This is a genomic window from Streptococcus sp. A22, from assembly GCF_043674215.1.
Taxonomy (GTDB): domain Bacteria; phylum Bacillota; class Bacilli; order Lactobacillales; family Streptococcaceae; genus Streptococcus; species Streptococcus suis_V.
Genome location: NZ_JBIMJQ010000007.1, coordinates 55,630 through 110,663, shown reverse-complemented (window position 1 = coordinate 110,663; position 55,034 = coordinate 55,630). Strand labels below are relative to the sequence as shown.

43 protein-coding genes, 1 other RNA gene and 2 pseudogenes (1 of these 46 running past the window's edge) are annotated in these 55,034 nt (G+C 43.7%); 38 read left to right on the top strand and 8 right to left on the bottom strand.

Translation table 11 applies throughout. The features are described 5' to 3' along the window. Nucleotides 1–132: 132 nt before the first annotated feature. Nucleotides 133–230, top strand: an RNA gene (gene ffs / locus ACHBHN_RS04610) — signal recognition particle sRNA small type. A gap of 148 nt (nt 231–378) precedes the next feature. Here the strand turns inward: ffs and ACHBHN_RS04605 are convergent. Next, nucleotides 379–1,185 (bottom strand): formate/nitrite transporter family protein, encoded by an 807-nt coding sequence (locus ACHBHN_RS04605; RefSeq protein ID WP_105111132.1) that lies wholly within the window; start codon nt 1,183–1,185, stop codon nt 379–381. 156 nt (nt 1,186–1,341) lie between these two features. Here ACHBHN_RS04605 and gla point away from each other — a divergent pair, with 156 nt between their 5' ends. From gla to ACHBHN_RS04565, 8 genes are all read left to right on the top strand, one after another. Next, nucleotides 1,342–2,187 carry an aquaglyceroporin Gla gene (gla, locus tag ACHBHN_RS04600; protein ID WP_105111131.1) on the top strand — a complete coding sequence of 282 codons (846 nt, stop codon included), beginning with the start codon at nt 1,342–1,344 and terminating at the stop codon, nt 2,185–2,187. Nucleotides 2,188–2,318: 131 nt separating this feature from the next. Beyond that, nucleotides 2,319–3,851, top strand: coding sequence for a helicase HerA-like domain-containing protein (locus ACHBHN_RS04595; RefSeq protein ID WP_394733699.1), 1,533 nt, complete (start codon nt 2,319–2,321; stop codon nt 3,849–3,851). A gap of 112 nt (nt 3,852–3,963) precedes the next feature. Next, nucleotides 3,964–4,596, top strand: a complete 633-nt coding sequence (locus ACHBHN_RS04590) for an NUDIX hydrolase (RefSeq protein ID WP_394731959.1) — start codon at nt 3,964–3,966, stop codon at nt 4,594–4,596. 244 nt (nt 4,597–4,840) lie between these two features. Continuing rightward, complete coding sequence (locus ACHBHN_RS04585) at nt 4,841–6,040, top strand: phosphoglycerate kinase (protein WP_105111128.1); 1,200 nt, start codon at nt 4,841–4,843, stop codon at nt 6,038–6,040. Nucleotides 6,041–6,188: 148 nt separating this feature from the next. After that, nucleotides 6,189–6,704, top strand: coding sequence for an aromatic acid exporter family protein (locus ACHBHN_RS04580; protein WP_105160182.1), 516 nt, complete (start codon nt 6,189–6,191; stop codon nt 6,702–6,704). 79 nt (nt 6,705–6,783) lie between these two features. Next, nucleotides 6,784–7,155: a MerR family transcriptional regulator gene (locus ACHBHN_RS04575; protein WP_105160183.1), complete on the top strand. Its 372-nt coding sequence runs from the start codon at nt 6,784–6,786 to the stop codon at nt 7,153–7,155. 26 nt (nt 7,156–7,181) lie between these two features. Beyond that, on the top strand, nt 7,182–8,528 hold the full coding sequence (gene glnA, locus ACHBHN_RS04570; RefSeq protein WP_105111125.1) for a type I glutamate--ammonia ligase: 1,347 nt from the start codon (nt 7,182–7,184) through the stop codon (nt 8,526–8,528). Nucleotides 8,529–8,575: 47 nt separating this feature from the next. After that, the gene (locus tag ACHBHN_RS04565; protein WP_105111124.1) at nt 8,576–8,980 is read left to right on the top strand and encodes a GNAT family N-acetyltransferase; all 405 of its coding nucleotides are present in this window, start codon (nt 8,576–8,578) and stop codon (nt 8,978–8,980) included. A 391-nt stretch (nt 8,981–9,371) separates the two neighbouring features. Here ACHBHN_RS04565 and rnjA read toward each other — a convergent pair whose 3' ends face one another. Next, entirely contained in the window at nt 9,372–11,051 is a 1,680-nt protein-coding gene (gene rnjA / locus ACHBHN_RS04560) for a ribonuclease J1 (protein WP_105111123.1), read from the bottom strand. Between the two features lie 3 nt (nt 11,052–11,054). After that, nucleotides 11,055–11,285 carry an RNA polymerase epsilon subunit gene (locus ACHBHN_RS04555; RefSeq protein ID WP_394733698.1) on the bottom strand — a complete coding sequence of 77 codons (231 nt, stop codon included), beginning with the start codon at nt 11,283–11,285 and terminating at the stop codon, nt 11,055–11,057. A gap of 301 nt (nt 11,286–11,586) precedes the next feature. On the opposite strand from ACHBHN_RS04555, the gene ACHBHN_RS04550 reads away from it, so the two are divergent. From ACHBHN_RS04550 to gap, 9 genes are all read left to right on the top strand, one after another. After that, on the top strand, nt 11,587–12,465 hold the full coding sequence (locus tag ACHBHN_RS04550) for an Rgg/GadR/MutR family transcriptional regulator (RefSeq protein ID WP_174852885.1): 879 nt from the start codon (nt 11,587–11,589) through the stop codon (nt 12,463–12,465). A 269-nt stretch (nt 12,466–12,734) separates the two neighbouring features. Further along, nucleotides 12,735–14,027, top strand: a complete 1,293-nt coding sequence (locus ACHBHN_RS04545) for a radical SAM protein (RefSeq protein WP_174852886.1) — start codon at nt 12,735–12,737, stop codon at nt 14,025–14,027. Nucleotides 14,028–14,182: 155 nt separating this feature from the next. After that, nucleotides 14,183–15,772 (top strand): ATP-binding cassette domain-containing protein, encoded by a 1,590-nt coding sequence (locus ACHBHN_RS04540; protein WP_394733697.1) that lies wholly within the window; start codon nt 14,183–14,185, stop codon nt 15,770–15,772. Nucleotides 15,773–15,866: 94 nt separating this feature from the next. Further along, nucleotides 15,867–16,550, top strand: a complete 684-nt coding sequence (tsaB, locus tag ACHBHN_RS04535) for a tRNA (adenosine(37)-N6)-threonylcarbamoyltransferase complex dimerization subunit type 1 TsaB (protein WP_394731958.1) — start codon at nt 15,867–15,869, stop codon at nt 16,548–16,550. Then, nucleotides 16,547–16,987, top strand: coding sequence for a ribosomal protein S18-alanine N-acetyltransferase (gene rimI / locus ACHBHN_RS04530; RefSeq protein WP_394733696.1), 441 nt, complete (start codon nt 16,547–16,549; stop codon nt 16,985–16,987). The genes tsaB and rimI overlap by 4 nt, the downstream gene beginning before the upstream one ends. After that, a complete protein-coding gene (gene tsaD / locus ACHBHN_RS04525) occupies nt 16,977–17,984 on the top strand; it encodes a tRNA (adenosine(37)-N6)-threonylcarbamoyltransferase complex transferase subunit TsaD (protein ID WP_394733695.1) in 1,008 nt (335 codons plus the stop codon). Before rimI ends, tsaD begins: the two co-directional genes overlap by 11 nt. 56 nt (nt 17,985–18,040) lie before the next feature. Then, nucleotides 18,041–18,739 carry an AzlC family ABC transporter permease gene (locus ACHBHN_RS04520; protein WP_394733694.1) on the top strand — a complete coding sequence of 233 codons (699 nt, stop codon included), beginning with the start codon at nt 18,041–18,043 and terminating at the stop codon, nt 18,737–18,739. Next, nucleotides 18,729–19,055, top strand: a complete 327-nt coding sequence (locus ACHBHN_RS04515; RefSeq protein WP_105161016.1) for an AzlD domain-containing protein — start codon at nt 18,729–18,731, stop codon at nt 19,053–19,055. Before ACHBHN_RS04520 ends, ACHBHN_RS04515 begins: the two co-directional genes overlap by 11 nt. A 289-nt stretch (nt 19,056–19,344) precedes the next feature. Continuing rightward, nucleotides 19,345–20,355 carry a type I glyceraldehyde-3-phosphate dehydrogenase gene (gene gap / locus ACHBHN_RS04510; RefSeq protein WP_105111113.1) on the top strand — a complete coding sequence of 337 codons (1,011 nt, stop codon included), beginning with the start codon at nt 19,345–19,347 and terminating at the stop codon, nt 20,353–20,355. On the opposite strand, the pseudogene ACHBHN_RS04505 reads toward gap, so the two are convergent. Continuing rightward, nucleotides 20,301–20,546 (bottom strand): annotated as a pseudogene (locus ACHBHN_RS04505) (hypothetical protein); the annotation flags it as partial. The gene gap and the pseudogene ACHBHN_RS04505 overlap by 55 nt on opposite strands. A 262-nt stretch (nt 20,547–20,808) precedes the next feature. On the opposite strand from ACHBHN_RS04505, the gene ACHBHN_RS04500 reads away from it, so the two are divergent. From ACHBHN_RS04500 to ACHBHN_RS04455, 10 genes are all read left to right on the top strand, one after another. After that, the gene (locus ACHBHN_RS04500; RefSeq protein WP_172009766.1) at nt 20,809–21,756 is read left to right on the top strand and encodes a substrate-binding domain-containing protein; all 948 of its coding nucleotides are present in this window, start codon (nt 20,809–20,811) and stop codon (nt 21,754–21,756) included. Between the two features lie 193 nt (nt 21,757–21,949). Further along, nucleotides 21,950–28,405: a pullulanase gene (locus ACHBHN_RS04495; protein WP_394733693.1), complete on the top strand. Its 6,456-nt coding sequence runs from the start codon at nt 21,950–21,952 to the stop codon at nt 28,403–28,405. Between the two features lie 315 nt (nt 28,406–28,720). After that, the gene (tkt, locus tag ACHBHN_RS04490; RefSeq protein ID WP_125266204.1) at nt 28,721–30,691 is read left to right on the top strand and encodes a transketolase; all 1,971 of its coding nucleotides are present in this window, start codon (nt 28,721–28,723) and stop codon (nt 30,689–30,691) included. A gap of 71 nt (nt 30,692–30,762) precedes the next feature. Beyond that, nucleotides 30,763–31,026, top strand: coding sequence for a hypothetical protein (locus ACHBHN_RS04485; protein WP_318830269.1), 264 nt, complete (start codon nt 30,763–30,765; stop codon nt 31,024–31,026). 229 nt (nt 31,027–31,255) lie between these two features. Further along, nucleotides 31,256–31,699: a zinc-dependent MarR family transcriptional regulator gene (locus ACHBHN_RS04480; RefSeq protein ID WP_125266202.1), complete on the top strand. Its 444-nt coding sequence runs from the start codon at nt 31,256–31,258 to the stop codon at nt 31,697–31,699. Beyond that, nucleotides 31,699–32,403 carry an ATP-binding cassette domain-containing protein gene (locus ACHBHN_RS04475; protein WP_172009769.1) on the top strand — a complete coding sequence of 235 codons (705 nt, stop codon included), beginning with the start codon at nt 31,699–31,701 and terminating at the stop codon, nt 32,401–32,403. The genes ACHBHN_RS04480 and ACHBHN_RS04475 overlap by 1 nt, the downstream gene beginning before the upstream one ends. Beyond that, nucleotides 32,396–33,208 (top strand): metal ABC transporter permease, encoded by an 813-nt coding sequence (locus tag ACHBHN_RS04470; protein WP_105161009.1) that lies wholly within the window; start codon nt 32,396–32,398, stop codon nt 33,206–33,208. The genes ACHBHN_RS04475 and ACHBHN_RS04470 overlap by 8 nt, the downstream gene beginning before the upstream one ends. A gap of 8 nt (nt 33,209–33,216) precedes the next feature. Continuing rightward, nucleotides 33,217–34,725 carry a zinc ABC transporter substrate-binding protein AdcA gene (locus ACHBHN_RS04465; RefSeq protein ID WP_394733692.1) on the top strand — a complete coding sequence of 503 codons (1,509 nt, stop codon included), beginning with the start codon at nt 33,217–33,219 and terminating at the stop codon, nt 34,723–34,725. Nucleotides 34,726–34,823: 98 nt separating this feature from the next. Continuing rightward, nucleotides 34,824–35,264: a CopY/TcrY family copper transport repressor gene (locus tag ACHBHN_RS04460; protein WP_394733691.1), complete on the top strand. Its 441-nt coding sequence runs from the start codon at nt 34,824–34,826 to the stop codon at nt 35,262–35,264. Nucleotides 35,265–35,266: 2 nt separating this feature from the next. Beyond that, nucleotides 35,267–35,476: a heavy-metal-associated domain-containing protein gene (locus ACHBHN_RS04455; RefSeq protein WP_394733690.1), complete on the top strand. Its 210-nt coding sequence runs from the start codon at nt 35,267–35,269 to the stop codon at nt 35,474–35,476. 27 nt (nt 35,477–35,503) lie between these two features. Here ACHBHN_RS04455 and ACHBHN_RS04450 read toward each other — a convergent pair whose 3' ends face one another. Together ACHBHN_RS04450 and tyrS are read right to left on the bottom strand one after the other, a co-directional pair. Then, nucleotides 35,504–35,881: an HIT family protein gene (locus ACHBHN_RS04450; RefSeq protein WP_394733689.1), complete on the bottom strand. Its 378-nt coding sequence runs from the start codon at nt 35,879–35,881 to the stop codon at nt 35,504–35,506. A 56-nt stretch (nt 35,882–35,937) separates the two neighbouring features. Further along, nucleotides 35,938–37,194 carry a tyrosine--tRNA ligase gene (gene tyrS, locus ACHBHN_RS04445; protein ID WP_105123024.1) on the bottom strand — a complete coding sequence of 419 codons (1,257 nt, stop codon included), beginning with the start codon at nt 37,192–37,194 and terminating at the stop codon, nt 35,938–35,940. A gap of 95 nt (nt 37,195–37,289) precedes the next feature. Here tyrS and pbp1b point away from each other — a divergent pair, with 95 nt between their 5' ends. The 3 genes from pbp1b to rpoC all read left to right on the top strand — a co-directional run bounded on the left by pbp1b (nt 37,290) and on the right by rpoC (nt 47,373). Then, complete coding sequence (gene pbp1b, locus ACHBHN_RS04440) at nt 37,290–39,710, top strand: penicillin-binding protein PBP1B (RefSeq protein ID WP_394733688.1); 2,421 nt, start codon at nt 37,290–37,292, stop codon at nt 39,708–39,710. Between the two features lie 288 nt (nt 39,711–39,998). Further along, a complete protein-coding gene (rpoB, locus tag ACHBHN_RS04435) occupies nt 39,999–43,571 on the top strand; it encodes a DNA-directed RNA polymerase subunit beta (RefSeq protein WP_394733687.1) in 3,573 nt (1,190 codons plus the stop codon). A gap of 154 nt (nt 43,572–43,725) precedes the next feature. Further along, nucleotides 43,726–47,373 (top strand): DNA-directed RNA polymerase subunit beta', encoded by a 3,648-nt coding sequence (gene rpoC / locus ACHBHN_RS04430; RefSeq protein ID WP_394733686.1) that lies wholly within the window; start codon nt 43,726–43,728, stop codon nt 47,371–47,373. Nucleotides 47,374–47,472: 99 nt separating this feature from the next. On the opposite strand, the gene ACHBHN_RS04425 is transcribed toward rpoC, so the two are convergent. Both ACHBHN_RS04425 and ACHBHN_RS04420 read right to left on the bottom strand, forming a co-directional pair. Continuing rightward, nucleotides 47,473–48,624: a glycerophosphodiester phosphodiesterase family protein gene (locus ACHBHN_RS04425; protein WP_172068324.1), complete on the bottom strand. Its 1,152-nt coding sequence runs from the start codon at nt 48,622–48,624 to the stop codon at nt 47,473–47,475. A gap of 103 nt (nt 48,625–48,727) precedes the next feature. Beyond that, nucleotides 48,728–49,492, bottom strand: coding sequence for an alpha/beta fold hydrolase (locus ACHBHN_RS04420; RefSeq protein ID WP_394733685.1), 765 nt, complete (start codon nt 49,490–49,492; stop codon nt 48,728–48,730). Nucleotides 49,493–49,953: 461 nt separating this feature from the next. Here ACHBHN_RS04420 and ACHBHN_RS04415 point away from each other — a divergent pair. From ACHBHN_RS04415 to lacB, 7 genes and pseudogenes are all read left to right on the top strand, one after another. Continuing rightward, nucleotides 49,954–50,301: pseudogene (locus ACHBHN_RS04415) on the top strand (CHAP domain-containing protein); the annotation flags it as partial. Between the two features lie 137 nt (nt 50,302–50,438). Continuing rightward, nucleotides 50,439–51,635, top strand: a complete 1,197-nt coding sequence (locus ACHBHN_RS04410) for an iron-containing alcohol dehydrogenase (protein WP_105123018.1) — start codon at nt 50,439–50,441, stop codon at nt 51,633–51,635. A gap of 114 nt (nt 51,636–51,749) precedes the next feature. Next, nucleotides 51,750–52,226, top strand: coding sequence for a type II toxin-antitoxin system antitoxin PezA (gene pezA, locus ACHBHN_RS04405; protein WP_105123017.1), 477 nt, complete (start codon nt 51,750–51,752; stop codon nt 52,224–52,226). Beyond that, nucleotides 52,226–52,984, top strand: a complete 759-nt coding sequence (gene pezT, locus ACHBHN_RS04400; RefSeq protein ID WP_105123016.1) for a type II toxin-antitoxin system toxin PezT — start codon at nt 52,226–52,228, stop codon at nt 52,982–52,984. The genes pezA and pezT overlap by 1 nt, the downstream gene beginning before the upstream one ends. A gap of 137 nt (nt 52,985–53,121) precedes the next feature. Next, nucleotides 53,122–53,889 carry a DeoR/GlpR family DNA-binding transcription regulator gene (locus tag ACHBHN_RS04395; RefSeq protein WP_394733684.1) on the top strand — a complete coding sequence of 256 codons (768 nt, stop codon included), beginning with the start codon at nt 53,122–53,124 and terminating at the stop codon, nt 53,887–53,889. A gap of 205 nt (nt 53,890–54,094) precedes the next feature. Further along, nucleotides 54,095–54,517, top strand: a complete 423-nt coding sequence (gene lacA, locus ACHBHN_RS04390) for a galactose-6-phosphate isomerase subunit LacA (RefSeq protein ID WP_024389016.1) — start codon at nt 54,095–54,097, stop codon at nt 54,515–54,517. Between the two features lie 26 nt (nt 54,518–54,543). Then, nucleotides 54,544–55,034, top strand: partial view of a galactose-6-phosphate isomerase subunit LacB gene (gene lacB, locus ACHBHN_RS04385; RefSeq protein WP_002941130.1) — the 5' portion only. 25 nt of this gene lie beyond the right edge of the window; the window shows 491 of its 516 coding nt (coding positions 1–491); the start codon lies at nt 54,544–54,546; its stop codon lies off the right edge, out of view.

The window sequence follows — 55,034 nt, the reverse complement described above, 5'->3', positions numbered from 1 at the left end:
AGTAGGTGGTACTCTTATCATATCAGGGAATCTTCTTTTTGACTTCTAGAAGTCTCACATCTATTGTAACGCTACAATTTTCAGGAAGCTTGAAGTTGAGAAAAATATTGAATTTTAGTGAATTTGTGATATAATAATAAATGGAGCAAGGTTCGTGCGTGAAGCGGGTCAGGGGAGGAATCCAGCAGCCCTAAGCGATGTCGAGTCTGTGCTCTTTTTGTATGTATTCTAAAAACCCTTTGAAATCAAGCTTTCAGAGGGTTTTATTGTCATATTTCTAGAAACAGGGGCAATTAGATTATTCGCATCATATTCGGTCTCTCGGGCTATTGGTGAGTACAAAAAATACGGCTGGATTTCCAAACCGCATTCTCTAGATTAGTCGACATAGAGTTTTGATTTATCGCTGAGCCAGCTGTAAAGGAGACCGATAAGGAGACCACCGCCGACGTAGTTTCCAAGTCCTGAGAAGAGGAAATTCCTTAGGACACTGAGGATAGTCATGCCCTCGACTGGACCACCATTTGAGAAAAGGGCCAAGGAGAAGGTAGAGAAGTTGGCAATAACGTGCTCAAAGCCTAGGAAGGCAAAGATAAAGATGATAAAGATGAGGGAAATAACACGGCCCGCATCGTCTTTCATGCGCATAGAGATAAAGACAGCGATGTTTACTACGATGTTGGCAAAGATACCCTCGACAAACTGTGTCAGAGGTGTTTTTGCCAGTTTTGCGACAACAGCTTCAATCAGGTAACTATCATGTTCCAAATGTCCAACCTGGTAAGGAGTTGTGAAGGAGAGCATATAGGCTACAATGACTGCCCCAACAAAGTTGAAAAAGATACAAGTAGCTAGAATCTTGAGGGCTGTTTTGGTAGGGATCACTTTACGGTGGATAGCAGAGGTCATGTACATCATATTAGAAGTGCCTAGTTCAGCGTTCATATAAAGAATCATGACCAAGCACCAGCCGAACATGAGTCCGTAGCTGAATTTACCGAGGCCATCTACAATATGATTGAGCTTATCAGCTGTATAAACTGAGATAGCCAAACCAATTGCTAGGTAAACACTGGCCATAGCTGAGCGAATTGCATAGGCGAAGAAGTTGTTTTCAATCAAGTCTGCTTTTTTCTTGATACTTTTGTCAATATTGTAAATGAGCGTGTCATTTTGGGAAGCCATATAAATCTCCTTTGGCGCTTGAAAATAGTGTCAGTAATCATATGTTTTCAGAAAGTAAACGTTTCACTTTCCAGTTAATGCTTTACTTTGTATATTATACTTGATAAAATGAAGAATATCAATAATATTTATAAATCGGAAGGAGAATTGAAATTTATGGATGCAACATGGACAGTGAAATATATCACTGAATTTCTGGCGACTGCCTTGCTTATTATTATCGGTAATGGTACAGTTGCTAACGTTGACCTCAAAGGTACCAAAGGGAACAACTCAGGTTGGATTTTGATCGCTATCGGCTACGGATTGGCTGTTATGATGCCAGCCCTTATGTTTGGTAATGTTTCTGGTAACCATATCAACCCAGCCTTCACACTTGGTTTGGCTGTTTCAGGTCTATTCCCTTGGGCACATGTGGCTCAATACATTATCGCTCAGGTATTGGGTGCAATGTTTGGTCAATTGGTCGTTGTCACCGTTTACAAACCATATTTCTTGAAAACAGAGAATTCAAACCATGTCTTGGGTTCTTTCTCTACTATCAATGCTTTGGACAATGGCAAAGCGGAAAGCCGTAAAGCAGCAACCATTAATGGTTTCTTGAATGAGTTTGTTGGGTCATTTGTCTTGTTCTTCGGTGCGCTTGCTTTGACAAAGAACTTCTTCGGTGCAGAGTTGGTTGGTAAGTTGATTGAGCAAGGCTATGATAAGACTGCTGCTGAAACAATGGTTGCGCCATATACTGCAGGTTCCATTGCAGTAGCCCATGTGGGTATCGGTTTCCTTGTTATGGCCCTTGTTGCAGCTGTCGGTGGTCCAACTGGTCCTGGTCTCAACCCAGCGCGTGACCTTGGTCCTCGTATCGTTCACCACTTCTTGCCAAAATCAATTCTTGGTCAAGCTAAGGCTGATTCAAAATGGTGGTATGCATGGGTCGGCGTTGTTGCTCCAATCCTTGCGTCAATCGCTGCGGTTGCCCTATTTAAATATTTGTATTTGTAATATGAAAAAGTCTGCTCGTCAGGCTTTTCTTCTTTTTTCTTGTTGCGGTGAACTTGCAAGCTGTCTGCTCTGCTATTTTCCTAAAAACTATGCTAGAATATAGACAGAACAATCGGAAAAGAGGGCAGATTATGTCAGAAGTTATTGCATTCGGGTACGGGCGTGCACGGGCGGAAATCCAGCTCAAGCGCCTCAATCGGCACGGTGTGATTGCCGGGGCGACGGGGACAGGTAAGACGGTGACGCTCAAGGTTTTGGCGGAGCAACTGAGTGAGGCGGGCATTCCTGTCTTTCTATCGGACATCAAGGGTGACCTCAATAGTTTGGTCCAGGCCAATACCAAGGAAATTGACCCAAGTCGTTTGGAGCGGACTCAGTATGCAGATTATTCGCCGAGGAGTTATCCCGTTGAGCTGTGGGATGTTTTCGGTGAAAATGGGATTCCAGTACGGATGACCATTTCTGAGTTGGGGCCGGTGCTTTTGACCCGTTTGCTGGGGCTCAATGATACGCAGGAATCCATCCTCAATATCGTCTTTAGTGTGGCGGATGAACGTGGTTTGCTGTTGCTGGACCTTATGGACTTGCGGGCCATGCTCAATTTTGTGGCTGAAAATGCTCAAGAGCTTAGTCAATATTACGGCAATATTCCAGCTCGTTCGGTCGGTGCCATCTTGCGGAGTTTAGTGGTCTTGGAACAGCAGAGCGGGAAACTGTTCTTCGGTGAGCCCAGCTTGGAGATTGCGGATTTGATGCGGACAACTGCTGATGGACAAGGGGTTATCAATGTCTTGCAGGCGACAGAACTTTTCAATCAGCCGACGCTTTATTCGACCGTTCTGCTCAGTCTTTTGTCGGAACTCTACGAAGTTTTACCGGAAGTAGGCGACCTAGACAAGCCCAAGATGGTCTTCTTCTTTGACGAGGCCCATGTGCTCTTCAAGGATGCACCGAAGGTCTTGCTGGAGAAGATTGAGTTGATTGTTCGCCTGATTCGTTCAAAAGGTGTTGGTGTCTTTTTCGTTACGCAAAATCCGACCGATATTCCTGATAGCATCGCTAGCCAGCTAGGCAACCGTATCCAGCATGGGCTCCGTGCTTTCACACCTAAGGAACTGAAAACGGTGGCGACAGTGGCGGATACCTTCCGTCAAGAAGGAGCTGAGGACTTAGCCAAGGTCATTCAAGAATTGCAGGTCGGAGAGGCAGTTGTCTCGACCTTGCAGGCAGATGGAACACCAAGCTTTGCAGACCGGGTGATGATTTATCCGCCGAAGAGTCAGTTGGGAACAGCTGATGCGACTCTGGTCTTGTCTGCCATCAATAATTCTTCTCTGATGGACAAATATGCGGACGCGGTTGACCGAGAATCTGCCCATGAGCAAATTCTAGCGCTGACCCAAGAAAAAGAGGCGCAGTTGATCAAGCAAGCAGAGCAGGCGGAGGCGAAAAAAGCAGCAGAAAAAGCCGCCAAAGAAACAGCAAAATTGGAAGAAAAGGCTGCCAAGGAAAGAGCAAAAGCAGAGGCCAAGGCCAGCAAACCAGCTGCCAAACGTTCCGATTCGATGATGGACCGCTTTACCAAAAATCTCATGAGCCAAGTCGGCCGGGAAGTCGGGCGCGTGGTGACCAGAGGTATTATGGGCATGCTGAAAGGGAAGTAAGTCTGCTAAAACTGAGAACACACCGTCTCAGTTTTTCTTTGCTATTTCACTTGCTATTTGGCTGGAAATAGATTAAAATGATTTTATCACTAGTTAGTAAGGAGTTGGTTCTATGCCTCGTCAGATTCAGGAAATTCTCGATAACTACAAGCCTCAGCCTCTAGGTGAGAAAAGGTCTTTTGCGGTTTTTCTGCCTCTAGTCTGGTCAGATGATCAGTGGCAGGTTTTGTATGAAGTCCGATCGGAGTCTATTTCTCAACCTGGGGAGGTCTCTTTTCCTGGAGGAGGTATCGAAGAGGGGGAATCGGCTGAGACGGCGGTGGTCCGTGAGGTAGTAGAAGAACTGAATCTTGCAGAGGAATCTATAGAAATCTTAGGGGAAATTGACTATCTGGTCTTTGGCAAATCAACTATCCGCTGTTTTGTCGGTCGCTTAAACGTAGACTGGAAAGAGATTGTACCCAATGAAGAGGTGGCCCGCTTGTTCACCGTGCCTCTGGCAACACTCCTTGAGCAGGACCCAATCTACTATCCCCTCTATCTTCGTCTGGATCCGGAGCAAGATTTTCCCTTCGAGCGAATTCGTGGTGGTCGGGACTATCCTTTCAAGCACCACAAACGGTCTATCCCCTTTTATGATAACCTGCCAGAAACAGTTTGGGGAATCACGGCTCAATTTACCCATTGCTTTACAGAAATCATCAGGACAAGCCAGATTGATTTAGAAATGGGAGAGTCAAGGTAAAGTTGACTAGAGCAGAGTGAAGTATAGCTCTGTTGCTCTGGATTCTCTAGGCTATCTGGAAAATGTTACCAAAAAATGCTAATGGAAACTGGACTTTGTGCCAGTTTCTTTTGGTTGCTGCAGCTGATTGTTCGTACTTGGTCTTAGATTGATCATTATCTTGTGAAAAATTTTTCTTTGAATGGGAAAAATGTTAAAAATATGGTACAATTGAAAGGTAAAAATTTTTTAAGGAGTCTATCTAATGGCTAAATTGACTGTTAAAGACGTTGAATTGAAGGGCAAAAAAGTCCTTGTCCGTGTGGACTTTAACGTTCCTTTGAAAGATGGCGTTATCACTAACGATAACCGTATTACAGCAGCTCTTCCAACTATCAAGTATATTCTTGAGCAAGGTGGACGTGCAATTCTTTTCTCTCACCTTGGTCGTGTGAAAGAAGAAGCTGACAAAGAAGGTAAATCATTGGCTCCTGTAGCAGCTGACTTGGCGGCTAAATTGGGTCAAGACGTTGCTTTCATCGCTGGCGCTACTCGTGGTGCTGAATTGGAAGCAGCTATCAATTCTTTGGAAGATGGACAAGTTCTCCTTGTTGAAAACACTCGTTTCGAAGATGTTGATGGTAAGAAAGAATCTAAAAACGACGAAGAACTTGGTAAATACTGGGCTTCACTTGGTGATGGTATCTTCGTTAACGATGCATTTGGTACTGCACACCGTGCACACGCATCAAACGTTGGTATCTCAGCAAACGTAGAAAAAGCAGTAGCTGGTTTCCTTTTGGAAAACGAAATTGCATATATCCAAGAAGCTGTTGAAACTCCAGAGCGTCCATTCGTGGCAATTCTTGGTGGTTCAAAAGTATCTGATAAGATCGGTGTTATCGAGAACCTTCTTGAAAAAGCTGACAAAGTTCTTATCGGTGGTGGTATGACGTACACATTCTACAAAGCTCAAGGTATCGAAATCGGTAACTCACTTGTAGAAGAAGATAAATTGGACGTTGCAAAAGCACTTCTTGAAAAAGCAAACGGTAAATTGATCTTGCCAGTTGACTCAAAAGAAGCTAACGCATTTGCTGGCTACACAGAAGTTCGTGATACAGAAGGCGAAGCAGTTTCAGAAGGCTTCCTTGGTCTTGACATCGGTCCTAAGTCAATCGCTAAATTTGACGAAGCTTTGACTAGTGCGAAAACAGTTGTTTGGAACGGTCCTATGGGTGTATTTGAAAACCCAGACTTCCAAGCTGGTACAATCGGTGTAATGGACGCTATCGTGAAACAACCAGGCGTGAAATCAATCATCGGTGGTGGTGACTCAGCAGCAGCAGCTATCAACCTTGGCCGTGCAGACAAGTTCTCATGGATCTCTACTGGTGGTGGTGCATCAATGGAATTGCTTGAAGGTAAAGTATTGCCAGGACTTGCAGCATTGACTGAGAAATAAGCTAATCAATCAAACGACGGGTGACCGTCGTTTTTTGCTAGTTTATCTAGTCTTTGAAAAGTATTTAGTTCAGCCAATATCATCCATTTGTCACAATCTTTGCAGGCATTTGATAAACATTTTTGCTAAATCATGTTAGAATAGTAGTATGTTTAAGAGATATCGATTTGACCCCAAGAAGTTTAAGTTAGGGATGCGGACCCTTAAGTCGGGACTGGCAGTTTTCTTTGTTATATTACTGTTTCACCTCTTAAAATGGGATGGGTTCCAGATAGCAGCTCTGTCTGCGGTCTTTAGTCTGCGGGAGGATTTTGGCAAGAGTGTGCATTTTGGCTCTTCTCGTGTCCTCAGCAATTCTATCGGTGGTTTTTATGCCCTGCTCTTTTTCATCCTCAGTGATTTCTTTTCACAGAGTTTTTGGGTAACCTTGATTGCCATACCGATTTTTACCATGTTGACCATTATGACCAATGTGGCCTTCAATAATACTGCCGGGGTTGTCAGTGGTGTTGCTACTCTACTAATCATTGCTTTGTCGGTACCTGCAGGGGATTCGACTATTGTCTATGCTTTGACAAGGGTTTTTGAGACATTTGTAGGAGTTTTTGTAGCAATTCTGGTTAATTATGACCTGGAAAAGCTGAAAAAGCGCTTTTTGAGATAAAACATGTCACAAAATGTGACATCGCATATTGACGCCCAGAAAAATTTCCCCTATAATAGTGTGCAGAAAGGAGTTCATTATGAGAGAAAAAGAGTTCCGTCGTTCCTTAGCCATTTTTCCGATTGGTAGTGTGATGAAGTTGACTGACCTGACGGCCCGACAGATTCGCTATTATGAGGACCAGGGCTTGATTAAGCCTGAGCGTAATGAAGGAAACCGTCGCTTGTATTCTCTAAATGATATGGACTTGCTCTTGGAAATCAAGGATTTCTTGGATGAGGGTTTGAATATTGCTGCGATTAAGAAGGAATATGCTGATCGTCAGGTAAAAGAAAAAGTCAAACAGGAAACCAAGACCTTGACGGACGAGGATGTTCGCCGTATCTTGCATGATGAATTCAGTCGACAAGGACGATTTTCAAGTCCGAGTTCCATTTTTCGGTCATCTTAAAGAGCACAAATATAGAGGAGAAAGCAATGTCAATTACAGTAGCGGATATTAAACGCGATATTAAAGAGAAAAACGTTACCTTCCTACGTCTCATGTTTACAGATATTATGGGGATCATGAAGAACGTGGAAATTCCTGCAACAGATGAGCAGGTGGATAAGGTTTTGTCAAACAAGGTTATGTTTGATGGATCTTCTATCGAAGGTTTTGTTCGTATCAATGAATCAGATATGTATCTCTACCCTGACTTGAATACCTGGACTATTTTCCCTTGGGGAGATGAAAATGGTCGTGTAGCTGGTTTGATCTGTGATATTTATACAACTGATGGCAAGCCTTTTGCGGGTGACCCACGTGGAAATTTGAAGAAATCTCTTCGCCATATGGAAGAAGCAGGTTTCTCATCATTCAACCTTGGTCCAGAACCAGAGTTCTTCCTCTTTAAGATGGATGAACACGGAAACCCAACACTTGAAGTGAATGATAAGGGTGGTTATTTTGACCTTGCTCCAACAGACCTTGCTGATAATACACGTCGTGAAATCGTAAACGTTCTGACAGAAATGGGCTTTGAAGTGGAAGCGAGTCACCACGAAGTGGCAGTAGGTCAGCACGAAATCGACTTCAAATATGAGGATGTCTTAAAAGCTTGTGATAATATCCAAATCTTTAAGTTGGTTGTTAAGACCATTGCCCGTAAGCACGGGATGTATGCGACCTTTATGGCCAAACCTAAGTTTGGTATCGCAGGCTCTGGTATGCACTGTAACATGTCCTTGTTTGATAAGGATGGAAACAATGCTTTCTATGATCCAGAAGATCCGAATGGTATGCAATTGTCTGAAACAGCCTACTATTTCCTTGGTGGTTTGATCAAGCATGCCTATAACTATACTGCCATTACCAACCCAACGGTTAACTCTTACAAGCGTTTGGTTCCAGGTTTCGAGGCGCCAGTTTACATTGCTTGGGCTGGTAAGAACCGCTCGCCATTGGTGCGCGTACCTGCATCTCGTGGAATGGGAACTCGCTTGGAATTGCGTTCTGTAGACCCAACTGCTAACCCTTACTTGGCTATGGCCGTTCTGTTGGAAGTTGGTTTAGAAGGAATCAAAAATAAGATTGAAGCCCCAGCTCCTGTAGAGTCAAATATTTATGCCATGTCTGATGAAGAGCGTCGTGAAGCAGGTATCACTGATCTTCCTTCAACTCTGCACAATGCCCTCAAGGCTCTCCGCAAGGACGAAGTGGTGCGTGCAGCCCTAGGTGAGCACATCTACACCAACTTCATTGAAGCTAAGAAAATCGAGTGGGCAAGCTACGCAACCTACGTTTCTAAGTGGGAAATTGATAACTACTTGGATTTATATTAAGAGGAAAGAAGCCTTCGGGTTTCTTTTTTTATCGATGGAGGTGGAAAATGATTGATGAGTTTGTAAATCAGGTGTTTGACCAGCAATTTGTAGAGGAATTTGGTCCGGAGTCTTTAGAGAAACTGTCGCCGACTGAGCTTGTATTGACCAAAGAACAGGACGGTCAGTTGGTCGGTGTCCTGCAGGCGGTGAAGACATTGGAAACTATTCATGTCAAAGCTTTGGTAGTGGCTAAAGAAGCGCAAGGTTTGGGACTGGGTAGTCAATTGTTGTCAGAATTGGAGGAGCAGGCCAGAGAACTGGAAGTGACCAGTATTACCCTATCCACCAAATCCTACCAAGCTAAGGATTTCTACTTGAAAAATGGTTATGAACTATACGCGAGTTTAGAGGACGTTCCCCTCAAAGGTGTCACAAAATATCACTTCATAAGGAGAATAGGAAAATGTTGAGGTAGGGCATAAAATCCAACCTCAACCTCATTAATTAGTAAAAACATATTGACGTAGGGGTTGATTGTTCATACGTTTCGGGGAACCTTTTGAAGTTGGAAATAAGGGTTGCGTAGAAAGCCTCATTTCCTTCGCGTTTGACGCTCCGAACCAGTCCTAACGAATGATACGAACTCCGTTCGTTCAATTTCCAACCTCCAACAGTCACTGCTCTGACTGTTGGAGCTGTGCGGGGGCGGGAGTGAAACAGTCTGGGGATAGACTGTTTCAGCTCAACAACTGGAAATAAGGACTTGTTGACGAACTCTCTTTTCATTATTCGAGTTCTTTCCCGCTCCCAATTTTTTCAAATAAAAAAATCGAAGAGGAATCCTGCTTCGATTTAGTTTGTTTAGTGATCGGGGGTCAGAATCATTGGAATGATGATTGGCTCCCGTTCTGTTTTTTCATAAAGGAATGGTCGCAGGGCGTTGACAATAGCGCCGTTGACCGTTTGGATATTGGCATCCTTGTTGCGCATGGCGATACGGATGGCGTTGAAGAGAACGCGCTGGCTCTCACGAATCAGGTCGCCTGATTCACGCATGTAGATGAAACCTCGGCTGAGGACATCTGGTCCAGCCAAAATCATCTTGGTCTTGAAGTCTACGGTTGCGACTGCAAGGACCACGCCGTCTTCAGATAAATCACGACGATCTTTGAGGACAGCGGCTCCGATTTCACCGATACGGTTTCCGTCAACGTAGATATCTTGGGCGTTGAATTGACCGGCCATGCGGGCTCTGTCCTTGGTCAGAGCTAGGACATCTCCGTTTTCCATGATGAAGATGTTATCCTTAGGAACTCCAGTATCAACAGCTAGACTGGCATGGATTTTTTGCATGCGGTATTCACCATGCACAGGCATGAAGAATTTTGGCTTAATCAAGCGGAGCATGAGTTTTTGTTCCTGCTGGCCACCGTGTCCGGAGGTATGGATGTTGTTAATCTTACCGTGGATGACATCGACACCGGCCTCAATCAAGATATTGATGAGCTTGTTGACACCTGTGGTATTTCCCGGAATCGGCGAAGATGAGAAGATAACCGTATCGCCTGGCTGGAGTTGAACCTGACGGTGGGTACCGTGAGCAATCCGCGAGAGGGCCGCCATTGGCTCTCCTTGACTACCTGTACAGAGAATCATTATCTCGTTGGCAGGGTATTCCTTGATTTCATTTGGCTCGATAAAGGTATCTTTCGGCACCTTGATGTAGCCCAGCTCAATACCGTTGACAATGGCTTTTTCCATGGAGCGGCCAAAGACAGCAATCTTACGACCGGTCTTGACAGCGGCATCTGCAGCCTGCTGGAGGCGGAAGATGTTGGAGGCAAAGGATGCGAAGATAATGCGCCCGTGGATGCCTTCAATCAGCTTCATGATGGACTGACCGACCACTTTTTCCGAGTTGGTAAAGGTCGGAACTTCAGCGTTAGTCGAGTCAGAGAGGAGGCAGAGAACGCCTTCTTCTCCCAGGGCTGCCATACGGTGCAAATCAGCTGGCTCCCCAACTGGAGTAAAGTCAAACTTGAAGTCACCGGTACAGACGATTTTTCCTTGCGGTGTATCGACCACAACACCCAGGGGTTCTGGAATGGAGTGGGTGGTGCGGAAGAAGCTGACCTTGAGGTGTTTAAAAGTCAATTCTGTATTGTGGTTAATTTCAAACAGTTTGGCATCACGAAGGAGACCGTGCTCTTCTAATTTGCCACGAATAAGGGCTAGGGCTAGGGGACCTGCGTAGATAGGGACATTGGCTTGTTTGAGTAGGAAAGGAATCCCTCCGATGTGGTCCTCGTGCCCGTGGGTAATGACCAAGCCTTTGACGCGGTCGATATTTTCAACAATATAGGAGTAGTCTGGGATAACGTAGTCGATACCCAATAGGTCATCTTCGGGGAACTTGATACCGGCATCAACGATGAGGATGTCGTCCTGGTACTCGATACCGTAGGTGTTCTTCCCGATTTCTCCCAAACCACCGATGGCGAAGACGCCAACTTCATGAGGTTTTAGATTGACTGATGACATAAATTAGAACTCCGTAAGTTTGAAATCTGCGTGCTCTTTCTCGTATTCGAGGTGCTTGTCAGATAGGAGGTCGACAAATTCGACGTTGTAGGCTGGGAACTTGTTTTCAACCAATTCCTTGACCTTGATACGACCTTGCAATTCGTCAGTAGCATCTACTTGAACATAGAGAACTTGGGTCTGCTCACGGCGTGGGCTGACTTTGGTTTCTTGGTAAAATACTTTAAAAATCATGTGTAGTGTAGTTTCCTTTCTTCTTTTGACTGTGTCTATGAAAAAGATACAAATAGGGATGCTATTTGTTGGGTCTATTCAATTTTTTTGAGTTATTAGGTTTCACAGCCGGTATATTACTCTTCATTATACCATAAAATTTGCTGATGGTAAAAGGGTTTGGTAGGAAAATGGAAAAGTGTTATGGTTTTCAGAAACAAGCAGTCATTTGGCAGAATAATAAGTAAAATTGACAAAAATATATTTGGACATTATAATAAATGTAAGCGGATTTTCAATGCATCAAGAAAGGGGATGAGTCATGGGTACAGTACCACAAATGAGTTTAGGCGAATTTTACAGGGAACTCCGAAATTCTCGCTTGGTTAAGCAAAAGGATGTCGTCAGAGGAGACTTTACAGCAGCCCAGCTATCACGCTTTGAGTCTGGAAAATCTATGTTGGCGGCAGATAAGATGATACTGGCAGTTGAGGGGATCAACATGACCATGGAGGAGTTTACCTACAAATACCATGGCTACAAGGAAGCGCCCCATATTGAGCTGGCTAATCTGATTTCAGATTTGTATTACCAACAGGATAGGGATGGGCTACGGGAACTGTTGAAGTCAGACCTCTTGAAAGCAGAGGGGGAACTCTATGCTCGGTTAAATAGAATAGTCATCAAGGTGGCGCTGGCTGCCTTAGATGGACGAACTGATTTTGACGAGGAGGATAGGAAGTTTCTTTCAGATTATCTCTTTGCCATTGAGGAATGGACCAGTTTTGAGCTCTATTTATTTTTGAATGCACAAATGCTGTTGAATGATCATATGATTGTTAGTTTATTATCTGAGTTGAAGAATAAATCTAAAAGTTATCGAAAATTAAGAAAGCATCGAGATTATTTGAAAAAAATACTGATCAATTCAGTCGGAGAAATGATAGAACGAGAGAAGTACGGTTTAGCGGAAGAATTTTTAACGGAACTGGAGAGACTGGTTGAGATAACAGATGCTTTTGAACAGATTTTTGTGAATTACTTCAAGCTATGTATTGCACTTATCAAATCAGGTGGCTCCATGGAATTTCAAACAAAAACAGAGGCCTATATTGCCTCCGTTGGATTGATAGTGAGTAGCAAAGTGTCGACACTCTTGGAACGTCATTACAAATTATGTGTTTTAAAAGAAGATTGTTAGTGAAGTTGGAAGAATTGGATAAATAATAATGGGTAAGGTTAGTAAAAGGTAAAATACTGATTTTAAAAACGCCTTCTTCATAGCTAATCAAGCCTCCTTGTTTTTTATTTCATTATAACTCATTTTTCCACGGCAATTATTAACTTGAAAATATGTAATTTTATAAAAATAAATTACATATTTTCAAGTTTCACTAGTATCAATTGAGTTGTGTTAGAATTTAGACAAGAAATAATAATAAGTGAAATCAAAGACAGGGAGGTATGCGTATGGAGATGTCACCCTATGTTCTCCGGCAGGAATGTGACGAAGGTATAGTCTATTTCAATACAAAGAATAACCATTCATTTCTAATTAAGAATCAATTGTTAGAAAAATTGAAGACTGACGAGGAGACTAAAGAGCAATACAAGACCTACCTGGAACAGTTTCATTATTTTCCAGAGGACGATGAGGTAAATCAATCTTTAAGGAAGATACGTGAGATAGACGACACTTTATTAGAGTTCACAATTTTAACGCACGGAGATTGTAATTTTCGTTGCAAATATTGTTATGAAAAGTTTGAAAACATTGCTATGTCAAGAGAGACAGAGGATGCAATTCTGAGATTTGCGGAAGAGCAGTTGAGTACTGGAAAGTATAAGTTTTTCAAAGTTGCTTGGTTTGGTGGCGAGCCTCTGCTCGGGTATCGAACGATTCAATATCTTTCAGAAAAATTTCAAGAAATTTGTCAAAATTATGAGGTAGACTATTTAGCAAACATTACTACAAATGGTTATCTCTTATCGTTGAATAAATTTAAGTCTTTGGTTGAAGATTTCAGTGTCCGTAGTTATCAAATAACGATAGATGGTAACCAAGATAGTCATGATTGCCAGAGGGTTTTGAAAAACGACAGAGGGTCATACAGTCGTATTTATAAAAATTTACAGGCAATGAAAGATAGTGAGTTAGATTTTTTCTGCACGATTCGATTTAATATTTCAAAAGAGAATAAAGAAAATATAAAATCTTTTCTTAATAGAGATGGTTTGTATTTTAAGAATGATGAACGGTTTAGCTTTTCTTACCATAATGTTGGTGATTGGGGGCAGGGGGATCGCTCGGAGAAAGATTGTGTGACTTTACTTGATTATGATGCGAGTTTTGAACTATCAATGCTAGCAAATTCTATTGGTTATAGTATTTCTTTAGTTAGTTATTTTCTAAATAACCGTTTTACTTGTTATGCCAATCGGATGAATCACTATATGTTTAATGTAAGAGGGATTGTGCAATCTTGCACAGTCGCATTATATCATCCTAAAAATGTATTTGGTAATATAAATAAGTGTTTTATTAATCATGATAAATTGAGTCAATGGGTAATTGAAGTGGATGAAAACTGTAAATCATGCCCTTTTGTCTTGATTTGTAAGTCAGGTCATTGCCCAATGGCTAAGCGAATATCAAAACACTCTTCTGAGGTACTCTGTCGTAGTATGCAGAAGTTAGTTAAAAGAAATCTAGCACTATTCGCATTGACTAAGTCCTATCATGATATTTTAGATGTGGGTTAGAAGGAGGAAATTTTATGTCTATTATTTCAAATAAAGAGTATGGTCAATCTAGTCATACTTATACAAATGGTAGTTGTAATTCACCTTGTACACGTCCATAGTTTTGTGATTATGAGAGGAGTGCTAGCCTCTCTTTTTGCTATTGGAGGTTGCTTATGAAGAGAATACTTAAAATTTATGGCTATATTGATAAAAAATACAGATGGTTGGTGATATTTGGTATCTTTATGAATGGCGGAGTCGTGCTGGCTCAACCCTTAATAATGAACAAGATATTGCAACTCGGGAGTGAGGAGTTAAGTTTCGGAAAAATTTGGCAACTATTAGTGTATGGTTTGTCTGTTTATTTAGTGATTTATAGTTTGATGCTCTTCGGCAATTATACAAATAATATATTTAGAAGAGAAATTCATATCGGCATTCGCTCGTCCTTATTTAGAAAGCTGATTTCAAATTCTAAATATAGCCATAATGATAAGATAACCCTATTAACTCAGGATATGGAATTGTTGGGAGATAGGTATCTTGAAGCGATTGCAGGTTTCCTGTGTTGGGGGTTTGTCAGCTTCGTTACTGCCCTTTACATCATAATGCAGGACATTTTGTTGGGGTCTATTTTTGTGGTGTGTACGATTTTGAGACCAGTTCCACAATTTTTACTAAATCAAAGATTAAAAGATACTGGGATGGAGTTCTCGGAACTGCGAACTAAAGTTCATGAGGAAGTATCCGATAGTATCCATGGTAGTGAAACGCTTCTTGTGAATCAAAGTGCTGAAAAGAGTTTTCATCGGGTAGATCAAATAGTTAAAGAGTATCAAGTAGCCATACAGCGATATGCTTTTACCCACAATATTGTCTTTTTCTTTAATGGTTTTATGGAGTTTTTCAGCCAGATATTGCCTGTTGCTATTGGTTTTTACTTGATAATGAATGGTGAAACCATTACGGTTGCTAGTTTGCTGACTATGTTCATTGCTTCCAACCGCCTGGCTGGTCCAATTCAGAATCTCATGTACATGGCAGTCGATATCCAAGGAGCTCAGGCGATTGCAGATAAAATCTTTGGCATTTTGGAAACAGAGCCTGATTTTGTGGAGCGTAAAGAAAGTCATCTGTCTGACATTCAGGGATTGTATATGAAAGATTTAGCCAAATCCTATGGCGATAAGCAACTGTTTGCTGGGTTGAATGTTTCCTTCAAGATGGGAGAAAAGGTCTTAATCAAAGGTGCCAGTGGTTCTGGTAAAACAACGCTCTTTCGGATTTTACTAGGACAAGAAACAGCAGATGGAGGTTGTGTTTATGTGACGGAGGCTGGTGGTCAGAATCGAGAGGATTTTCAAGGCAATATCGGTCTGATTAGCCAAAGTCCGTTTTTATTTAGCGATACTATTCGTTACAATCTGACCTTGGGTGATGATTTTACAGACCAAGAACTGTTAGATGTTCTGAGCAAGGTTGGGCTTCTTGATGAATTTACAGATATTCTCAATGTGAAGGTAGAAAATAACGGTGACAATATCTCAGGTGGTCAACGCGTCCGTCTGGAAATTGCTCGTTTCCTCCTGCGGAAGAAGGACATTCTCCTAGCAGATGAGGTAACGGCAGCCTTGGATGAGAAAAATGGCAAGGCTGTTCGCAAACTCCTACATTCTTTACCGATTATGATATTGGAAATTGCCCACCATATCGACGAGGATATTCAATATGATCAAGTGGTGGAATTGAAGAGAAAAGAATAACTGACTGGGAAATCACACCCCAGTCTTTTCATTATTTGAAAAAATATCCAAGATAGCTTACAATAGAGAGATAGCAGTTCAAAGGGAGAAAATCATGAAAATTTTAGCATTAGATAGTTCCAATCAGGCTCTTTCGGTGGCGCTGGTGGAAGATGGCCGCCTGCTGGCGGAGACGCTCTTGGCCATCAAGAAAAATCACAGTATCAGCCTCATGCCGACAGTGGATTTTTTAGTGGCTCAGGTCGGTTGGACACCCAAGGATTTGGAGCGAATTGTCGTGGCTCAGGGGCCTGGTTCTTACACGGGCTTGCGGGTAGCGGTGGCGACAGCCAAGACTCTGGCTTACACTCTGCAGATTGATTTGGTCGGGGTTTCTAGCCTGCAGTCGCTGGTGTCAGCTGGCCTCTCTGGTCGGGTAGTTCCGCTCATTGATGCGCGCCGTAATTCGGTCTATGCTGGGGTTTATGAAAATGGCAGAGCTACTCAAGCTGACCAATACTGGGTATTTGAGGAATTATTGGCTAGCCTGTCTGGTCAGGAAAACCTGACTTTTGTCGGGGAAGTAACAAACTTTGTCGAGCAGATAAATCAAGCTTTTCCAGAGGCGGCTATTCAAACCAGCCTGCCGTCCGCCTATCAGCTGGCGGTTATTGGTCAGGACTTGCCTGCGGTGGAAGTTACCAGTTTTGAGCCAGCCTACCTCAAACGTGTCGAGGCTGAGGAAAATTGGCTCAAGGACCATGCTGCTGGTGATGAAAACTATATCAAACGTGTATGATTGAAATCAGGAAATACGAGGGGCAGGTGGACTTGGTTCCGGCTGTATATGCCGTTTTGACGGATGTGTATGAGCGGTCGCCTTGGACGGAAAGTCAAGTGGCTGCGGATATGGCTGGGGCGGATACGACCTATTATCTGGCCTATGATGAGCAGGATGTGGTCGGATTTTTAGCGGTGCAGACGGTTCTGGATGAGATGGAGATTTTGCAGATTGCTGTTAAGACTCATTCTCAGGGACGGGGGATTGCAAGCCAGCTAATGGCTGCTGTGAAGGACTGGGAAGGGGACATTTTTCTCGAAGTGAGGGAATCCAATGCCCCAGCCCAAGCTCTTTATAGACGCCAGCATTTTACTAAAATAGGAAAACGAAAGAACTATTACCACAATCCGATTGAGGACGCGGTGCTAATGAAGAGAGAACGTGATGAAAGATAGATTGATTTTGGCGATTGAGACCTCCTGTGATGAGACGTCAGTGGCGGTTTTACGAGGTGAAGCGGAGCTTTTGTCCAATGTGATTGCCAGTCAGGTTGCCAGCCACCAGCGTTTTGGGGGTGTGGTGCCCGAGGTGGCTAGCCGCCACCATGTGGAAGTGATTACGGCCTGTATCGAGGAGGCTTTGCTTGCGGCTCAGGTAATGGCTGAGGACTTGTCAGCGGTTGCGGTAACCTACGGTCCAGGCTTGGTCGGGGCACTCTTGGTCGGGATTTCGGCGGCCAAGGCTTTTGCCTGGGCACATGGTTTGCCTTTAATTCCTGTTAATCATATGGCGGGGCATTTGATGGCGGCGCGTGCGGCTAAGGAATTGGAATTTCCCTTGCTGGCGCTCTTGGTCAGCGGCGGGCACACGGAGTTGGTCTATGTGTCTGAGGCGGGCGATTACAAAATTGTCGGTGAGACGCGCGATGATGCGGTCGGCGAGGCCTATGATAAGGTCGGTCGCGTTATGGGCTTGCCTTATCCGGCTGGTCGGGTCATTGATGAATTGGCTCATCAAGGTGAGGACATTTACAATTTCCCGCGGGCTATGATCAAGGAAGATAATCTAGAGTTTTCATTTTCAGGTCTCAAGTCGGCCTTTATCAACCTCTACCATAATGCCCAGCAAAAGGGTGAAAGTCTGTCCAATGAAGATTTGGCGGCCTCCTTCCAAGCCTGTGTCATAGATATTTTGATGGCCAAGACCAAGAAGGCTTTGGCGGCCTATCCTGTCAAGACCTTGGTTGTGGCGGGCGGTGTAGCAGCCAATCAGGGCTTGCGGGAGCGGTTGGCGGCTGAAATCAAGGATGTGGAGGTCATCATTCCCCCGCTTCGCCTCTGCGGTGACAATGCTGGTATGATTGCCTTGGCTGCGGTTAGTGAGTACAACAAGGAAAACTTTGCTGGTTGGGATTTGAATGCCAAACCAAGTCTGGCTTTTGAAAATTTGTAAGAGTTTCGTGAGAGGTTGGACGTTTGCCCAGCCTCTTGTTATCGATAGGAGAAGATATGAAGGATATGAATTTTCGGTCGGGCATGGAAGCAGCTCTGCCGATGGTTTTGGGTTATGCTAGCATCGGTTTTGCTTGCGGGGTGGTCTCGGTCAATTCAGGGATTACAGCCGTTGAGATGGGGCTGATGAGTCTCTTGGTTTACGCGGGGAGTGCCCAGTTTGTCATGTGTGCTATGATTTTAGCTGGGGCCCCGCTTTTGTCCATTGCGGTGACGGTATTTTTTGTTAATATCCGCCATTTTTTGATGAGTTTGCACACGACAACGATTTTTCAAGGCAATAGCCTGGGTTCTAATATTTTGATAGGTTCCCTCTTGACGGATGAATCTTATGCGGTGCTTTTGCGAAAGCATGTTGAGGAAAAGCAGATTGCGCCCAGCTGGATGTATGGCAATAATCTAGCCAGCTATGCCTCTTGGTTTGTCTTTACAGTTTTGGGAAATGTGCTGGGCGGTTTGATTGCTAATCCTGAGGCTTTGGGCTTGGATTTTGCTTTGATTGCTATGTTTGTTGGGATTTTTTCTGGCCAATTGGAGGCTATGGCTCGGCAACTTCCTATGAAGAAGATTGGTTTGATTTTGCTTTCGGTTTTGGTGGTTTATGTTGGCTTGGCAAGCCTAGTCTCGTCTTATTTGGCGGTCTTGTTGGCGACGCTTGTTGGATGTACAGTGGGGGTGATGGTTGATGGTCAATAAAACTATATTTTTGATTATTCTAGCTGCGGCTGCGGTGACTTGGTTTCCGCGGATTCTCCCGTTTGTCTTGACTCAAAAAAAAGGTTTGCCTGATAGACTGGTCAAGTTTCTCAGCTTTTTGCCACTGACCATTATCTTTGCCTTGACCTTATCTAGTATCATGGACGAGGAGGTTGGACGGTTGCCGAGCTTCTTGCCGGTAGAAAGCCTAGCTTTACTTCCAACTTTTTGGGTGGTTCTCAAGACGAAAAACATCTTGCTTGCGGTCCTGGTTGGTGTTCTGACGACAGCGCTGCTAAGATTGGTATCTATATAGAAAAAAGGAAGGGCTGGGTCTCTTCCTTTGCTTAGCGATTTTCTTGCCTCCACTTAGACGGCGATTGGTGATAGTGACGTTTGAAAGCAGTGGAATAATTGGATTGAAGATAGGTCTGTTGGTTTAATTTCTTAATGCTCATGAATCTCTTGCATTTTTATAAAATAAGTTATATAATAAGGACGTTGAAAACTAACTTGCAAATCTACAAGTTATATTTTTCACAAAAAGGATTAAAAGGCTTGCCTTTTAAAAATACAACTCGATTTTCATAAGGAGGAAATCATAAATGGTAGTTAAAGTTGGTATTAACGGTTTCGGTCGTATCGGTCGTCTTGCATTCCGTCGTATCCAAAATGTTGAAGGTGTTGAAGTTACTCGTATCAACGACCTTACAGATCCAGCAATGCTTGCACACTTGTTGAAATACGACACAACTCAAGGTCGTTTCGACGGTACTGTTGAAGTTAAAGATGGTGGTTTCGAAGTTAACGGTAAATTCGTTAAAGTTTCTGCAGAACGCGAACCATCTAACATTGACTGGGCTACTGACGGTGTAGAAATCGTTCTTGAAGCAACTGGTTTCTTTGCATCTAAGTCTGCTGCTGAGCAACACATCCATGAAAATGGTGCTAAGAAAGTTGTTATCACTGCACCTGGCGGTAACGACGTTAAAACAATCGTTTTCAACACTAACCACGATATCCTTGATGGTACTGAAACAGTTATCTCTGGTGCTTCATGTACTACAAACTGTTTGGCTCCAATGGCTAAAGCTCTTCAAGACAACTTCGGTGTTGTTGAAGGTTTGATGACAACTATCCACGCTTACACTGGTGACCAAATGATCCTTGACGGACCACACCGTGGTGGTGACCTTCGTCGTGCGCGTGCTGGTGCTGCAAACATCGTTCCTAACTCAACTGGTGCTGCTAAAGCTATCGGCTTGGTAATCCCAGAATTGAACGGTAAATTGGACGGTGCTGCACAACGCGTACCTACTCCAACAGGTTCTGTAACTGAATTGGTTGCTGTTCTTGAGAAAAACGTAACTGTTGATGAAATCAACGCTGCAATGAAAGCTGCTGCTAACGAGTCTTACGGTTACACTGAAGACCAAATCGTATCTTCAGATATCGTAGGTATCTCATACGGTTCATTGTTCGACGCAACTCAAACTAAAGTTCTTGACGTTGACGGCAAACAATTGGTGAAAGTTGTTTCATGGTACGACAACGAAATGTCTTACACTTCACAACTTGTTCGTACTCTTGAGTACTTCGCAAAAATCGCTAAATAATCCTTAGTGAAAATGAAAAGAGGCTTCGGCCTCTTCAGATTGCAGACAAATATCGTTTCGGTATTTGTCTTTTTTACTGTTTTTAGAGAAAAGTGTCTGTTTTGGTGCTTAAACCACCTCATCTGGACAAAATAAAAAGGCTCTCCCGCCATCCTTTTGACAAGTTTTTTGAGATTTAAGCACGCCAAAGAGTTCTATCTAAAACAAGAAGACTTGACTAGGATTAAGTTCAACGTATCTTCTCAAGGGTTATGTCAACACCGTCTTTTTAAATACAGTTAAAAGGTCTAATAAATAGGCCTTTTTATAATTAAAAAAACAGATTCGCGGATTATTCAGAAAATTCTTGTAAAATAATGTGATGAAAGGGCTTTACTTTTTAGTAGTAAATAATATATAATAACACCAAGAAAACGTTTGCATATTTTGGCTAGAAAATAAGAGAGGAGATATATGACGACGTTGGCAGATGTGGCGAAAAGGGCCAATGTTTCAAAGATGACAGTTTCCAGGGTTCTGAATCATCCAGAACTCGTTACGGAAGAGTTAAAACAGATGGTCTTGTTAGCAATGAAAGAGTTAGATTATCAACCGAATGTTGTGGCAAAAGCCCTTGCACAACAACGAACTCTGACAGTCCAGGTCATTATCTTAGAGGAAATGGAGACTGTCGAGCCTTATTATGCTGAGTTGATAGCAGGAATTTCACTCGGACTGAGCGAAAAAAACTATACAATGCAAATTGTGACGGATCGGAATCAAGTGACAGAACAATGTGACGGCTACATTGTCACGGGCGCGCGTATAGAAGATTATGGCTGGTTGCGGAGTTTGTTGAAACCCGTAGTCTTATTTGGCGAAAATATGGTGGGACTTCCGTTTGTAGATACACACAATAAGGAAGCAACCTACCAAGCAAGTCGTTTTGCCTTTGAGAAAAGCTATGAACAGGTCGTATTTGTTGGGATAGATTTGCCAGATGCCTTTGCACAATCTAGGGAAGCTGGGTATGTAGAGGCAATGGAGGAATTGGGACATCCCCCTAAAATTTATCGTCTAGAAAACAGGTCTAGGGTATCAGAAGACTTTGTAAGACAATTGGACTTGTTATCACCCAATACTTGCTTTATATGTGCTTCTGATCGCATAGCGCTTGGTATTGAGCGGGGGTTATTGTTTTCATCAAAGAGAGTCCCAGAAGATTATGGGATTATTGGATTTGATGGAATCTTTATTGACCGCGTTTCTCGTCCTCAATTAACCACTATGCGGCAACCGTTCCGAAAAATGGGGAGAATTACTGTTAAGCAGTTAATGACTCTGGTGGAGGGCTGTGAATTAAAGGAACAAAAGCGATTTTGCCAAGCTAGCTTGGTAGTGAGAGAAAGTACTAGAGCATAAAATGAATGATGCTACATAACTAATAGAGGGGTTGTTAAATCCAGTGTTGATGGGTACGATGACTGGGTAAATAAAGAGTACAATCCCTTTTTTGATTAAGAAAGCTGTTACCGATAACAATTAAGAAAACGTTTGCAAAAGAAAATATTTTTTATATACTATTATCATATTATACATACCAAAGGAGTACGGCATGAATAGAAAACGTTTGCGTTTAGTAAAAAAATCACCAATGTTTGAAAAAAAAGTTATTTTCGGAATTCGTAAGTTTACGATAGGAGTTGCGTCCGTCGGTATAGCGACAGCCTTTTTAATGTCTGGACCTGGTCAAACAGTTCATGCTGAGGAAGTGGCTACTCCTGTGGAAGCTATTATAACCGATGTTTCTGAGCAGCCTGTCGAAACAGTTGAGCCAGCCCCAGTTGCAGAGACTACGCCTACAGCCTTGGATACAGCACCAAGTTCAGAAGAAACGGTGACTGAGTCTACATCAAATTCAACTGGAGTATCAGAAACAGTTGAGACTCCAGCAGTAACGGAGGTTGTTGAAACAGTAGATAATGCATCAGCAGAACCGCTGGCAACTACTGAAACAGCTGTGGCAGAAAGAGCTGCAGCAGAAACAGCTACATTATCCACCCCGGCAGAAGCACCAATTGAAGAAGGCAGTATTCGTCTGCACTTTGAAAATGTAGATGAAACAGCGCCAGAAAATCAAGGACTGTGGACTTGGGGAGGAGTGGCAGAGCCGTCCGATGGGAATCAATGGCCAACGGATACAGCGAATTTTTCAAGCAGTCAGGTAGATGACTACGGCCATTATGTTGATATTAAAAAATCTGAGACACCAGGCACAATCGGTTATTTGGTCCTTAAAGATGGGGAAAAAATAACAGAATCGGACCAAAAAGTGGAGCTTCTTGTTCCGGAACAAAATGAGGCTTGGATTGCTAGCGATTATACTGTTTCTAGCTATGAGCCACTCAAGGATGACAATGTTCTCCGTATCAACTACACCCGTGAAGACAATAATTATGAAGGTTGGGGCGTTTGGACTTGGGGCGATACGACTGAAGCGAGTGATGGCTGGCCAACGGGCGCCCTTGACTTTAAACTTGGCAAATACGGTGCCTATGTTGACATTCCCCTCTCGAACGGTTTAGATTCTAAACTTGGTTTTCTGCTCATCAACCAGAATAATCCAGATCTTGCTGGCAATAAATCGATTGATTTAGCTTTTGCAGACCGCAAACGTCATAGTCAAATTTTCCTCCGGAATGGTGATGACAAAGTCTATACCAATCCATATTTTATCGAAGAGAAAGTAGAATTAGATACAAGTAAAGCTACTCCTGGTACAAAAAATGTAACCATTGAAGCAAGTATAAAAGCACCTTTCAACTACAACGAAAGTGGTCTTGTTTCTGTAGCTATAACCAATCCTGAAAGTGCTGAGATTGTCAAAATGGAAGTCGATACAAGTGCCATCGGTGGAGGCCTTGTGCCAATCTCTACTGAGCTCAATCGTGTGACCATTAAAGCGACGTCTAGCACAGCGCCAGGTACATATAGTCTTCCTGTAAAGGTCTATGACAAGGACAACGGTTACTACGAAACCAGCCTAGATGTGACCATTACAGAGCGTATCAAGGCAGATGGTGAAAAAGACTGGGACGAGCAAGTTATCTACTTTATGATGACAGACCGTTTCTACAATGGGGACACCAGCAATGACAAGCTAGTTGAAGGAACAGCCTCCAACCCACGCGGTCTTTACCAGGGCGGTGACTTCAAAGGAGTGACAGCCAAGCTGGACTATCTGAAAGAACTGGGTGTGGACTCTATCTGGTTGACTCCGATTGTGGAAAATATTCCACAGAATGTTGGTAGCGCAACAGATGGAGAGTACTATGCTTACCATGGTTATTGGGCATCCAATTTTGAGAAACTTAATCCGCATTTGGGAAGTTTAGCCGACTTCCACGAATTGATTGATGCCGCGGCAGAAAAAGGAATAAACATTGTTGTCGATGTGGTGCTTAACCATGCTGGCTATGGTACAGAAGAAACCTTTGCAGGTATGGTACGGACTAAGGAAGAAGACAAGCAGGGAGATGACCAATTAGGCTCATTATCTGGATTACCAGACTTCAAGACAGAAGAAGCAGTTGTTCGCAATCAGTTGGTTGCTTGGCAGGCATCTTGGTTGGAACGCTCAACAACTGCCAAGGGCAACTCTATCTATGCTTTCCGTGTCGATACAGTCAAACACGTTGATGATACCACATGGCAACATTTCAAAAATGAATTGGTGGATAGAGATCCTGACTTCCACTTGATTGGGGAAACTTGGGGAGCGAATTATAAGGATACCAAGGGTGACTTGGGAGTCGGTACTATGGACAGCTTGTTGGACTTTGGCTTTAAGGATATTGCCAAATATCTGGTCAATGGTCAACTAAAAGCAGCTGGACAAGAGCTGGAAGAACGTAGCAAGGTTCTGACTAGTGCAGCTTCTCTGGGTCAATTCTTGGGCAGTCACGACGAAGATGGTTTCCTCTACAGTCTCAGTGGCGCAGAAAAAGAAGGCAATCTGGATAAACTGAAATTGGCTGCTAGTCTCTTGATTACTGCTAAAGGTCAGCCTGTCATCTACTACGGTGAAGAATTAGGCCAATCTGGGCAAAACAACTGGCCAGTTTATGATAACCGGTACGATTTCGATTGGAGTAAGGTAGAAACAAGTGACATAGAGGACCATTACCAAAAATTGTTGGCTTTCCGTAATGCCAATTCAACACTACTCTCACGTGGTGATACAAGCACACTTGCTGGAAATGATAGCCAAGGTTGGCTTATCAGCAAACGCGGTTACCAAGATCAAGTAGCCTATCTTGTCTTCTCAACCAATACCGAGAACAAGGAAATGGCGCTTGAAGTATCTGGTAAAGATGTGGTTGTCACAGATGCCTACACAGGAAAATCTTACCAAGCTATCGAGAAAGATGGTAAATGGGTTGTTCAAGTCGAACTGCCAACAATCGGTCAAGGTGGCACCATGCTCCTTCAGACAGAAGCAGGTGACATCGTCAATGCAAGTGTGCAAGGAGCAACTGAAGAACCAATTGAAGCAGGTTACTTCCGTGTTCACTTTAAAACTCTACCATCTGATAATGTAGCTAGCCTAGGTTTATGGACATGGGATGATGTCGAAAAACCATCGTCAGATCTTGGTGCTTGGCCAACAGGTGCAACCAATTTCAGCACGGCTAAACAGGATGACTATGGCTATTATCTGGACATCAAGATGAAAGATGAAACAGCTAGCAAAATCAGTCTTCTGATTAATAATACATCTGGGGAAAATATAACCGGCGATAAAGTTATTGAGCGAATTAGCACCAAGATGAATGAAGCTTGGTTTGATGAAAACTACCAACTCAGCCTCTATCAACCGCTTAAAGAAGGCTACATCCGTATCAATTACTTCCGTACCGATGGCAATTATGACCAAAAAGGTCTCTGGATTTGGGGTGATGTGACTGACCTTACCTTGGGTGACTGGCCAAATGGTATTGATTTTGAAAACCAAGGCAAGTATGGTGCCTATATCGATGTCAAATTGACAGATTTACCAAGTTCCATTGGCTTTTTGCTATTGGATGAAAGCAAGTCAGGAGATGATGTGAAGATTCAACAGAAAGATTATAGCTTTACAGATTTGAAAAATCAGACACAAATATTCCTCAAGGATGATGATACGACTATTTACACCAACCCTTATTTTGTCAATAATGTCCGTGTGACAGGTGTTTCTCATGTTAGTTTAACAGCTTTAGAAGCAGCCTTTACAACATTGGAAGGTGCGGATAAGGATAGCATCTTGGAGAAATTGTCTGTAACAGATAAAAATGGCCAGACAGTGACTGTGACGGATCTTGTCTTGGATGCTACAAGCAACAAGGTGCGAGTCCTCGGGGATTTCAACCAAGAAAATGCGGGCTATACCCTCAAATATGGCAATGATAGTTTCACAACAACTATGAGCTGGCAATTGAAGGATGAGCTCTATGCTTATGATGGAGAACTTGGTGCGCGTGTGCGTCAGGCTGGTAGTGTCGTTGATATGACTCTCTGGTCTCCAAGTGCAGATAGTGTGGCAGTCGTTCTTTACGATAAGGATGACCAATCTAAGGTGGTCGGTAAATTAGCCATGACCAAGGGCGATAAGGGACAATGGGACCTCGAATTAAACAGTCAATCAGGTCTTGGTATTGCTGACTATCGTGGTTACTACTACCATTATGAAATTGCTCGTGGGGATCAATCTGTTCTTGTTTTAGACCCATATGCTAAGTCTTTAGCGGAGTGGAATAGTGATTTGGCAGATACAGATCCATCTTATCGGATTGCAAAAGCTGCGATTGTGGACCCAGCAGAAGTTGGTCCAAGTGATTTGAACTATGCCACAATTCCTAACTTCAATCAGCGTGAAGATGCCATTATCTATGAAGCCCATGTTCGTGACTTCACATCAGATCCTGCTATTTCCGATGAATTGACTGCTCAGTTTGGTACCTTTGCTGCCTTTGCAGAACGTCTCAGCTACCTAAAAGAACTGGGTGTGACCCATATTCAACTGCTCCCAGTTATGAGCTACTATTTTGTCAATGAATTGAAAAATGCAGAGCGGATGAGCGAGTACGCATCAAGCAACAGTAACTACAACTGGGGCTATGATCCACAGAGCTACTTTGCCTTTACAGGTATGTATTCTACAGATCCGACAGATCCAATGAAACGCATCGAAGAGTTCAAAAACCTGGTCAATGAAATTCACAAACAAGGCATGGGTGTGATTTTGGATGTGGTGTATAATCACACTTCTAAGACCTTCTTGTTTGAAGATTTGGAGCCAAACTATTATCACTTCATGGAGGCTGATGGTACGGCTAAATCAAGCTTTGGTGGTGGTCGTCTGGGAACTACTCACTACATGAGCCGTCGTGTCTTAGTTGATTCCATCAAGTATCTTGTGGATGAGTTTAAGGTAGATGGTTTCCGCTTCGATATGATGGGTGATCATGATGCCGAAGCAATTGAGCTAGCCTTTACGGAGGCTCAAAAACTCAATCCAAATATTATTATGCTTGGTGAAGGATGGAGAACCTTTACAGGTGATGCCAATCAGCCTGTTCAGCCAGCAGACCAAGACTGGATGAGTTCAACAGATACGGTTGCAGTATTCTCAGATGACATTCGCAATACACTTAAATCTGGTTATCCAAACGAAGGTCAGCCAGCCTTTATCACAGGCGGTGCTAAGAGTGTTGAGTCTGTCTTCAATAACATCAAGGCACAACCAGGCAACTTCTTGGCAGATGATCCAGGTGATGTAATCCAATATATTGCTGCGCATGATAACTTGACCCTCTTTGATATTATCGCTCAGTCCATCAAGAAGGATCCGTCAGTTGCTGAAAACTATACTGAAATTCACCAACGTCAACGTTTGGGTAATTTGCTAGTCTTGACTGCTCAAGGGACACCGTTTATCCATTCTGGTCAGGAGTATGGACGGACCAAACAGTTCCTCCATCCTGATTACAAGGAGCCGGTTTCAGAGGACAAGCTACCAAACAAGGCGCATTTGTTGACCAATGCAGATGGAACGCCATTTGACTATCCATACTACATCCATGATTCTTATGATTCATCGGATGCGGTCAACAAGTTTGACTGGACCAAAGCGACAGATGAGGCGCTCTATCCAGAGAATACCCGTACTCAGGCCATTACAAAGGGTTTGATTGCCTTGCGCAAATCTACAGATGCCTTCCGTTTGGGAACAAAAGAAGAAGTTGAACAGAAGGTTAGCTTGATTTCAATTCCAGGTCAAAATGGCATTGCCAAAAATGATGTGGTTATTGCCTATCAAACCATTGCAAGCAATGGGGACCGCTATGCTGTCTTTGTCAATGCTGACAGTAAGGAACGTAGTTTTGTTCTTTCAGATATTTACAAAGACTTACTGCAGGGTCAAGTACTGGTTGATGGTGAACGTGCAGGTGTAGAAGCATTGTCTGATTTAGTGGGTGTTGAATTGACTGATAGCGCAGTTGTTCTTGCACCTTTGACAGCAACAGTGATTCGTTTGCCTTATATCATTACAGAAGTTCCAGATACAGCCCCTACTGCTGAAGAAAAACCAACCCTAGACTTTACTACGAAAGAACGTACTGAAGAAACAGTCCTTCCAATTGCAGAGGAAGTTCGCTATGATACAACTCTTGCAAAAGGTCAATCTTATGTGCTTCAAGAAGGTAAGGCAGGCAAGAAAGTTGTGAATTATCAAGATGTCTTGGTTGATGGTAAGGTAGTTGCTACTAATTTGTTATCTGAAACAGTAGTAGATGGTGAGGCGCGGATTGTTGTTGAGGGTAGTATGGAGGCTAAGGATGTGGTAGAAAAACCAAGTCTTTCTACTCCAACAGCTCAAGCGTCTGAACAAACCACAAGTGCATCAAACAAAGAAAGCCTACCAGCTACAGGTGACCGACAAAGTGATTTGGCACTTCTAGGCCTCGGACTTGCTGGACTTGGTTTGACAGTTGCTGCACAAGGAAGAAACAAAAAATTAGAAGAATAGTATTCTTCGGTCGTAACAATAGTTTTTACAGTTTTTGGTAAAAACTCAAAATGTAGCAAAATTATTGAGATAGACCACATTATAAAACGCATAGAATCAACGGTTCAAGTGACATACTGATTTTATGCGTTTTTTAATGAAGAATTTACTTGGATTTTAGATCTCAAAAATTGTAATTTCTTTCATACATTTATTGATTCCCCTCCTCTCAAAAAATTTCGTCATATAGAAACAAGAATATTCTGACAGACATAGAAAACGCTTTATGGTATTTTATGGTATAATGAAAACATGACTTTATAAAAGGAGAAAAACATGTCACAACTTTCAGTCAACGCGATTCGTTTCCTTGGTATTGATGCCATTGAAAAATCTAAATCAGGTCACCCAGGTATTGTCATGGGTGCAGCTCCGATGGCTTACAGCCTCTTTACAAAAGAACTCCGTGTCAATCCAGCGCAACCAAACTGGATTAACCGCGACCGTTTCATCTTATCAGCAGGACACGGTTCTATGTTGCTTTACGGCTTGCTCCACTTGTCAGGCTTTGCTGATGTGACAATGGATGAGATTAAGAACTTCCGTCAGTGGGGTTCTAAAACACCAGGGCACCCAGAATTCGGTCACACAGCAGGTGTCGATGCGACAACTGGTCCGCTTGGACAAGGTATTTCAACTGCAACAGGTTTTGCGCAGGCAGAGCGTTACTTGGCGGCTAAGTACAACCGCGACGGTTTCCCAATTTTTGACCACTATACCTATGTTATCTGTGGAGACGGCGACCTCATGGAAGGTGTTTCAGCTGAGGCAGCGTCATACGCAGGTCTTCAGAAGCTTGAAAAACTCATCGTTCTTTACGACTCAAACGATATTAACTTGGACGGTGAGACCAAGGATGCCTTTACGGAAAATGTCCGTGCTCGCTACGATGCCTACGGTTGGCATACAGACCTTGTGACCGATGGTACAGATGTGGATGCGATCTTTGCGGCCATTGAAAAAGCAAAAACAGCAGGCAAGCCATCTCTGATTGAAATCAAGACAGTGATTGGTTATGGTTCACCAAACAAGGCTGGTAGCAATGCGGCTCATGGTGCTCCACTTGGACCAGATGAAGCAGAAGCAACTCGCAAGGCCTTGGATTGGAACTATGCTCCATTTGAGATTCCAGAAGAAGTCTACGCTGACTTCAAAGAAAATGTGGCTGATCGTGGTGCAGCAGCTTACGACGCTTGGGTTAAATTGGTTGAAGACTACAAGGCTGCTTATCCAGAATTGGCAGATGAAGTGACAGCTATCTTGGAAGGCCGTGAATTGGCAGAGCTCAAGCCAGAAGACTTCCCAGTTTATGAAAATGGATTTTCACAAGCCACTCGTAACTCATCACAAGACGCTATCAACGCAGCAGCAGCTGTTTTGCCAAACTTCTTTGGTGGTTCAGCCGACTTGGCTCACTCAAACATGACCGTTATCAAGGGCGAAGGCTTGCAAGATGCTGCAAATCCGCTCAATCGCAACATCCAATTTGGTGTGCGTGAATTTGCGATGGGTACGATCTTGAACGGTATGGCAGCTCATGGTGGACTTCGTGTCTTTGGTGGTACATTCTTTGTATTCTCAGACTACGTCAAGGCGGCGGTACGCTTGTCAGCTCTGCAAGGATTGCCAGTGACCTACGTCTTTACCCACGACTCAATCGCAGTTGGTGAAGATGGACCAACCCACGAACCAATCGAGCATTTGGCTGGTCTTCGTGCAATGCCAAACCTCAACGTTTTCCGTCCAGCAGATGCGCGTGAAACACAAGCAGCTTGGTACTTGTCATTGACAAGCAAGTCTACTCCGTCTGCCCTTGTTCTCACTCGTCAAAACTTGACAGTGGAAGAAGGAACAGACTTTGATAAGGTTGCCAAAGGTGCCTATGTTGTCTACGATACAGAAGGCTTTGACACTATTTTGATTGCATCAGGTTCTGAAGTTAACTTGGCAGTCAAGGCAGCCAAGGAATTGGCGGCAGCTGGTACAAAAGTCCGTGTCGTGTCAGTACCTTCGACAGAGCTCTTCGATGCTCAAGACGCAGCTTACAAGGAAGAAATCCTTCCAAACGCTATTCGTCGTCGTTTGGCTATCGAAATGGGTGCTACTCAGGGCTGGTACAAGTATGTCGGCCTTGACGGTAAGGTGCTTGGTATCGATACGTTTGGTGCATCCGCTCCAGCTCAAACCGTTATCGACAACTACGGCTTCACCGTTGAAAACGTCGTGAAATTGGTTAATGAGTTGTAAGATAGATTAACTAGGAACAGCCCTTCGCCGAGGGGTTGTTTTGTGTTATACTATAAACAAAAGGAGCTGTTATGAAATCTTTGAAATTTGATTTTTTGGCCTTTGTCGTCGGTGGGATGTTGTTTGGGGTTGGCCTAAGTTTGCTTTGGGATGGTTTGCCTACTTGGCCTAATTTTCTAGGTGCCATCTACTTATTTTTCTGTTGGCTGGCCTTTTCGTTTATCACGGATGATTTGTATGAAAAGATACCTAAAAATGCCTTGGCAGAAAAAATCGCCTTCCCGTCTCTCTTTCTCTTTGCCCCTCTGGTATTTCTCTTAAAGATGAAAAAGTGAATCTTGTAAATATCTCGGTATGTCTGTGCGAGGTTGCCAGTTGTGCCTGTTTTGCTATTTGAATAGAAAAATACCTTACGGCATAGGTTGATACGGACCTTGGTTGCCCTATGTCCAAGCTACTCTTAGTCAGAGGTTTGCCTTTTTCTGAAAATATGACTCATTTTCTTGTTTTTTCTTTTTTTATATGATATACTTAACGAGTTAATTAAAAGGTTAAGGAAATAAAATGAATCCGATTGCGTTAGAAATTGAAAAATGTTTGCATGAGATTGTCCTGAGTTCGGAAAATCAACTGGAGATTCTAGTTGGTAATTGCCAGAGCTCGGTCAAGTTGACCAATACCCAGGAGCATATCCTCATGTTGATTGAAAAGAATGCTTATACCAATACTGAGATTGCTAAGCAGCTCAATATCAGTCAGGCTGCAGTGACCAAGGCCACCAAGTCTTTGGTTGCGCAAGGTCTCTTGGAGGCAGTGCGGGATAGTAAGGATGGCCGTGTTGTTCGCTTTAGTCTAACGGACCTGGCTCGTCCCATTGCGGCGGAGCATGCCCACCATCATGTCCACACATTAGAGGCTTACGAGGACTTGCTAAAGGGTTACACGACTGATGAGCAAGAATTGATTGGTCGATTTATGCAGGATTTAGTGGAGAAGATTAAAAAATAATGAGATACATCACAGTGGAGGATTTGTCCTTCTATTATGACAAGGAGCCGGTCCTAGAGCACATCCATTATCACTTGGATAGTGGGGAGTTTGTGACCTTGACGGGTGAAAATGGGGCTGCCAAGTCTACCTTGATCAAGGCGACCCTGGGGATTTTGAAACCAAAAATTGGTCAGGTGACTATTTCTGAAAAAAGCACCAAGGGGAAAAAGTTACGTATGGCTTATCTGCCGCAGCAGATTGCTAGCTTTAATGCTGGTTTTCCAAGTACTGTTTTAGAATTTGTTCGTTCTGGTCGATATCCAAGACAGGGGTGGTTTAGACGGTTGACGGCTCACGATGAGGAACATGTGAAGAAGAGTTTGGATTCGGTTGGTATGTGGGAGCATCGAGATAAAAAACTGGGGTCACTGAGCGGTGGACAAAAGCAACGGGCTGTCATTGCTCGGATGTTTGCATCTGATCCGGATATTTTCATCTTAGATGAGCCAACCACTGGAATGGATAGTGGGACCAAGGACGATTTTTACCGCCTTATGCACCATGCGGCCAAGAAACACGGCAAGTCAGTCCTCATGATTACCCATGATCCAGATGAGCTTAGCAAGTATGCGGACCGTAACATCCATCTGGTGCGGGACCAAGCGTCACCATGGCGTTGTTTCAACGTCCACGAACCCGACGAGGAGGTAGGCCATGTTTGATCTGTCTATTTTCCAGTATGATTTCATGCAGCGGGCTTTTTTGGCAATTATTGCCATGAGTTTGTTTTCGCCAATCCTGGGTGTTTTTCTCATTCTCAGAAGACAGAGTTTGATGTCAGATACCCTTAGTCACGTTTCCTTAGCAGGTGTGGCGTTTGGTTTGGTTTTGGGGATTTCTCCGACTGTGTCAACCTTACTTGTTGTGATTGTGGCAGCAGTCTTTCTTGAGTACTTGCGGACGATTTATAAAAACTTTATGGAAATCGGTACGGCAATCTTGATGTCTACAGGTCTGGCTATTTCTCTCATTGTCATGAATAAGTCTGGCGGTAAGTCGAGTTTGAGTTTAGATCAATATCTATTTGGATCGATTGTCACTATTAGCCAGGAACAGGTCTGGGCTTTGTTTGGCATTGCAGTTGCGGTTATCTTGTTGACCCTTCTCTTTCTGCGTCCTATGTATATCTTGACTTTTGATGAGGATACAGCTTTTGTGGACGGTTTACCAGTACGTGCCATGTCTATTGCCTTTAATGTGGTGACAGGTGTCGCCATTGCCCTGATGATTCCTGCGGCTGGTGCCCTCTTGGTATCGACCATCATGGTCTTGCCTGCAGCCATTGCGCTTCGTCTAGGGAAAAATTTCAAGTCGGTGATTGTGTTCGGGATGTTGATTGGTTTCTTTGGAATGGTCACTGGTTTGTTGACATCTTACTATGCTGAAACACCTGCAAGTGCCAGCATTACCTTGATTTTTATTAGTATTTTCTTATTGGTGAATCTAGTAGCCAAGTTTAAAAAATAGGAGGAATTATGAAAAAATTAGCTCTTTTAGGTTTGGGTTTATCGTTCTTCGCCTTGTCGGCCTGCGGCAATAGCACAGCTTCTCAGGATGATGAGTTGAATATCGTGACCACTTTTTATCCAGTATATGAGTTTACCAAGCAGGTTGTGGGTGAGGAAGGAACAGTTGACCTTTTGATTGAAGCAGGTACAGAAGTTCATGACTTTGAGCCGTCTGCTAAGGATATTGCCATTATTCAAGAAGCGGATACCTTTGTCTATGAAAATGAAAATATGGAGACTTGGGTGCCAGATGTTTTAGACAGTATTGATACTGAAGCGGTCGGTGTTATCAAGGCGACGGAGGGAATGTTGCTCTTGCCTGGTAGTGAGGAAGAAGAACATGACCACGAAGAAGGGGAAGACCACGAACACGCCTATGACCCACACGTATGGTTGTCACCAGAGCGTTCCATTACCTTGGTGGAAACCATTCGGGATGGGTTGATTGCCCAGTACCCTGATAAAAAAGCTGTTTTTGAAGAAAATGCAGCTGCTTACATTGACAAGTTAGAAGCTCTGCATTCTCAATATACAGAAACTTTGTCAGCTGCTAAGCAAAAATACTTTGTTACCCAGCACACTGCCTTTGCTTACTTGGCTTTGGATTATGGTTTGCACCAAGTGTCGATCACAGGTGTCTCTGCAGACCAAGAGCCTACGGCAACTCGCTTGGCAGAATTGGCTGAATACATCAAGACCTATGGCATCAAGTACATCTACTTTGAAGAGAATGCGTCTTCAGCAGTAGCAGAAACCTTGGCAAAAGAAACTGGCGTGGAACTGGCTGTTTTGGATACGCTTGAGAGTGTAACGACAGAAGCTATGGATAGTGGTGAGGATTATATTTCCATCATGGAAGCAAACTTAGCGGCTTTGGAAAAAACAACCAGCCAAGCTGGTGTAGAGATCTTGCCAGAAGAGGGTGCTGAGACGGCTCAGACGGTTTACAATGGCTACTTTGAAGATGCTGCTGTTAAAGATCGCACTTTGTCAGATTATGCCGGGGAGTGGCAGTCTGTTTACCCATATTTGCTCGATGGTACGCTGGACCAAGTCTGGGACTACAAGGCTAAGCTCAAAGGAGGTATGACAGCTGAAGAGTACAAGGCTTATTACGATACTGGCTACAAAACAGACGTTGATCAAATTAACATTACTGACAATACCATGGAGTTTCTAGTGGGAGACAAGTCTTACAAGTATACTTATAAGTACGTGGGTTATGAAATTTTGACTTATAAAAAAGGCAATCGTGGTGTTCGTTTCTTATTTGAAGCAACGGATCCAAATGCTGGTGATTACAAGTATGTGCAATTCAGTGACCACAATATTGCCCCTGTTAAGACAGGTCACTTCCATATCTATTTTGGTGGAGAGAGCCAAGAAAAACTATTGGAAGAATTGGAAAACTGGCCGACCTATTATCCAGTTGGTTTGACTGGTTTGGAAATCGGTCAGGAAATGCTGGCTCACTAAGAAAATAAGGCTGAACGGAATGTTCAGTCCTTTTTCTTGACATTTTCTGACTACAAGTGTAAACTAAAATTAGAAAATGATTGTTGGGAGGTGAGTTTATGGAGCAGATGATTTCTGCTGCGGAGTGGCAGGTCATGCGGGTTCTGTGGGCCCATCCTGGTGCGACTTCTCAGGAAATTATTCAGTCCTTGCAGGAAGGCTTTGACTGGCAGGCGACGACCATTAAGACACTCTTGGGGCGGCTACGGAAGAAAAACTATCTGAGAATGGCTAAGGAAACTAGCAAGTATCACTATTATCCGCTGATCAGTGAGGAAGAACATTTGCAGGCGCAGGTGGAACTCTTACTAGCTACCATCTGTTCCACAAAACAGGGGCAGTTAGTTGAAAACTTGCTAGACACAGGGACATTTTCCCAAAAAAGCCTTGAACAACTAGCTAGTAAAATAGCCCAACTACAAAAGACTGCACCTGAGCGAATCGCCTGTCAATGCTTGGCAGGTCAATGTACCTGTGGGCATCATGCTAAAGGAGTTTGAATATGAAACAAATCTTGAAATTGAAAAACTTATCTTGTCAGAACTGTGTCAAGCACGTGACCAATCACCTTTTGGATTTGGACGGAGTGGTAGAAGTGAAAATCCAGCTGGATCAGCAGTTGGCGGAAGTGGAAACTTCGGTGGCCTATGATTTGGAAGGCTACCAAGTGGCTTTGGACGATACCATCTATGAAGTGGAAGAGTTGGTGTAAAGGAAAAAGCAGCCGTCGGGCTGCTTTTTATAATGCTTTGAGAAAATGAGTCAGGTCCAGCTGCACTTGTGCAAGTGAAATTTGGTCCCAGAAGCCGTCTGATCGAAAGCGTGGAATCAGGTGGACATGGAAATGGGTTCCGGCATCAAACAAGCGGTCATTGCAAGCTAAGGTCACACCGTCAATCGCTAATTCCTGACAGAGTTTTTCAGTCAAAAAGACTTCCAAGTCCGATAATTCGTAGCGAACAGCTGGTGGGACTTGGCTGAGCGTGTCATAGTGTTCCTTGCTGATAATCAGTAGGTGCCCCGTTTGGACAGGGTCAATATCCCAGACGACCTTGAAATGCTCCGTCTGGTAGAGAATATCTATTTCTTTGAGTTGGTGGCAAAAAATGCAGGTCATGTCTTTTCTCCTAGGTTAGCAGAAAAGGAAATCACGGTGGATTTCCTTGAAAAATCTTAATAAGTCAACACAGAATATTTCTTCTTCCCGCGGCGGATAACGGTCAACTCGCCGTCAATTTTATCGCTGTCAGAAAGGCTATACTCCAAGTTCTGCACACGCTCGCCGTTGACATAAATGGCACCATTTTGCACATCCTCACGAGCTTGGCGTTTTGAATTGACAATACCAGAGGTAACTAGAAGTTCAACGATGTTAAGGTTGTCTTCAGCCTGTACAGCGTAGTTTGGAACGTTGCTGAGGCCCTGCTTGAGTTCTTTTGCGGATAGGTTTTTGATATTGCCAGCGAATAATTGTTCAGTAATGTTAAGGGCTTGGTTATAAGCCTCTTCACCGTGGACCAATGTCACGACTTCCTTAGCCAAAATCTTCTGAGCTAGGCGTTCATGACGGGCAGCGTCAAATTGTTTCTCGATTTCAGCGATCTCATCTAATGACAAGAAAGTAAAGATTTTCAAGAAACGGACAGCATCGTCGTCCATGACATTGAGCCAGAATTGGTACATTTCATACGGAGAAGTCTTGTCGGCATCCAACCAAACAGCGTTGCCTTCAGACTTGCCAAATTTCTTACCTGTTGAGTCGGTGATAAGTGGTACAGTCATAACATGACCAGACTTGTCGGCCTTGCGGCGAAGCAACTCGGTACCTGCAGTCATGTTACCCCACTGGTCAGAACCACCGATTTGTAGGGTCACATTGTGCTTGTCATTGAGCTCGTAGAAGTCATAGCCCTGCATGATTTGGTAGGCAAACTCGGTGTAGGAAATCCCTGTTTCAATCCGTTTTTTCACAGAGTCTTTGCTCATCATGTAGTTGACTGTGTAGTATTTACCAACATCACGAAGGAAGTCAATAAAGCTGATGTCTGAGAACCAGTCGTAGTTGTTGACCATTTCGGCCTTATTGTCACCATTTTCAAAATCCAAGAAGCGAGAGAGTTGACCTTGAATTTTTGTCACCCAACCGTCCACGGTGTCTTTGGTTTGCAAGCTGCGCTCCGCATCCTTGAAGGAAGGGTCGCCAATCAGACCAGTTGCACCGCCAACTAGGGCGTAAGGCTTGTGGCCTGCTAACTGCAAGCGACGGCTGGTTAAAATTGCAACCAAGTGCCCCAAGTGTAAACTATCTGCTGTTGGATCGTAGCCTGTGTAATAAGAAACCTGTCCTTCTGTTAATGCTTTTACCAAGGCTTCTTCGTCTGTCGTTTGAAAGACCAAGCCACGAGCTTTTAGTTCTTCAAAAATATTCATATGAGGCTTTCTCCTTTTAAAATTTCCCCCTATTATACCATGAAATTGTAGAAAGTGGGCAAAGTTTGGTATAATAAAAGGAATAAGGAGTTACTATGACGACGAAACATTCTAAATTCAAAACAATGATGGCTTCTTTTAGCCTGACCAATGGATTGGGCATCTTGTTAAGAAGCATCAAATTATTGGTGGATTATTTGGCGGTCATTTTCCTAGTCTTGGGCAGTCTGGGTGCTGGGGTTGGAGTTGGCTATGTCTTTAGCCTATTTGACCAAGTAGAGGCGCCTAGTAAGGAAGAGCTGCTGGCCAATATCGCCAATATCAGTAGAAATTCTCATATTGTCTTTTCGGATGGTTCTCCTGTAGCAGATATCAATTCAGACTTGTTGCGGAGCCCTATTGAAAATGCAGATATTTCTGACTATATAAAGCAGGCCGTGATTGCTACGGAGGATGTCACCTTTGAGAGCCACAATGGTGTTGTGCCTAAGGCGGTATTGCGTGCGGCTCTGGGCTCGGTTGGTTTTGGTTCTTCCAGCGGTGGTTCGACTATTACTCAGCAGTTGATTAAGCAGCAGATTGTTGGCGACGCTCCGACTTTTACACGTAAGGCCAATGAAATTATCACCGCCTTGGCTCTGGAGCGGGACATGTCCAAGGAAGATATTTTGACTACTTATCTCAATGTCTCGCCTTTTGGTCGAAATAATCAGGGCAAGAATATTGCCGGTGTAGAAGAAGCGGCGCGGGGAATTTTCGGAAAATCAACCAAGGAATTAACGGTTCCTCAGGCGGCCTTTATTGCTGGTTTGCCACAGAGTCCCATTGTCTACTCGCCCTATGCGGCAGACGGTAGTCTCAAGTCGGATGAGTATATGTCTTACGGCCTGGCTCGACACCAAGATGTACTCTATAATATGTACCGAGCAGAATTTCTGACCAAGGAAGAGTACGAGACCTATAAGGATTATGATATTCGCCAGGACTTCCTTCCTCCTAGTCCGGTAACAGAGGATACCAAGGATTTTCTATACTATGCTGTTCTGGATGAAGCCATTGACGTCATGTATGATTATCTGGTGGAGCGGGATAAGGTTTCAGATGCCAAGCTGAAAAATGATGAGACCGTTCAAGAATACAGAGAGCTTGCCGCCCAAGAAATTAGCCAAGGGGGCTATACCGTCACTTCTACGGTCAATCCTGCCATTCACAATGCCATGAATGCTGTAGCGCGTGACAATGGCTACTTGCTGGATGAAGGAAACGGAGTTGTAGAGACCGGTTCGGTCTTGCTAGATAACAAGACAGGTGCAGTGCTTGGCTTTGTTGGTGGCCGTGATTTTTCACAGAACAAGAACAATCATGCTTTCGATACTGTTCGTTCTCCCGCATCAACCATTAAGCCTATTTTGGCCTACGGTATTGCTATGGACCAGGGCCTAATCGGATCGGCTAGTATCTTCTCAGATTACCCAGCTCGTTTCTCCAGTGGCGAGCAAATCATGAACGTCAATAACCGAGGTTCAGGTATGATTGATTTGCAGACTGCTCTCAATCGCTCGGTCAATATACCTGTCTTCTGGACCTATAAGCTGCTGCAACAGTCTGGTGTGGATGTCAAGTCCTATATGGAGAAGATGGATTACCACATTCCGATGTATGACATTGAAAGTCTGCCTCTCGGAGGAGGGATTGATGTTTCTGTAGCTACCAATACCAACGCCTATCAAACCTTGGCAAACGGCGGCGTCTACAACAAGCATTATCTGGTTGAGAATATCAAGAAGGCTGATGGGACAGTTGTTTACCAGCACCAGGCGGCACCTGTTCAGGTTTACTCTAAGGCAACTTCGAGTATCATGATGAACCTGCTCAAGGGGGTTATTTCCTCTGGCTTGACCACAACCTATGCAAACCGTATCAGGGCTATCAACCCTCAAGTATTGGCCAATACAGATATAGCTGGCAAGACTGGTACGAGTAATTACGCTGGAGATGCTTGGCTCATGCTTTCGACCCCTCAGGTTACCTTGGGCTCCTGGGCAGGCTATGATGATAATACAAGTTTGGATGTTTTTGCAAGCTATAATAGCAATTCTCACTATGTTGCTTATTTGTCCAATGCCATCTATCAAGTGGCACCGGAATTATTCTCTGGACGATTTACACTGGATGATAGTGTGATTGCATCTAATGTAGTCACCTCTACTGGGCAACGGCCAGGTAGTGTGCAGGTCAATGGCCGTACGATTAACGTATCAGGTGCTACTACGACTAGTTATTGGGCCAAAAATGGGGCGCCGGTGACCAACTATCGATTTATGTTAGGTGGAACAGAGGCTGATTATCAGACAGCTTGGAATAGTTTGTTTGGCAACCAGCAGCGTAGGACGACCTCCTCAAGCAGTAACAGCAGGACAGGTTCTTCTAGTAGTTCGAGCTCAGCATCCTCAGCAAATAATAATGACGGAGATTCCGAACCAAGTTCGGAATCTGGTGAAGAAGATAATCCTTGATTTTCAAGCGGTCTTGTGTTATAATTTTATAAATAATTTGTCGTCTGTCTTGTTTGAAATCTTGTCCAAACAAGACTTGCAGCAGTTAAATCACACTTTTCAAAGGAAGATTTAGCTGCTCTTTTTGTGTCTATTTGATGGATTTTTAGGAATTGTAATGTATTCTTAAAGATTCTAAATATTCAGAAAAAGGACAAAAGCTAGCTCGCTAGGGCTGGCGATAGATAAAACTCGACCGGATAGCGAGTAGCTTGACGGTCTCGTATCTTATTACAAAGGAGAAAACTTTTGGCAGGACATGAAGTTCAGTACGGTAAGCACCGTACCCGTCGTAGTTTTTCAAGAATCAAGGAAGTTCTTGATTTACCAAATTTGATCGAAATCCAGACAGATTCTTTCAAAGATTTCTTGGATTCTGGTTTGAAGGAAGTCTTTGAAGATGTGCTTCCGGTTTCTAACTTTACAGAAACCATGGAATTGGAATTTGTTGGCTACGAATTGAAGACTCCAAAATACACTTTGGAAGAGGCACGTTCGCACGATGCCAACTATTCTGCGCCTATCTATGTGACATTCCGCTTGGTCAACAAGGAAACGGGTGAAATCAAGACCCAGGAAGTTTTCTTTGGCGAATTCCCAATCATGACTGAAATGGGTACCTTCATCATCAACGGTGCAGAGCGTATCATCGTTTCTCAGTTGGTGCGTTCACCGGGTGTTTACTTTAATGACAAAGTAGATAAGAACGGTAAAGTAGGTTATGGTTCAACGGTTATCCCTAACCGTGGAGCTTGGTTAGAATTGGAAACTGATTCTAAGGATATTGCCTATACTCGTATCGACCGTACGCGTAAGATTCCGTTCACAACGCTTGTGCGTGCTCTTGGTTTCTCAGGTGATGATGAAATCTTCGATATTTTTGGTGATAGCGAATTGGTACGCAACACTATTGAGAAAGATATTCATAAAAATCCAGCGGATTCACGTACAGATGAAGCCCTCAAGGAAATCTATGAGCGTCTTCGTCCAGGAGAACCAAAGACAGCTGAAAGCTCTCGTAGCCTTTTGACAGCTCGTTTCTTTGACCCACGTCGTTACGACCTAGCACCTGTTGGTCGTTACAAGATTAATAAAAAACTCAACCTCCGTACTCGTTTGCTCAACCAAACACTTGCTGAGCATGTGATTAACGGTGAGACAGGCGAAATCGTCTTGGAAGCTGGTACAGTCTTGAGCCGTGATGTGCTTGAAAAAGTAGAAGCTCAATTCGACGAACTCAACCTTGTTGAATACATTCCAAATGACAACGCTGTTCTTCTTGAGCCAGTTCTTTTGCAGAAATTCAAGATTGTGGCACCAAAAGATCCAGATCGTGTAGTCACTGTGATTGGTAATGCTAATCCGGCGGAAAACGTACGTACAGTAACACCTGCGGATATCTTGGCAGAGATGAGCTACTTCCTCAACTTGGCTGAAGGTCTTGGTCGTGTAGATGATATTGACCACTTGGGTAACCGTCGTATTCGTGCCGTTGGTGAATTGCTTGCCAACCAAGTACGTATCGGTTTGACGCGTATGGAACGTAACTTGCGTGAGCGTATGTCTGTTCAAGACAATGAAGTATTGACGCCACAACAAATCATCAATATCCGCCCTGTTACAGCTGCAATCAAAGAATTCTTTGGTTCATCTCAGTTGTCACAGTTCATGGACCAACACAACCCACTTTCCGAGTTGTCTCACAAACGCCGTTTGTCAGCCTTGGGACCTGGTGGTTTGACCCGTGACCGCGCTGGTTATGAGGTTCGAGATGTTCACTACACTCACTATGGCCGTATGTGTCCGATTGAAACGCCTGAGGGACCAAACATCGGTTTGATCAACAACTTGTCTTCTTATGGTCACCTCAACAAGTATGGTTTCATCCAAACACCATACCGCAAGATCGACCGTGCAACTGGTACTGTTACCAACGAAATCGTTTGGTTGACAGCAGATGAAGAAGATGCCTACATCGTAGCCCAATCAACATCACCACTTGATGAAAACAACCGTTTCGTTGATAAAATCGTTATGGGACGTCACCAAGGTAATAACCAAGAGTTCCCAGCAGATTCAGCGGACTTCATGGACGTTTCACCGAAACAGGTAGTTGCTGTTGCGACAGCATGTATTCCTTTCTTGGAAAACGATGACTCCAACCGTGCCCTCATGGGTGCCAACATGCAACGTCAGGCTGTTCCATTGATTGATCCAAAAGCACCTTACGTTGGTACTGGTATGGAGTATCAGGCTGCTCATGACTCAGGTGCGGCAGTTATTGCTCAACATGATGGTAAGGTAACTTATGCAGATGCGGACAAGGTAGAAGTACGCCGTGAAGATGGTTCCTTGGATGTTTATAGCATTCAAAAATTCCGCCGTTCAAACTCTGGTACAGCTTATAACCAACGTACCCTTGTAAAAGTAGGCGATGTCGTTGAAAAAGGCGACTTTATCGCAGATGGTCCTTCTATGGAACGTGGGGAAATGGCCCTCGGTCAAAACCCAATCGTTGCCTACATGACGTGGGAAGGTTATAACTTCGAGGATGCGGTTATCATGTCTGAGCGTCTGGTGAAAGAAGATGTCTATACATCTGTTCACTTGGAAGAATACGAATCAGAAACCCGCGATACCAAGTTAGGCCCTGAAGAAATCACACGCGAAATTCCAAACGTTGGTGAGGATGCCCTTCGTCAGTTGGATGAAATGGGTATCATACGTATCGGTGCGGAAGTTAAAGAAGGCGATATTCTTGTTGGTAAGGTCACACCTAAGGGTGAAAAAGATCTTTCTGCTGAAGAGCGCCTCTTGCATGCAATCTTCGGTGACAAGTCACGTGAAGTGCGTGACACCTCTCTTCGTGTACCTCACGGTGCCGATGGTGTCGTTCGTGATGTGAAAATCTTTACTCGTGCCAACGGTGATGAATTGCAATCAGGTGTTAACATGCTGGTTCGTGTCTACATCGCTCAAAAACGTAAGATCAAGGTCGGAGATAAGATGGCCGGTCGTCACGGTAACAAGGGTGTCGTTTCACGTATTGTACCGGTTGAAGATATGCCATATCTTCCAGATGGAACGCCAGTTGATATCATGTTGAACCCACTAGGGGTGCCATCTCGTATGAACATCGGTCAGGTTATGGAACTCCACTTGGGTATGGCGGCTCGTAACTTGGGTATCCATATTGCAACACCAGTTTTCGATGGTGCAAGTTCAGAAGATCTTTGGTCAACCGTTAAAGAAGCGGGTATGGATTCAGATGCCAAGACCATTCTTTACGATGGACGTACCGGTGAGCCATTTGATAACCGTGTGTCTGTCGGTGTCATGTACATGATCAAGCTTCACCACATGGTTGATGATAAACTTCATGCCCGCTCAGTCGGACCATACTCACTCGTTACCCAACAGCCACTCGGAGGTAAGGCCCAGTTTGGTGGTCAGCGTTTCGGTGAGATGGAGGTTTGGGCCCTTGAAGCCTACGGTGCTTCAAACGTCCTACAAGAAATCTTGACCTACAAGTCAGATGATGTGACAGGCCGTCTGAAAGCCTATGAAGCCATCACCAAAGGTAAACCAATTCCAAAACCAGGCGTTCCAGAATCATTCCGCGTTCTTGTCAAAGAATTGCAATCACTTGGTTTGGATATGCGTGTCCTTGATGAAGATGATAACGAAGTAGAATTGCGTGACCTTGATGAAGGTGAAGATGATGATATCATCCACGTAGATGATCTTGAAAAAGCACGTGCAAAAGCAGCAGCTGACGCAGCGGCAGCCTTTGCAGCAGAAGAAGCAGAAGACAAAGAATAATCAGATAGGAGACTAGGGGAGGTCCTTGCTTGATCTTGTATCAACTGGGATCGCCTAGTCTGTCTGGTGCTAGTCAGTCTAGCAACTTTGTCGGTTATTCAAGAATCCGAGGTGTGACTCATCCACCTCTCACAAGAAAAGAAAGGGATTATTAGTGGTTGACGTAAATCGATTTAAAAGTATGCAAATCACGTTAGCTTCACCACGTAAGGTTCGTTCATGGTCTTACGGTGAGGTTAAAAAACCTGAAACAATCAACTATCGTACACTAAAACCAGAACGTGATGGACTTTTTGATGAAGTGATCTTTGGTCCAACAAAAGACTGGGAGTGTTCATGTGGTAAATACAAGCGTATCCGTTATAAAGGGATCACTTGTGACCGTTGTGGTGTGGAAGTAACTCGTGCAAAAGTCCGCCGTGAGCGTATGGGCCATATTGAGTTGAAAGCTCCAATCTCACACATCTGGTATTTCAAAGGTATTCCAAGCCGTATGGGCTTGACCTTGGATATGAGCCCACGTGCGCTTGAAGAAGTTATTTACTTCGCAGCTTATGTGGTGATTGATCCGAAAGATACACCGCTTGAGCACAAGTCTATCATGACAGAGCGCGAATACCGCGAGCGTTTGCGTGAATTCGGCTATGGTTCATTCGTTGCCAAAATGGGGGCAGAAGCGATTCAAGACCTCTTGAAGCAAGTCGATCTTCCAAAAGAAATCGCAGCTTTGAAAGAAGAATTGAAAACAGCTTCTGGTCAAAAACGCATTAAAGCAGTTCGTCGCTTGGATGTATTGGATGCATTCTACAAATCTGGTAACAAGCCAGAATGGATGATTCTCAATATCCTTCCAGTTATTCCGCCAGATTTGCGTCCAATGGTTCAGTTGGATGGTGGCCGTTTTGCCGCATCTGACTTGAACGAACTCTATCGCCGTGTAATCAACCGTAACAACCGTTTGGCTCGTCTCTTGGAACTTAATGCCCCAGGGATCATCGTACAAAACGAAAAACGTATGCTCCAAGAAGCTGTGGATGCCTTGATTGATAACGGTCGCCGTGGTCGTCCAATTACAGGACCAGGTAGCCGTCCACTTAAATCACTCAGCCACATGCTTAAGGGTAAGCAAGGACGTTTCCGTCAAAACTTGCTTGGTAAGCGTGTTGACTTCTCAGGACGTTCCGTTATCGCCGTTGGTCCAACGCTTAAAATGTACCAATGTGGTGTGCCACGCGAAATGGCGATCGAGCTCTTCAAACCGTTTGTCATGCGTGAAATCGTTGCCCGTGATATTGCTGGTAACGTCAAAGCTGCGAAACGTTTGATTGAACGTGGTGATGATCGTATCTGGGATATCTTGGAAGAAGTGATCAAAGAACACCCAGTTCTTTTGAACCGCGCACCTACCCTTCACCGTTTGGGGATTCAGGCTTTTGAGCCAGTTCTGATTGACGGTAAGGCTCTTCGCTTGCACCCGCTTGTCTGTGAAGCCTACAACGCCGACTTCGACGGTGACCAGATGGCGATTCACGTTCCATTGTCAGAAGAAGCACAAGCAGAAGCACGTATCCTTATGCTTGCGGCAGAACACATCCTTAACCCTAAAGATGGTAAACCAGTTGTAACACCGTCTCAGGATATGGTCTTGGGTAACTATTACTTGACTATGGAAGATGCTGGTCGTGAAGGTGAAGGCATGGTCTTCAAGGATGCGGATGAGGCTGTTATGGCTTACCGCAATGGCTATGTTCACTTGCATACCCGTGTTGGTATTGCAACAGATAGCATTGATAAACCTTGGAAAGACAACCAAAAACACAAGGTCATGATGACAACTGTCGGAAAAATCTTGTTCAACGCGATTATGCCAGAAGGTCTTCCATACTTGCAAGAGCCAAACAACGCTAACTTGACAGAAGGAACTCCTGATAAATACTTCTTGGAACCAGGATCAGATATCAAGGCTGCTATTGCAGAATTGCCAATCAACCCACCATTCAAGAAGAAAAATCTTGGGAACATCATCGCTGAAATCTTCAAGCGTTTCCGTACAACTGAAACATCAGCCCTACTTGACCGTTTGAAAGACTTAGGTTACTATCACTCAACACTCGCTGGTTTGACAGTGGGTATTGCCGATATCCCAGTTATCGACAACAAGGCTGAAATCATTGAAGAATCTCACGAACGTGTGGAACAAATCAAGAAACAATTCCGTCGTGGTATGATCACCGAGGACGAGCGCTACACAGCTGTTACAGATGAGTGGCGTTCAGCTAAGGAAAAATTGGAAAAACGCCTAGTTGAAAAACAAGATCCGAAGAACCCAATCGTTATGATGATGGACTCTGGTGCCCGTGGTAACATTTCCAACTTCTCCCAGTTGGCCGGTATGCGTGGTCTGATGTCAGCTCCGAACGGACGTATCATGGAATTGCCAATCTTGTCTAACTTCCGTGAAGGTCTTTCGGTATTGGAAATGTTCTTCTCAACTCACGGTGCCCGTAAGGGTATGACGGATACGGCCTTGAAGACAGCCGACTCAGGTTACTTGACTCGTCGTTTGGTTGACGTTGCTCAAGACGTTATTATCCGTGAAGACGACTGTGGAACAGACCGTGGTCTTGACATTCGTTCAATCACAGATGGCAAGGAAATGATCGAGCCACTTGAAGAGCGTTTGCAAGGTCGTTACACTAAGAAAACTGTTAAACACCCTGAAACGGGTGCCGTTATCATTGGTCCAAACAAATTGATTACGGAAGATATTGCCCGTGAAATTGTCAATGCAGGCGTTGAACAAGTAACCATCCGTAGCGTATTTACATGTAACACTCGTCACGGTGTCTGCCGTCATTGTTACGGTATCAACTTGGCAACAGGTGATGCGGTTGAAGTGGGTGAAGCAGTTGGTACGATTGCAGCTCAATCTATCGGTGAGCCTGGTACACAGCTTACAATGCGTACCTTCCACACGGGTGGTGTAGCCTCAAACAGCGATATCACGCAGGGTCTTCCTCGTGTTCAAGAGATCTTTGAAGCTCGCAATCCAAAAGGGGAAGCGGTTATCACTGAGGTCAAAGGGGAAGTTATCGCTATTGAAGAAGATGCTTCTACTCGTACCAAGAAAGTCTTTGTTAAAGGTGTAACTGGTGAAGGCGAATACGTGGTACCATTTACAGCCCGTATGAAGGTTGAAGTGGGTGACCAAGTTGCGCGTGGTGCAGCCCTTACCGAAGGTTCTATCCAACCAAAACGCTTGCTCGAAGTCCGTGATGTCTTGGCGGTTGAAACTTACCTTCTTTCTGAAGTTCAAAAAGTTTACCGTAGCCAGGGTGTAGAAATCGGCGACAAGCACATCGAGGTAATGGTTCGTCAAATGCTTCGTAAAGTTCGTGTCATGGATCCAGGTGACACAGATCTTCTCATGGGTACCCTCATGGATATCACAGACTTTACAGATGCCAATGCTGACGTGGTTATTGCAGGTGGTATTCCGGCAACAGCTCGTCCAGTTCTTATGGGTATCACAAAAGCGTCCCTTGAAACCAACTCATTCTTGTCTGCCGCATCCTTCCAAGAAACAACTCGCGTTCTTACAGATGCAGCTATTCGTGGTAAACGTGACAACCTTCTCGGTCTTAAAGAGAACGTTATCATCGGTAAGATTATCCCAGCAGGTACAGGTATGGCCCGCTACCGTAATCTTGAACCACAAGCCATTAATGAAGTTGAAATCATTGAAGACACCGTTGCTGAAGAACTTGCAGCAGAAGCAGAGCTTGAAGCTGTAACTGAATAATAATCTTTAAGGGAGGACCGTTTGGTCTTCTCTTTTTGTGTAGCCTGTTCAAAAAAAAAACAACCAGATGGTATCCACCTGATTGCTACTATGCTGTCTTTATTTTAAGCTTGGAAAGATGAGAAGGTTCTCCAATTGCTTGTGATAATAATCCTTGTACTTAGAATACACCAAGGTGTGGTTTAGTTGGTCTTGGGTCTTGCCAGGAAAGTCTGAAATGATGCCATCAACCGCTAAATCATCTGCCTGGGTCACGCCAGCTTCATCATTGACTGTCCAGACATAGAGAAATTTCTTGGAGGCTTTGATGTAATCATGTAATTCGGGAGACAGGTCGCTCAAAGGGACGCTGAATCCAGTCAGACCTGGAAATTGCTCCTCAAGGATGGAATTCATAATCAAGACTGTTTCAAATTTAGGTGAGTGGCTGAGGACTCTCTTCATAAATTCTTGGTCAGCTGTTTGTAGTTGATGCTGGCCTTGCTCTAACCGCTGTTGGTATTTTCCTAGAAAGTTTTCTACAATCTGTGGACTGTCTAGCTCAGAAGTTTTGAAATCAATCAGGAGCTTTTGACCAGACTTTTCGGCCTCTGTCAGAATCTGATCAAAGCTGGCGATATGGGCTGTATGCCCCTCTTGATCGGTCAAGCTAATGTTGGTTAGAGTACTTAAGGGCAGGTCGTGTGGCCGATAGTGGAGCCCTGTCCAGCCGGATAGATTAGGGTCGTGAAAGACCACATATTCCAAATCTGCTGTTTCCCAGATGTCAATTTCAATGTAGTCAAACTTGCTTTTGCTGGAAATTTGGAAGGCCTCGAGACTATTTTCAACTGCGCTAGGACCGTTGAGGGCCCGGTGGGAAATGACCTGTGGAGACTTTGGGATAATCAGTCTGGCCTCTTGTTTAACAAGGTAGAAGACTGGAAAGACGGGTAGCCAGACGACCAGTAAGGAAGCTGGTTTCCACCAGGTGAATTTTTCGTCAAAAATGACTTTCCACCAGAGCCAGAGCGAGAAAGACAGGATCAGAACAAGGCCACTATAGAGCAGGGCGAAGAGAATGAAGTAAATTTCTTGCACATGCTGGGGAAATCTTTCTGTCAGATGTGCTTGGAGATAGTAATTGGCCAGACTGACAGAGTACCAAAGTCCCAGGGCCAATAGGGGGACCAGGAGTCCAATGGCTAATTTTTTCCATAGGGGTCTTTGTATTTTTCGTTTTCGGATGTTTGATTTGATAGATTGCTTCATGCTTGCGGAACTTTCTGATTTTACGTACTAGCTTATTATACTTTAAAACCATCAAATAATCTACTATATTTTTGAGAAACCTAAGCGCAATTGGTGTGGGGAATCAGATGAAATTCTTCTCGGTCAACCAGGCGCGGATAACAGAGAGGGTTTTGTCTTGGAATTTGCCGGATTCGTACATGTGGTCGGCTCCTGTTAGGGATACGAGCACTGATTCGGCGTAGTTCTGAGCTGTTTTTCTGGCGATGGCGGATACGGTCATCTTGTCTTCGCTGCCCGTGATGACCAGGACTGGACCCGAAATCTTGCTGAAATCCACATAGCCTGCTCTGCTTTTGTCAAAGAAAGGAAAGGCCATCTGAGTGTAAACCTTGCCGGATTCAGGAACCAGGGTCTTGAAGATATCCTCCTTGAGGCTAGGATCCTGGACGTTGAGGCAATAGGTGAAAAACTCATCCTTGTATGGTGGCATGGGCTTTTTCCAGAAGCCCCAGCGCAGGAAGTGGCGGATGAAACAACGAATCATGGTTGGATAGAGGGCAAAGATGTCGGCAGTAGGGGCAGGTCCCATGAGAATCATGCCGGAGATTTCTGTGCGCTCGGCGACCATTTGTGCCAAGAGACAGCCAAGGGAATGCCCTAGTAGTAGAGGAGGCTCTTCCAGACTTTCGACCAGGGCAACCAAATCATCAGCGTAGTCGGTCAGGCTGACGGCACCAACCTTTTCCATCACTTGCTCATAGGGTAAGTCGTGGTAGCGCAGGCTAGGCGTGTGAACAATGATGCCCATTTTTTCTAATTTTGTGGCAAATTCTCCCCAGACAGCCCCATCGCACCAGGTTCCGTGAATCAAGACCATATGTTTCATAAACTTTCCTCCAATCATTTTTTCCATTATAACATGTTTGTCATCTGCTTGTGAGTCAGCTGTAACAGTTGTCATATTTATTTAAGGCTTCTTCAAGCTTTCTGTCTTAGGATAGATAGGGTAATATCCGAACCCACCTTTATAGCTCGGCAGCTTTATTTTTTATATAAATGTGCTTCGCTTTGGTATATAGGTTCTAGAAGAAAGGAAGTATTGAAATGAATACATTTTTTGCAAACAAGAAGTTGAAATTGGGAATCGCTGCAAGCTTAGTTGCAGGTATGGTCATGCTGGGACAATCCTCGGCAAGTGCAGATACCTTTGATTCCTATGGTCCGCGCTATCTGGGAGAACATCCAGCTCCAATCTACCAATCATTTGGAGTGGCTGATAACAGTAGCGCTGTCATTTCGGAGACGGTCTCTACAGCCTCTACGACCTATAGTTCCGCTGTAACGACCACTTATACTGCCAACACCTATCCAGTCGGCCAATGTACCTGGGGTGTAAAGGAGCTAGCGCCATGGGTAGGTAACTATTGGGGCAATGGAGGTGATTGGGCAGCAAGTGCTGCGGCTCAGGGCTATACGGTTGGGACAACTCCTCAGGTAGGTGCCGTTATCGTATGGACAGATGGTGGCTATGGACATGTGGCTTATGTGACAGACGTAGCAGCTGACGGGACCATTCAGGTGATGGAATCGAATTTTAATGGCAATATGTCCATTGGAAACTACCGTGGATGGTTTAACCCGACGACTACCGGGGCAGGTACGGTTAGCTATATCTACCCACCAGCGGATGCTTAGGTAAGGGATAGGAAAGAGGTCTTGGCCTCTTTTTGCTTTCCTATCTACAGCAGCTGATTTTTGGAGCCAAGAATGATATACTAAGAGTGTAGCGTTTTCACTAATTTATACATTTCTCGTCGTTGAAAGGAGACATGATGAATAATTTTCGTTTACAGATTCCGACAGACATCCGTTTCGGACGTGACCGCTTAGCTGAATTGCCAGAGGTCTTGGAACAATTCGGCAAGAAGGTACTTTTGGTCTACGGTGGTGGCTCCATCAAGCGCTCTGGTCTCTATGATAAGGTTACGGCCTTGCTGAAAGACAATGATTTTGAGTGGGTGGAGCTGGCAGGTGTCGAGCCCAATCCGCGGATTGATTCAGTCCGTGAAGGTGGAAGGTTGATTCGCGAAAATAGCCTAGACATGCTTTTGGCTGTCGGTGGCGGTTCAGTCGTTGATGCCAGTAAGGTTATGGCTGCGGCAGCTTATTACGATGGTGATGCCTGGGATTTGGTCAAAAATCCTCGCCTGATTGGCCAGGCAGTTCCGATTGTAGATATTCTGACGCTGGCGGCAACTGGTACAGAAATGAACCGTGGGGCTGTGATTTCCAATATGGAGACCAATGAAAAATTGGGTACAGGTGGCTGGGAGCTCATTCCGCGGGCCTCTTTCTTAGATCCGACCTTGACTTACACGGTTTCAAAATGGCAGACGGCAGCTGGTACGGCGGATATGATGAGCCATCTTTTTGAGCAATATTTTAATCGCACAGTTGGAGTGGATGTTCAGGATAGCATTGCAGAGGGCTTGTTGAAGACGGCCATCAAACATGGTCCGGTGGCTCTTGCAGAACCAGAAAATTATGAGGCGCGTGCCAACTTGCTTTGGACCTCGACCCTGGCTTTGAATGGCTTGGTTGCTAGTGGACGTGCGGGCGGCTGGACTTGCCATGCTATCGAGCATGAATTGTCGGCCTATTATGATATTACGCACGGTATTGGTTTGGCTGTCTTGACACCGCGCTGGATGAAATTCTGTGTTGATACTGATCCGACGACACATGCGAAATTTGCAACTTATGCCCGCAATGTTTGGGGACTGACAGAAGGTTCAGATGAAGAATTGGCTAGACAGGCTATTGAGAAAACCTACCATTTCTTCAAAAATGAGATGGAAATTCCGATGACCTTGCCTGAAGTAGGTATCCCAGTCCAAGATTTGGTGAGAGAAATGAGCGAGCAGGCTGTGTTGCATGGTCGCTTGGATGGAAATGTTTTTGTGACTCTTTCAGTGGACCATGTGGAAGAGATTATTCTTGCCTCCTTTGTGGAGATGGAGGAGTTTTAGGCCTAAGTAGGTTTAAAAAGAGCACGAGAGCTATTTTGTGAAAAAATCGATTAAAAACGCACCAAATTTGGTGCGTTTTGTGTTACAATAAAACTAAGAATAGGGGGAAAGGCTATGATTGGAGACAATATAAAATCACTACGCCATACACACGATTTAACACAACCAGAATTTGCGAAAATGGTGGGGATTTCACGCAATAGCCTGAGTCGCTATGAAAATGGCACCAGCACCGTATCAACAGAGCTTATCGACCGCATTTGTCAGAAATTTAACATCTCTTATGTCGATATTGTAGGGGAGGACAAGATGTTAACACCTGTTGAAGATTACCATCTGACTTTAAAAGTAGAAGTGATAAAAGAACGAGGAGCAGCCATTTTATCACAGCTTTATAGATATCAGGATAGTCAAGAGATTGCTTTTGATGATGAAGCGAATCCTTGGATTTTGATGAGTGATGACTTGGCTGAATTGATCAATACGAAAATTTACCTTGTCGATACCTTCGATGAAATCGAGCGTTACAATGGTTATTTAGATGGTATTGAGCGGATGTTAGAGATGGTGCATCATCGGGTGGTGGCTTAATGAGATTGGAAGAATTTAGTGAGGCTGACTTTCAGAAGGCTTTACAGCGAACCATTCGGGCTTTAACCCGAGGAAAGATGATTCCAGATCGATCGAAAGCTATTTTGCTTGGAGGACAAAGCGGGGCTGGTAAGACGACTATTCATCGTATCATGCAAAAGGAATTTCAAGGTAATATCATTATCATTGATGGTGATAGCTGCCGTTCTCAGCATCCCAACTACTTAGCCCTGCAAGAAGAGTATGGCAAGGACAGCGTGGACTATACCAAGGGATTTGCAGGAAAAATGGTAGAACAGTTGGTTGACGAACTCAGCACGCAGGGTTATCATTTGCTGATTGAAGGGACTTTGCGTACCACTCAAGTTCCTCGTCAGACTGCTCAATTACTCCGTTCTAAAGGTTACCAAGTTTCTTTAGCTGTAATTGGTACCAAACCAGAGCTTTCTTATCTCAGCACCTTGATTCGTTACGAAGAACTTTATGCCATCGATCCGACTCAGGCTAGAGCAACACCAAAAGAACACCATGATGGGATTGTAGAGAACTTGGTGGATAACTTGAGGGAGTTAGAAAGTGAGAAACTCTTTGAACGAATTCAAATTTACCAAAGAGATAGAACTTGTATATATGATTCTGAATCAGATGAAGGTTCCGTAGCAGAAGTGTTACAAGAGTGTCTCTTTGGAAAATGGAGTAAGGTAGAGGAAGAGATGATGAAGTTTGGACAGGAACGGTTGAGGGAGTTTAAAAAGTAGTTAATTTTCTAATTGATAATTCTTCTAGGAACAGTAATTCGCATTATATTATCGAATGGGTGGTTTGAATTGTTCAAAATTCCAACATATTCTTGTTTATTTTTGATATAATGTAAAAAAACAACAAAGGATTAAACATGAATAAACGAGAACGACTAGAAGAAATTACACGATTGGTAAACAAAAAAGGCACAGTTCGAATTTCTGAGATAGTAGAATTGCTAAATGTTACTGATATGACTGTTCGACGTGATTTTATAGAGTTGGAAGAGCAAGGTGTTTTAACAAAAATCCATGGCGGTGCTAGAAGCAATAAGGCTTTTCAATATCGGGAATATTCTCATTCTGAGAAACACATTCAAAATAAGGAAGCCAAGCAAGAGATAGCGGAAAGGGCAGCACAACTGATAGAAGATGGAGACACGGTATTTTTAGGTCCAGGAACAACAGTGGCCTTTCTGGCTGAGACCATTAAAAATCCTCGCCTAACAGTCATCACAAACTGTATGCCTGTTTTTACCATCTTATCACAAAAGAAGACTGAGGATTTTCAAGTCTTTCTCTTGGGGGGAGAATATCGTCAAGTGACAGAATCTTTTGTAGGAGAAATTACCAATACAAGTTTAGAAAAAATGCGATTCAGCAAGATTTTCTTTTCAGGTAACGGACTTAAGGGGACTGATGTCATGACCTCTACCCTAGCTGAAGCCTATACGCAAAATATTGCCATTAAACATTCTTTAGAAAAATATCTACTGCTAGATGCCTCGAAAATTGGAAAAGATGATTTTACTTCTTTTTGTGATTTGAATGATGTAACTGCTCTAGTGACCGATATGAATGCAAAGGATGAAAATTACCAATTATTAAGTAATCGCATTGAAATTATTTCTACAAAATCATAAAGTTATCAAAACCAACACTGAGATGTTGGTTTTTTTGTTTGTATACGAAAAAAATAAACAAAAATAAAACAAAATATGTTGACTTTGTGTTTGTTTGGTTGTATAATTTAAACATAAAAAGCGAAAACGCTTTTCTAAGTTTTGCAAAACAAAGATTTTCTGCCAAATATGGCTACAACTTTCTATTTTTGTTAGGAGATAGGTTATGACAATCATTATCGGTGCTGATCCAGCAGGTTCAAAACTAAAAGACGTTATTAAAGATTATTTGCTAGAAAAATCATATGACTTTAAAGATGTCAGTGATGGAAGTGATTTTGTTGATACAACTTTGGCAGTAGTTGCAGAAGTTAATCAAGAGGAAGAAAATCTTGGCATTGTGATTGATGCTTATGGTGTTGGTCCATTTATGACCGCAACTAAAGTCAAAGGCATGATCGCTGCAGAAGTTTCAGACGAACGTTCTGCCTATATGACAAGAGGACACAACAATTCGCGTATTATTACAATCGGTAGTGAGATTGTAGGAGAAGGAATTGCTAAAAATATCGTTAAAGGATTTGTTGAAGGTGAGTATGATGGTGGCCGTCACCAAATTCGTGTCGATATGCTAAATAAAATGTGCTAATTGTTGTAAACAAAGGAGAATAAGAGATGAAAATTGCAATCGGTTGTGACCACATTGTAACCTATGAAAAAATCGCTGTGGTAGATTATTTGAAAAATCAAGGATATGAAGTATTGGACTTTGGGACTTATGACAATGTTCGTACTCATTACCCAATCTTTGGTAAAAAAGTTGGTGAAGCTGTTGCAAGCGGACAAGCAGATTTGGGAATTTGTATTTGTGGAACAGGTGTTGGAATCAACAATGCTGTAAACAAGGTACCTGGTGTTCGATCAGCCCTGGTTCGTGATATGACCTCTGCACTCTATGCAAAAGAAGAGTTAAACGCCAACGTCATTGGTTTTGGAGGAAAGATTACGGGCGAGCTGCTCATGTGTGACATCATTGAAGCCTTCATTAAAGCAGAATACAAACCAACTGAAGCAAACAAACGTTTGATTGAAAAGATTGCAGCAGTTGAAACGCTCAATCAAGAGCAGGCTAATCCAGAGTTCTTTACGGAATTTCTTGAAAAGTG

Bases quoted from the DNA above. Each gene is read 5' to 3' on its own strand.
- ACHBHN_RS04465 (WP_394733692.1), top strand. From the start codon at position 33,217: ATGAAAAAATTAGCTCTTTTAGGTTTGGGTTTATCGTTCTTCGCCTTG.
- rnjA (WP_105111123.1), bottom strand. From the start codon at position 11,051: ATGTCATCAGTCAATCTAAAACCTCATGAAGTTGGCGTCTTCGCCATC.
- ACHBHN_RS04480 (WP_125266202.1), top strand. From the start codon at position 31,256: ATGAATCCGATTGCGTTAGAAATTGAAAAATGTTTGCATGAGATTGTC.
- ACHBHN_RS04550 (WP_174852885.1), top strand. From the start codon at position 11,587: ATGGGTACAGTACCACAAATGAGTTTAGGCGAATTTTACAGGGAACTC.
- tkt (WP_125266204.1), top strand. From the start codon at position 28,721: ATGTCACAACTTTCAGTCAACGCGATTCGTTTCCTTGGTATTGATGCC.
- ACHBHN_RS04460 (WP_394733691.1), top strand. From the start codon at position 34,824: ATGGAGCAGATGATTTCTGCTGCGGAGTGGCAGGTCATGCGGGTTCTG.
- ACHBHN_RS04470 (WP_105161009.1), top strand. From the start codon at position 32,396: ATGTTTGATCTGTCTATTTTCCAGTATGATTTCATGCAGCGGGCTTTT.
- ACHBHN_RS04520 (WP_394733694.1), top strand. From the start codon at position 18,041: ATGAAGGATATGAATTTTCGGTCGGGCATGGAAGCAGCTCTGCCGATG.
- ACHBHN_RS04585 (WP_105111128.1), top strand. From the start codon at position 4,841: ATGGCTAAATTGACTGTTAAAGACGTTGAATTGAAGGGCAAAAAAGTC.
- ACHBHN_RS04450 (WP_394733689.1), bottom strand. From the start codon at position 35,881: ATGACCTGCATTTTTTGCCACCAACTCAAAGAAATAGATATTCTCTAC.
- ACHBHN_RS04485 (WP_318830269.1), top strand. From the start codon at position 30,763: ATGAAATCTTTGAAATTTGATTTTTTGGCCTTTGTCGTCGGTGGGATG.
- rimI (WP_394733696.1), top strand. From the start codon at position 16,547: ATGATTGAAATCAGGAAATACGAGGGGCAGGTGGACTTGGTTCCGGCT.
- ACHBHN_RS04590 (WP_394731959.1), top strand. From the start codon at position 3,964: ATGCCTCGTCAGATTCAGGAAATTCTCGATAACTACAAGCCTCAGCCT.
- ACHBHN_RS04475 (WP_172009769.1), top strand. From the start codon at position 31,699: ATGAGATACATCACAGTGGAGGATTTGTCCTTCTATTATGACAAGGAG.
- ACHBHN_RS04455 (WP_394733690.1), top strand. From the start codon at position 35,267: ATGAAACAAATCTTGAAATTGAAAAACTTATCTTGTCAGAACTGTGTC.
- ACHBHN_RS04540 (WP_394733697.1), top strand. From the start codon at position 14,183: ATGAAGAGAATACTTAAAATTTATGGCTATATTGATAAAAAATACAGA.
- ACHBHN_RS04395 (WP_394733684.1), top strand. From the start codon at position 53,122: ATGAATAAACGAGAACGACTAGAAGAAATTACACGATTGGTAAACAAA.
- pezT (WP_105123016.1), top strand. From the start codon at position 52,226: ATGAGATTGGAAGAATTTAGTGAGGCTGACTTTCAGAAGGCTTTACAG.
- ACHBHN_RS04595 (WP_394733699.1), top strand. From the start codon at position 2,319: ATGTCAGAAGTTATTGCATTCGGGTACGGGCGTGCACGGGCGGAAATC.
- ACHBHN_RS04425 (WP_172068324.1), bottom strand. From the start codon at position 48,624: ATGAAGCAATCTATCAAATCAAACATCCGAAAACGAAAAATACAAAGA.
- gla (WP_105111131.1), top strand. From the start codon at position 1,342: ATGGATGCAACATGGACAGTGAAATATATCACTGAATTTCTGGCGACT.
- ACHBHN_RS04605 (WP_105111132.1), bottom strand. From the start codon at position 1,185: ATGGCTTCCCAAAATGACACGCTCATTTACAATATTGACAAAAGTATC.
- pezA (WP_105123017.1), top strand. From the start codon at position 51,750: ATGATTGGAGACAATATAAAATCACTACGCCATACACACGATTTAACA.
- glnA (WP_105111125.1), top strand. From the start codon at position 7,182: ATGTCAATTACAGTAGCGGATATTAAACGCGATATTAAAGAGAAAAAC.
- ACHBHN_RS04515 (WP_105161016.1), top strand. From the start codon at position 18,729: ATGGTCAATAAAACTATATTTTTGATTATTCTAGCTGCGGCTGCGGTG.
- ACHBHN_RS04580 (WP_105160182.1), top strand. From the start codon at position 6,189: ATGTTTAAGAGATATCGATTTGACCCCAAGAAGTTTAAGTTAGGGATG.
- ACHBHN_RS04500 (WP_172009766.1), top strand. From the start codon at position 20,809: ATGACGACGTTGGCAGATGTGGCGAAAAGGGCCAATGTTTCAAAGATG.
- ACHBHN_RS04555 (WP_394733698.1), bottom strand. From the start codon at position 11,285: ATGATTTTTAAAGTATTTTACCAAGAAACCAAAGTCAGCCCACGCCGT.
- ACHBHN_RS04565 (WP_105111124.1), top strand. From the start codon at position 8,576: ATGATTGATGAGTTTGTAAATCAGGTGTTTGACCAGCAATTTGTAGAG.
- ACHBHN_RS04545 (WP_174852886.1), top strand. From the start codon at position 12,735: ATGGAGATGTCACCCTATGTTCTCCGGCAGGAATGTGACGAAGGTATA.
- lacA (WP_024389016.1), top strand. From the start codon at position 54,095: ATGACAATCATTATCGGTGCTGATCCAGCAGGTTCAAAACTAAAAGAC.
- ACHBHN_RS04495 (WP_394733693.1), top strand. From the start codon at position 21,950: ATGAATAGAAAACGTTTGCGTTTAGTAAAAAAATCACCAATGTTTGAA.
- ACHBHN_RS04410 (WP_105123018.1), top strand. From the start codon at position 50,439: ATGAATAATTTTCGTTTACAGATTCCGACAGACATCCGTTTCGGACGT.
- ACHBHN_RS04420 (WP_394733685.1), bottom strand. From the start codon at position 49,492: ATGAAACATATGGTCTTGATTCACGGAACCTGGTGCGATGGGGCTGTC.
- tyrS (WP_105123024.1), bottom strand. From the start codon at position 37,194: ATGAATATTTTTGAAGAACTAAAAGCTCGTGGCTTGGTCTTTCAAACG.
- tsaB (WP_394731958.1), top strand. From the start codon at position 15,867: ATGAAAATTTTAGCATTAGATAGTTCCAATCAGGCTCTTTCGGTGGCG.
- pbp1b (WP_394733688.1), top strand. From the start codon at position 37,290: ATGACGACGAAACATTCTAAATTCAAAACAATGATGGCTTCTTTTAGC.
- tsaD (WP_394733695.1), top strand. From the start codon at position 16,977: ATGAAAGATAGATTGATTTTGGCGATTGAGACCTCCTGTGATGAGACG.
- ACHBHN_RS04575 (WP_105160183.1), top strand. From the start codon at position 6,784: ATGAGAGAAAAAGAGTTCCGTCGTTCCTTAGCCATTTTTCCGATTGGT.
- gap (WP_105111113.1), top strand. From the start codon at position 19,345: ATGGTAGTTAAAGTTGGTATTAACGGTTTCGGTCGTATCGGTCGTCTT.